General features: G+C 67.4%; 48 protein-coding genes and 1 riboswitch (1 of these 49 running past the window's edge). Of the genes, 14 read left to right on the top strand and 34 right to left on the bottom strand.

Going from position 1 to position 57671, the window contains the following annotated elements; translation table 11 throughout:
- From NZ773_00240 to NZ773_00225, 4 genes are all read right to left on the bottom strand, one after another.
- Positions 1–594: the 5' portion of a hypothetical protein gene (locus NZ773_00240; GenBank protein MCS6800361.1), read on the bottom strand. 438 nt of this gene lie to the left of the window's left edge; 594 of the gene's 1032 nt are visible here — the first part of the coding sequence; it begins with the start codon at positions 592–594; its stop codon lies beyond the left edge, outside the window.
- Entirely contained in the window at positions 591–1382 is a 792-nt protein-coding gene (locus tag NZ773_00235; GenBank protein ID MCS6800360.1) for a glutamine amidotransferase, read from the bottom strand. The genes NZ773_00240 and NZ773_00235 overlap by 4 nt, the downstream gene beginning before the upstream one ends.
- Positions 1382–2779, bottom strand: a complete 1398-nt coding sequence (locus tag NZ773_00230; protein ID MCS6800359.1) for a MurT ligase domain-containing protein — start codon at positions 2777–2779, stop codon at positions 1382–1384. Before NZ773_00230 ends, NZ773_00235 begins: the two co-directional genes overlap by 1 nt.
- A gap of 158 nt (positions 2780–2937) precedes the next feature.
- Positions 2938–5847 (bottom strand): 6-pyruvoyl-tetrahydropterin synthase-related protein, encoded by a 2910-nt coding sequence (locus tag NZ773_00225; protein MCS6800358.1) that lies wholly within the window; start codon positions 5845–5847, stop codon positions 2938–2940.
- 186 nt (positions 5848–6033) lie between these two features.
- Here NZ773_00225 and NZ773_00220 point away from each other — a divergent pair, with 186 nt between their 5' ends.
- Positions 6034–7041 (top strand): SDR family NAD(P)-dependent oxidoreductase, encoded by a 1008-nt coding sequence (locus NZ773_00220; GenBank protein MCS6800357.1) that lies wholly within the window; start codon positions 6034–6036, stop codon positions 7039–7041.
- Between the two features lie 484 nt (positions 7042–7525).
- On the opposite strand, the gene NZ773_00215 is transcribed toward NZ773_00220, so the two are convergent.
- The 3 genes from NZ773_00215 to NZ773_00205 are packed head-to-tail and all read right to left on the bottom strand — an operon-like array spanning position 7526 to position 9576.
- Positions 7526–8617: an LLM class flavin-dependent oxidoreductase gene (locus NZ773_00215; GenBank protein ID MCS6800356.1), complete on the bottom strand. Its 1092-nt coding sequence runs from the start codon at positions 8615–8617 to the stop codon at positions 7526–7528.
- On the bottom strand, positions 8614–9162 hold the full coding sequence (locus NZ773_00210) for an NUDIX hydrolase (GenBank protein ID MCS6800355.1): 549 nt from the start codon (positions 9160–9162) through the stop codon (positions 8614–8616). The genes NZ773_00215 and NZ773_00210 overlap by 4 nt, the downstream gene beginning before the upstream one ends.
- Positions 9163–9165: 3 nt before the next feature.
- Positions 9166–9576 (bottom strand): hypothetical protein, encoded by a 411-nt coding sequence (locus NZ773_00205; GenBank protein ID MCS6800354.1) that lies wholly within the window; start codon positions 9574–9576, stop codon positions 9166–9168.
- Between the two features lie 159 nt (positions 9577–9735).
- Between NZ773_00205 and NZ773_00200 the strand changes: the two genes are divergently transcribed.
- The 4 genes from NZ773_00200 to NZ773_00185 are packed head-to-tail and all read left to right on the top strand — an operon-like array spanning position 9736 to position 13879.
- The gene (locus NZ773_00200) at positions 9736–10938 is read left to right on the top strand and encodes an acetylornithine transaminase (GenBank protein ID MCS6800353.1); all 1203 of its coding nucleotides are present in this window, start codon (positions 9736–9738) and stop codon (positions 10936–10938) included.
- 1 nt (position 10939) lies between these two features.
- Positions 10940–11935 carry an aminoglycoside phosphotransferase family protein gene (locus NZ773_00195; GenBank protein MCS6800352.1) on the top strand — a complete coding sequence of 332 codons (996 nt, stop codon included), beginning with the start codon at positions 10940–10942 and terminating at the stop codon, positions 11933–11935.
- Positions 11932–12891, top strand: coding sequence for an aminoglycoside phosphotransferase family protein (locus NZ773_00190; GenBank protein MCS6800351.1), 960 nt, complete (start codon positions 11932–11934; stop codon positions 12889–12891). Before NZ773_00195 ends, NZ773_00190 begins: the two co-directional genes overlap by 4 nt.
- 16 nt (positions 12892–12907) lie before the next feature.
- On the top strand, positions 12908–13879 hold the full coding sequence (locus NZ773_00185) for a dipeptidase (protein MCS6800350.1): 972 nt from the start codon (positions 12908–12910) through the stop codon (positions 13877–13879).
- Here the strand turns inward: NZ773_00185 and NZ773_00180 are convergent.
- A complete protein-coding gene (locus tag NZ773_00180) occupies positions 13876–14187 on the bottom strand; it encodes a MoaD family protein (GenBank protein ID MCS6800349.1) in 312 nt (103 codons plus the stop codon). The genes NZ773_00185 and NZ773_00180 overlap by 4 nt on opposite strands.
- Before the next feature lie 17 nt (positions 14188–14204).
- Entirely contained in the window at positions 14205–15452 is a 1248-nt protein-coding gene (gene thrC / locus NZ773_00175) for a threonine synthase (protein MCS6800348.1), read from the bottom strand.
- A gap of 70 nt (positions 15453–15522) precedes the next feature.
- Positions 15523–15640: riboswitch (SAM riboswitch) on the bottom strand.
- A gap of 457 nt (positions 15641–16097) precedes the next feature.
- Between thrC and rho the strand changes: the two genes are divergently transcribed.
- Positions 16098–17384 (top strand): transcription termination factor Rho, encoded by a 1287-nt coding sequence (gene rho, locus NZ773_00170; GenBank protein MCS6800347.1) that lies wholly within the window; start codon positions 16098–16100, stop codon positions 17382–17384.
- Between the two features lie 732 nt (positions 17385–18116).
- Here the strand turns inward: rho and NZ773_00165 are convergent.
- The 4 genes from NZ773_00165 to NZ773_00150 all read right to left on the bottom strand — a co-directional run bounded on the left by NZ773_00165 (position 18117) and on the right by NZ773_00150 (position 23283).
- Positions 18117–19532, bottom strand: coding sequence for a beta-lactamase family protein (locus tag NZ773_00165; GenBank protein ID MCS6800346.1), 1416 nt, complete (start codon positions 19530–19532; stop codon positions 18117–18119).
- A 426-nt stretch (positions 19533–19958) separates the two neighbouring features.
- Positions 19959–21242, bottom strand: a complete 1284-nt coding sequence (locus tag NZ773_00160; protein MCS6800345.1) for a lysophospholipase — start codon at positions 21240–21242, stop codon at positions 19959–19961.
- 30 nt (positions 21243–21272) lie between these two features.
- Positions 21273–22820: an AMP-binding protein gene (locus NZ773_00155; protein ID MCS6800344.1), complete on the bottom strand. Its 1548-nt coding sequence runs from the start codon at positions 22818–22820 to the stop codon at positions 21273–21275.
- 4 nt (positions 22821–22824) lie between these two features.
- Positions 22825–23283 (bottom strand): MaoC/PaaZ C-terminal domain-containing protein, encoded by a 459-nt coding sequence (locus NZ773_00150; GenBank protein MCS6800343.1) that lies wholly within the window; start codon positions 23281–23283, stop codon positions 22825–22827.
- Positions 23284–23456: 173 nt separating this feature from the next.
- Between NZ773_00150 and NZ773_00145 the strand changes: the two genes are divergently transcribed.
- The 4 genes from NZ773_00145 to NZ773_00130 all read left to right on the top strand — a co-directional run bounded on the left by NZ773_00145 (position 23457) and on the right by NZ773_00130 (position 26923).
- The gene (locus NZ773_00145) at positions 23457–24476 is read left to right on the top strand and encodes an ABC transporter ATP-binding protein (protein ID MCS6800342.1); all 1020 of its coding nucleotides are present in this window, start codon (positions 23457–23459) and stop codon (positions 24474–24476) included.
- A complete protein-coding gene (locus NZ773_00140) occupies positions 24473–25132 on the top strand; it encodes an ABC transporter permease (GenBank protein MCS6800341.1) in 660 nt (219 codons plus the stop codon). Before NZ773_00145 ends, NZ773_00140 begins: the two co-directional genes overlap by 4 nt.
- Positions 25129–25848, top strand: coding sequence for an ABC transporter permease (locus tag NZ773_00135; protein ID MCS6800340.1), 720 nt, complete (start codon positions 25129–25131; stop codon positions 25846–25848). The genes NZ773_00140 and NZ773_00135 overlap by 4 nt, the downstream gene beginning before the upstream one ends.
- A 136-nt stretch (positions 25849–25984) precedes the next feature.
- A complete protein-coding gene (locus NZ773_00130) occupies positions 25985–26923 on the top strand; it encodes an ABC transporter substrate-binding protein (protein MCS6800339.1) in 939 nt (312 codons plus the stop codon).
- A gap of 62 nt (positions 26924–26985) precedes the next feature.
- On the opposite strand, the gene NZ773_00125 is transcribed toward NZ773_00130, so the two are convergent.
- The 10 genes from NZ773_00125 to NZ773_00080 form a co-directional block, all read right to left on the bottom strand.
- A complete protein-coding gene (locus tag NZ773_00125; protein MCS6800338.1) occupies positions 26986–27501 on the bottom strand; it encodes a hypothetical protein in 516 nt (171 codons plus the stop codon).
- A gap of 179 nt (positions 27502–27680) precedes the next feature.
- Positions 27681–29711, bottom strand: coding sequence for a glycosyltransferase family 39 protein (locus NZ773_00120; GenBank protein ID MCS6800337.1), 2031 nt, complete (start codon positions 29709–29711; stop codon positions 27681–27683).
- Positions 29708–31774 carry a hypothetical protein gene (locus NZ773_00115; protein MCS6800336.1) on the bottom strand — a complete coding sequence of 689 codons (2067 nt, stop codon included), beginning with the start codon at positions 31772–31774 and terminating at the stop codon, positions 29708–29710. The genes NZ773_00120 and NZ773_00115 overlap by 4 nt, the downstream gene beginning before the upstream one ends.
- A 23-nt stretch (positions 31775–31797) precedes the next feature.
- Positions 31798–32478 (bottom strand): cysteine hydrolase, encoded by a 681-nt coding sequence (locus NZ773_00110; GenBank protein ID MCS6800335.1) that lies wholly within the window; start codon positions 32476–32478, stop codon positions 31798–31800.
- Positions 32479–32558: 80 nt separating this feature from the next.
- Positions 32559–32732, bottom strand: coding sequence for a hypothetical protein (locus NZ773_00105; GenBank protein MCS6800334.1), 174 nt, complete (start codon positions 32730–32732; stop codon positions 32559–32561).
- Between the two features lie 27 nt (positions 32733–32759).
- Positions 32760–33062 carry a hypothetical protein gene (locus NZ773_00100; protein MCS6800333.1) on the bottom strand — a complete coding sequence of 101 codons (303 nt, stop codon included), beginning with the start codon at positions 33060–33062 and terminating at the stop codon, positions 32760–32762.
- A gap of 158 nt (positions 33063–33220) precedes the next feature.
- The gene (locus NZ773_00095; protein ID MCS6800332.1) at positions 33221–33877 is read right to left on the bottom strand and encodes a LysE family translocator; all 657 of its coding nucleotides are present in this window, start codon (positions 33875–33877) and stop codon (positions 33221–33223) included.
- Between the two features lie 3 nt (positions 33878–33880).
- Complete coding sequence (locus tag NZ773_00090) at positions 33881–35371, bottom strand: MFS transporter (GenBank protein MCS6800331.1); 1491 nt, start codon at positions 35369–35371, stop codon at positions 33881–33883.
- A 123-nt stretch (positions 35372–35494) separates the two neighbouring features.
- Complete coding sequence (locus NZ773_00085) at positions 35495–35710, bottom strand: DUF951 domain-containing protein (GenBank protein MCS6800330.1); 216 nt, start codon at positions 35708–35710, stop codon at positions 35495–35497.
- 27 nt (positions 35711–35737) lie between these two features.
- On the bottom strand, positions 35738–36607 hold the full coding sequence (locus NZ773_00080) for a DUF1992 domain-containing protein (protein MCS6800329.1): 870 nt from the start codon (positions 36605–36607) through the stop codon (positions 35738–35740).
- 20 nt (positions 36608–36627) lie between these two features.
- Between NZ773_00080 and NZ773_00075 the strand changes: the two genes are divergently transcribed.
- Positions 36628–37701 (top strand): aminomethyltransferase family protein, encoded by a 1074-nt coding sequence (locus NZ773_00075; protein ID MCS6800328.1) that lies wholly within the window; start codon positions 36628–36630, stop codon positions 37699–37701.
- A gap of 180 nt (positions 37702–37881) precedes the next feature.
- Here NZ773_00075 and NZ773_00070 read toward each other — a convergent pair whose 3' ends face one another.
- Both NZ773_00070 and pepE read right to left on the bottom strand, forming a co-directional pair.
- Complete coding sequence (locus tag NZ773_00070) at positions 37882–39279, bottom strand: cytochrome P450 (protein MCS6800327.1); 1398 nt, start codon at positions 39277–39279, stop codon at positions 37882–37884.
- A gap of 69 nt (positions 39280–39348) precedes the next feature.
- The gene (gene pepE, locus NZ773_00065) at positions 39349–40065 is read right to left on the bottom strand and encodes a dipeptidase PepE (protein MCS6800326.1); all 717 of its coding nucleotides are present in this window, start codon (positions 40063–40065) and stop codon (positions 39349–39351) included.
- A 138-nt stretch (positions 40066–40203) separates the two neighbouring features.
- On the opposite strand from pepE, the gene NZ773_00060 reads away from it, so the two are divergent.
- Positions 40204–43719: a DNA polymerase III subunit alpha gene (locus tag NZ773_00060; protein ID MCS6800325.1), complete on the top strand. Its 3516-nt coding sequence runs from the start codon at positions 40204–40206 to the stop codon at positions 43717–43719.
- A 62-nt stretch (positions 43720–43781) separates the two neighbouring features.
- Here NZ773_00060 and NZ773_00055 read toward each other — a convergent pair whose 3' ends face one another.
- Positions 43782–45242 (bottom strand): hypothetical protein, encoded by a 1461-nt coding sequence (locus NZ773_00055; protein ID MCS6800324.1) that lies wholly within the window; start codon positions 45240–45242, stop codon positions 43782–43784.
- Positions 45239–46450 carry an amidohydrolase gene (locus tag NZ773_00050; GenBank protein ID MCS6800323.1) on the bottom strand — a complete coding sequence of 404 codons (1212 nt, stop codon included), beginning with the start codon at positions 46448–46450 and terminating at the stop codon, positions 45239–45241. Before NZ773_00050 ends, NZ773_00055 begins: the two co-directional genes overlap by 4 nt.
- Positions 46451–46567: 117 nt before the next feature.
- Here NZ773_00050 and NZ773_00045 point away from each other — a divergent pair, with 117 nt between their 5' ends.
- Positions 46568–47434, top strand: a complete 867-nt coding sequence (locus NZ773_00045) for a hypothetical protein (protein MCS6800322.1) — start codon at positions 46568–46570, stop codon at positions 47432–47434.
- 13 nt (positions 47435–47447) lie between these two features.
- Here the strand turns inward: NZ773_00045 and NZ773_00040 are convergent, their stop codons facing one another.
- Genes NZ773_00040 through cmr1 form a run of 7 tightly spaced genes read right to left on the bottom strand, consistent with a single transcriptional unit; the run spans position 47448 to position 55441 of the window.
- A complete protein-coding gene (locus NZ773_00040) occupies positions 47448–48707 on the bottom strand; it encodes a TIGR02710 family CRISPR-associated CARF protein (protein ID MCS6800321.1) in 1260 nt (419 codons plus the stop codon).
- 6 nt (positions 48708–48713) lie between these two features.
- The gene (gene cmr6 / locus NZ773_00035) at positions 48714–49874 is read right to left on the bottom strand and encodes a type III-B CRISPR module RAMP protein Cmr6 (GenBank protein ID MCS6800320.1); all 1161 of its coding nucleotides are present in this window, start codon (positions 49872–49874) and stop codon (positions 48714–48716) included.
- A gap of 1 nt (position 49875) precedes the next feature.
- Entirely contained in the window at positions 49876–50277 is a 402-nt protein-coding gene (locus NZ773_00030) for a type III-B CRISPR module-associated protein Cmr5 (protein MCS6800319.1), read from the bottom strand.
- 13 nt (positions 50278–50290) lie between these two features.
- Entirely contained in the window at positions 50291–51160 is an 870-nt protein-coding gene (gene cmr4 / locus NZ773_00025; protein MCS6800318.1) for a type III-B CRISPR module RAMP protein Cmr4, read from the bottom strand.
- On the bottom strand, positions 51160–52320 hold the full coding sequence (locus NZ773_00020) for a type III-B CRISPR module-associated protein Cmr3 (GenBank protein MCS6800317.1): 1161 nt from the start codon (positions 52318–52320) through the stop codon (positions 51160–51162). The genes cmr4 and NZ773_00020 overlap by 1 nt, the downstream gene beginning before the upstream one ends.
- The gene (cas10, locus tag NZ773_00015) at positions 52317–54101 is read right to left on the bottom strand and encodes a type III-B CRISPR-associated protein Cas10/Cmr2 (protein ID MCS6800316.1); all 1785 of its coding nucleotides are present in this window, start codon (positions 54099–54101) and stop codon (positions 52317–52319) included. The genes NZ773_00020 and cas10 overlap by 4 nt, the downstream gene beginning before the upstream one ends.
- Complete coding sequence (cmr1, locus tag NZ773_00010; GenBank protein ID MCS6800315.1) at positions 54098–55441, bottom strand: type III-B CRISPR module RAMP protein Cmr1; 1344 nt, start codon at positions 55439–55441, stop codon at positions 54098–54100. The genes cas10 and cmr1 overlap by 4 nt, the downstream gene beginning before the upstream one ends.
- Before the next feature lie 513 nt (positions 55442–55954).
- On the opposite strand from cmr1, the gene NZ773_00005 reads away from it, so the two are divergent.
- Positions 55955–57649, top strand: coding sequence for an SNF2-related protein (locus NZ773_00005; protein MCS6800314.1), 1695 nt, complete (start codon positions 55955–55957; stop codon positions 57647–57649).
- The last annotated feature ends 22 nt before the right edge of the window (positions 57650–57671 follow it).

Below are 57671 nucleotides of genomic sequence, written 5' to 3'. Positions count from 1 at the left end.
CGGTTCGTCCCGCCCCTTGAGAAGCTGGAGGCCTCCAATCGCCTCCCAGACATCGCGCCGGATGAGGAGGCACTCCGGGAAAGCGAGGGCGACGTTTGTGCGGTCGGGAGCATTCGCTGCCGCGAGCGGGTTTGCTGCTGCTAGTCCCAGCAGGAGAACGGGAAGCGCGAGGCGTTCGGCAAGCGTGGTCGCTTCCTGGCAGCCGAATAGCGTGACTAGGGCCGCTTGCCGTGTGCGGGCGAACCGGACGAGTGCGCTCAGCGCGCCCGCGCGCCAGGCCGTTGTGCTGGTGGTGAGGAGCAGCCACTCGCCGCGCGCCGCGGCGGCCGCCTGCTGGAGCGGCCAAGTGCGGCTCGTCCAGCCAGGGGGAACCGCTGCAACCGGCTGAACGACGGTCAGCGATTTTCCCTGACGCTCAAGCCCTGCGGCCGCGCCCCCGATCATGAGGACATCGACCGACACCTTCTCTACCCTACCCTCCAAGGCCGGCTCTGAGACCGACCTAGCCGCAGCGAGCGCCCGCAGCACATAGCCGGCGACAAGCACGCTGACTGCTCCAAGCAGCATGAAGAGCAGCGCCTCGGCCGCAGTCATCGGCGCGTTCCGGGCGAGCGGCGGGTCGCCCCGACATTGCGCAGAGCATGGCGCTCGCGGCGAGCCCGGGCAATCGCCACGCGGCGCGCCGCCTCCTCGACACGCTCATCGAGCGGCGCGAGCGCGGGGTCTTCGCCGCGCCGCTGCAGCGCGAGAGAGAGGAGGGTGTCCGCGAGCATCGGGTTCTTCGGCAGCAGCGCGCCGTGCAGATAGGTGCCAAAAGCGTTCTTATAGCGCGCTCCTTCTGTGCCGTCCTCCCCATTATTGCCGTAGCCCACCACCACCCGGCCGAGCGGCGCAGCCCGCGGCCCGAGATAGGTGCGTCCGCCGTGGTTTTCGAACCCGACGAGCAAGGAGCCTTCCCAGTCGACGACAATGTTGCCGACGCAGCGGACGACAGTGGCACCCGGATGGATGGTCACCGCATCGAAGACGGCGAGGCCCCGCAGTTCAGGCCCCGCGGCAGGCTGATAGCGCTCGCCAAACAGCTGGTAGCTCCCGCAGACCACCAACGCCGGCAGCCCCTCTTCGATCGCCGCCCGGATCGCCTCCCCTTTCCTGCCGGCAAGGTCGGCAGCAACGCGCCGCTGCTCGCGATCTTGGTCCCCCCCTGCGAAGAGAAGGTCAACGGCGTCAGGCCGAAACGGGTCTCCAAGGGAGATTGGGATGATCTCAACCCCGAAGCCGCGCCAGCGCGCGCGCTGAGCAAGCGCAAGGACATTGCCTCGATCGCCGTACAAGTTCATCACGTCCGGATAGAGATGCCCGATCCGCAGCACGAAGGTCACTACCCGCGTCGCTCCCAGAACTGCTGTGCGCCGGCGCGCCGGGCGAAGATCCGATGAAGCGCGAGAAGCGCAGTATAGGTCGGCAAAACGTACAGCCGCCCCGCGCCCCGGCGGAGGGCGCGGTCGACTGCGCGCTCGAGGTGCGGCTCAACCTCGACGCCGTCATCAGCCCCAGCATACTTCAGCCGCAGCGCCAGTTCGGCAGCCCGGTCGCCAGTGACGGTGATCGGGCCATGGCGGCCAGCGAGCCGCTCAAAGTCGACATCCCAGATCCACGAGACATCACGACCGTCAGCAATCCGGTCATTGAGCGCGAAAAGCACGCTTGGGGCCGCCTCTTCAGCCTGGATCGTCCGCAGCGCTTGGTCGGCACCGGCAGGGTTCTTGATGAGCAGAATGGCGACCTCGCGCCCGGCGACGACCAGCCGCTCCGCTCGGCCGAACGCCGTTCCCGCCGACGCGAGGGCGCGCGCCGCCACCGCGCTCGGCACACCCATCGCCAGCGCGCCGCCCAGAGCAGCGAGGGCGTTTGAGACGTTGTACAGTCCCGGCAGGGGCAGAGCAAGAGCGACCTCGCCCGCCGCGCTCCGGACAAGCAGCCTGCTCCCCTCGAACCCGAGACACCGCACCTCCACGGCAGCGAGGTCAAGCGGCGGACGAGCATAGCCGCAGCTAGGGCAAGAATAGTCGCCAAGATGGGAAAACCAGCGAGCGCGAAAGGCGAGCCGGCCGCCGCAGGCCGGACACCAGATCGAGTCGGCGGTGCCAGCCGCGTCGACAGCAACAGCAGGGTCGGCAATGCCGTAGAGCAGCCGCCGTCCGCTCGGCGGCGCCGGCAGCGCGCCGACGAGGGGATCGTCAGCATTAAGGACGACTGTCGCTCCGGGAAGAGAGGCGATCATCTCGCGCCAGAGCGCGGCAACAGTGTCCAGTTCAGCGTACCGGTCGAGCTGGTCACGAAAGAGGTTGGTGATGACCACAACCCGCGGCCGGAGGGCGCGCGCCGCCTGCGGAGCGACGGCTTCGTCCACTTCGAAGACCCCAACCGACCGGAAGCCTGCCGGCAGCCTGCCGTCGAAGCGCGCGGCCGAGGCGAGCGTCGCCGCCAAGCCGCGCATCAGGTTCGAGCCGGCAGTGTTGTGGACAGGAGCCAGCCCCCCAGCGCGCAGCGCTGCTGCCACCAGCCGCGTCGTCGTCGTCTTGCCGTTCGTCCCCGTCACCAGCGCGCTCCCGCGCGCTAAGTTGTGCGCAAGCACAGCGACAAGGGCAGGATCAATCCGCTCGGCAACGAGCCCCGGCAGCGCTGTTCCTCCGCGTCCCGCCAGCCGCAGCATGACGCCGGTCGCCTTCGCAGCAGCAATGGCAGCAGAGGAGCGCGCGTTTATTCTCCGAACCATCCCCGGCAACTGCGTCGCTCTTTACCCTTCCTAGGCATGCGCCCGGCCGGCGAACAGGAGCGCGGGCGGGCGGCGTCGCCGCGGCGCCCCCATTCGCCCGCTATAGAGGCACAGCGCCTCTGTCAGAGTAGCACGTCGTCATGTGCCGGAGGCAGGCCCTAGCGGACAACGCGGACGCGAAACAACTCGACCGAATCGCCGTCAGCTGCCGGCACTCGGCTGCCGTCTGCCCGATACAGCCCCACCAGTATGCGGTAGTCGCCGGGCGGCGCATCCGCGGGAAGTACGAGCCGCCGCCGGTCTCCCACCCGTTCGCCTCCCCAGCGATCGGTCGGCTCGATCCCGTCGTTCGGCGGACCGTCCTGCTGGCTGACGAGCTGACCCGCTGGGCCGACAAGATGAAGAAAGACCGTTAGCGGCTCGGCAATCGGCTGACGCGCTGCCCAGACAAGACGGAGTTCGATCGTGCACGGCGGGGAGATGATCGTCCCGCAGCCGTCGTGCCGGTCGTAGCCGAGAAGCAGCGCCGCTCCGATCGGCTGATCAACGCGCAGCGCTGGAGGTGCAGCCTCACGGCGCAGCCGGGCGACTACAGCTTGGTCAGCGCCCTCGACGGTGCGCAGGCGCACGAGAGTATCCCGGCGGAACAGCCCCGCCGTCACCTCGATCGGTCCCTCGGGAAGGGCCGGCAGCGGCAGCAGATAGCGCTGCTCGACCGGCCGCCCGACCGGCCAGAGCGAGGTATAGCGCTGGTCGAGCGGCGGGAAGGTGTTGGTCTGCGTGATCACCTGAGCGCCATGCCGAACGGTGACAAAAATTCCGTAGTCCTCTTGCAGCGGAGTGTCCGCCTGCCAGAGAAGCCGCACGTCAAGCGCGCCGCGTCCCCCGAGGTCGGCGAGCGTGCCCGGCCAGGGCAGCGTCAGTCCGAGCGGCAATGCCGCCACCGGTGTCGCCTGGCCGGCAAGGAGCGTCACTCCTCCCTCGAAGCGGCCGCCGGCGACGAATGGCAGCGAAGGAGCACGGAGCGGGGAGGGGGGAAGCCAACCCTCGCCGGCAGGCAGCAGGGGTGTTTCGCGATCTGGAGCGCGCCAGCCAAGCCAGAGGCGATACGGCTGAGCGGTCGCACTCGGCGGAACGGTCAGCCACTGCACATCCTCAACGAGATCGCCGGCCCGCCATCGTCCTGAAGAGACTGTGCCGGCGCGCGGCGCGCGCGCTACCTTCGTCACCACCCCGCTCTCGACCTGCTCGAGCGCGACGACCGCTTCCCAGTCCGGGCCGAGGGGCTCGCGCGTTTGCCAGAGCGCGCGCACCGTGAGCACGCCGTCGAGGGGCACCCGGTCCTCGTTGACGCCGACCCCAAGCAGGGAGAGGGGACCGGCGTCGCCGCTCGCGGGACGCAGCCCCGTCCACGCCGGCTGGTCCGGCAGACGCAGCGCGACCGCGAGCCCAGCGACCAGCACCGCAAGAGAAAGCAGCAGCCCCCGCCGTCGTGGCCGCATCCCAAGGGCGACGGCAGCGGCGAGACCAACAGCCGAAGCGAGCGCGCCGGCGAAACGCGGTCCTGTCGGTCCAAAGGTGAGCGCCAGCGTTGTCTCCCCCGGCGGCAGCGCGACGGCGATCACGCCTGCCGGCCCGTCGGCTGAGATCGGCAGCGGCATCCCGTCCGCGCGCGCGCTCCAGCCGGGGAAGAAGAACTGCCGGACACGGAGGGTTGTCGCGCTGTCGCTCCGAACACGCAGCCGGCCATCTGAGAGGAAGGCGACTTCGGGCACGGGATCGCGCGGTGCGGGCTCTGCGGCCGGCTCCGGCAGGCGCGCCGGGTCGATCGCGACTGAGCGTGGGCGAAACTGGACGGGGGAAGTCGTGCCGATAAACCCGCTCCAGCGTTCGAACGCCGCAAAGCCTCCGCTGTCGATGGCGTGGGGCGCGATGTCGAGGAAGGTCGGCCGCGCGCCGGCCAATCCGGCGACGAGAGCAGCTATCGTCGCGGCCGCCGCGAGCGCGAGCCGCAACGCTCGTCGCCGGGAGAGGGAGGGAATTCCGGCGGCGAGCACCGCGCATGCGAGCGCAACGACCGCCTGAAGCCGCCAAGGGAACGCCATCAAGGTGACGATCGGCAACCGCTCCCAGAGGGGCGCAGCGAGCGGCGTCATCAGCACAGCCGTCAGCACCAGCACGATCGCGAACAGCGCGCCCCCGCGCCGCAGCGCGAACGGCAGTCCTGCAAGCGCAAGGAGCACCTGCACGAGGCCGGCAGGCAGGAATGCGCCCGGCACTTCGCGGTAGTCGTGGAGGAACGAGAACTGGACTAGCTGGTCGAAGGGCGCAAGAGCGGCGAGGAAGTCGGTCCGCCCTTCCGGCGTGCCGAGCCACACCGCCTCCAGTTCGATGGTCGCGGGCAGCCAAAACCACGCCGAGAGCAGCAGCCCGATGCCGACCCCGGCGCCGCCGCGGCGCAGTGGCGAGAGTCGGCGCGCGCCTCCGGCACGCCAGAGCAGAAAGCCGGCTACGAGGGGGAGCCCGATCAGTGCCGCCCCGTTATGCGCCAGCACCAGCAGCGCGACAGCAACTGCCAGCCAGACCGGACGGTCGCGCTGCACGGCGAGCAGCGCCCACGGCAGGAGCGCGATCCCGAGCACTTCGGGAAACGCCCCGCGCACAAGCAGGTCGGTCTGCACATAGGGAGCGGCGACATAGACAGCCGCCGCCACCACGCCGCCGGCGGAACCGACCAAGTCGCGCGCGAGCAGCGCCGCGCCAACGGCAGCGGCCGCCACGCTCAGGATCACCGCAAACCGCAGCGCAAGCATCGCGTCTGCGCCGAGATACGCCGGCAGCAGCGCGAGAGCGTAGAGCAGCGGGCCATAAAAGTTGAACAGCGGGTAGCCGTAGCCGTAGACAAAGTCGCCAAGCCAGCGCGGATAGAGCGTCCCGCCGGCGACAGCGGCTTCGACCGCCCACACTCGAAAGAGATGCGAGAGGGAGTCCCGCGCTGCCGGAAAGCCCGGAAGGAAAAAAGGAACTGCCGCGATCAGTCCAATGCCGGCTGCGAGAAGTACGGTCACGTCTGACCGCCGGCGCGACGGCCGGGCGTCTGTGCTGACCGGGACATTCACGCTGCCAGCAGGCGGGGAGCTAGGCGTTAGGGATCGGGCCACCCTCTCTGCCGGCAGATAATAGTGAGGGAGTTCGGGACCAACAACCATCCTCGGCAGCTATACTCCCGCTACCTTTCCTTCTGGAGCACGCCGATGGAACGGGTGCTGGTGACCGGCGGCGCGGGCTTCATCGGCTCGAACCTGGTCAGCCGGCTCCTCGCTGAGGGCTGCAGCGTCACCGTTCTCGACAATCTCTCGCGCGCCGGCGTGCGCGCCAATGTCGCGTGGCTTCAGTCTCTCGGCTCTCCCCGCCTCACCCTGATCCGCGGCGACATCCGCGACCGTCACGCGGTCGAGACCGCTATCTGTGGCGTCGACACCGTCTTTCACCTTGCTGCCCAAGTAGCTGTCACGACATCTGTCAGTAACCCGCGTGAGGATTTCGAGGTTAACGCGCTTGGCGCATTCAACGTCCTTGACGCCGCTCGTCGTCAGGAAAAGCCGCCGGCTGTCATCTTCACCTCTACCAACAAGGTCTACGGCGCAATGGAGGATGTCGAGGTCAGCGAGACCGCGCAGCGATACATCCTTCCCTCCTATCCCGACGGGATCAGCGAAGAGCGGCCGCTCGATTTCCACTCGCCCTATGGCTGCTCGAAAGGCACCGCCGACCAGTACACGATCGACTTCAGCCGGATTTACGGGCTGCGCACGGCGGTTTTTCGGATGTCCTGCATCTACGGTCCGCGTCAGTTCGGCAACGAGGATCAAGGATGGGTGGCGCATTTCGGGCTGCGCGCGCTCGCGGGCGAGCCGATCACCATTTTCGGCGACGGCAAGCAGGTGCGCGACATCCTCTACGTGGATGATCTGATTGCGGCGCTGCTGGCGGCGCGGCAGCGCGCCGAGCAGACCCCCACCCAGGTCTACAACGTCGGCGGCGGGCCGGCGAACACCGTTTCGCTGCTGGAGTTACTCGCGCTGCTCGAGGAGCGCCTTGGCCGACCGATCGCGCGCTGCTTCGGAGCGTGGCGTCCCGGGGACCAGCGCGTTTACATCTCTGACATTCGGAAGATCCGCGCCGAGACCGGCTGGTCGCCCCAGGTCGGGGTTGAGGAGGGCATCGACCGGTTGCTCGCTTGGCTGCGCACGCTCCGCTGACGCCTCCCCCGCGCTCGGCAGCACCGCGATCCCCGCCCATTGCCGCAGTGCGGCCGGCCGTGGCGAGCGTCGTGGTTCCGCCAAGCAAGCCGGCAGGACGCGAAGGACCTTCGCCGCCGAGCAGCATGCGCGGCCGGTCTCAGCCGGCACGCGGCCATCGGACGGCGGTGTCGGGCCAGTCATTTCCGCACGGCGGCCGAGCCCCCGGCGTGCGCGCACGCCACATCGTTCTTTTCGCCCGAGGGCGGCCGCTTCTCCACTCGCTGCGCAGTGCCGGAGGTGCGGCTGAGGGGCCGAGGCGGCATCTCCTCGACTGAGAGCAGCCGACGCTCGTTGCGCGCCTCGCCGCCCGCCTCGCGCGGGCTGCGCCTCGAGCTGAGGGGACTGCGCTGCCGGGCGGCGAAGGGAGCGCGGCGGCAGCGACGCCGGCACTGTCGAGCCTTCTTCGCCTGCCGTCCGTGAGCATGGACGCAGCGGGGGCGGATTATCCTGCTGTCGCGAGCGCCCTCGCCTCCGGCACCGTGACGCCGACAAAATCCTCCAGCTCGAGCGGGAGAGCGAAGGTGGTAACCCCGAGCGCGCGACGCTCGCCTAGCCAGTGCTGGAACGCGGCCGGCGCGCGCTCGCGGGGACCGGAAACCGCGATGTGGGGAACGATCTCGGCGAGCGCAAGGCGGCGCGCCTCGGCGCGGTCGCCCCGCAAGGCAGCGGCACGAACAGCGCGCGCCGCTTCCAGCAAGCCCGCAGGACGCCACAGATGATCGAACCGGGGCAGCAGGCAGTGATTGATCAGCGCTGTGAGCCAGCTCTCTTGGCGAGCCGTGAGTGCAGGGTCATCGACCTCAGTATGGAAGGTCGTCTCGGCACAGAGGTCGAACGCCGCGAGCGAGCGGCCGGTCGTCTGCGCGCCGATGGCGATCTGCTCCCACGCCCAGCGAATGTAGCCGGGCGAGGTGTATTCGATGATCGCGCCGTCTCCCCATGCGCCGGCGACTTGGAGCATCCGCGGCGCGCTGGCGGCGACGATGATCGGCGGGCGAGGTGCTGCCAGGTCGAGGAGCGCGCGCTCGACACGCAGCGTCTCGCCTTCGTAGGCGACGCTGCCGTCTGGGTTGCGGCGGACGCCGGCGACTTCCTCGCCGTAGAGCGCTCGATACAGCTTGAGCGTGTCGATCATGCGCCCGACGGGGTTCGCCCAACGGCCGCCGTGGACCCCTTCGACAATAGCAGGCAAACTGGCCCCAATGCCGAGCGAGAACCGCCCGCCGCTGATCCGGTTCGCCCACGCCGCTCCTGAAGCAAACAGGACGGGCGAGCGGGTGAAGACACCGATGACGCGCGTGCTGATGGCGATCTGCTCCGTGCGCAAGGCGACGAGCGTGACTGCCGGAAAGATCTCCGCGTAGCCGAGGTCGGCAAGACAGATGACATCAAATCCATCCCGCTCGGCGCGCTGAGCGCGGGCAACCACCTCTTCCGGCGTCCCGACGCGGTTGGGCTGGTCGCGCCGCAGGACCGTCGCCAGCGCAGAGAACCGCGGCGCGGCGGCGGCGCGATTGGGCGGCGAAAACGTCATCGCACTAGGCTGCGGATGGTCGGTTCGGCCATCAGGATAGCGAGGCCGCTCTGCGCCTCGATGTCGCCGCCCCGGCGGACCAGCGCGAACGCTTCCTCGGCGGGCACAAGCCGAACCTCCAGCAGCTCGGTCGCCTCGCGGCGCGCCGTTTGGTCGAGGACGACGCCCGTCGCAAGGAAGAAGGCGCAGAGGAGATGGAGGTGCGCCGCAGCGCTGTAGCAGGTGCCCAGCGGGACGATCGTTCGAGCGATGCCGCCGACCTCCTCCAGCAGTTCGCGCCGGGCGGTCTCCTCGCTGGGTTCGCCCTCAATCCGTCCTGCTGGCACTTCCCACACCCAGCGGTCGACCGGGTAGCGATACTGGCGGATGAGGACGATCTCTCCGTCGTCTGTCAGGGGCACCACAAAGGAGGCCGCCGCAGCTTCTGCCCAGCTGTATTCGATCTCGTCGCCGGAATGGATCCGGACCCGGTCGAGGAAAAAGCGGCGGAACGCGTTCTCATGGAGCACCGTTCGGGCAAGCCGGGTCCAGCCGGTTGTCAGCACGAGCTACTCAACCTCGCTCGAAAACTCCTCGCGCAGCGCTTCTGCCCAAGAAGCGACATCGCCGACCAGCGCTTCGAGGCTCTCCGCATCCAAGTCGTCCAGCAGGTAGGAGGCCATCACCATTGCATCTCCCTCGTCAGCGGCGATGAAGGTGTAGCCGGGACTGAAGTTCCGATTGAGCAGGTCGACCGGGTCGAGGTCGTCCAGCGACCCGAAGACGCTGTAGACAATCACCCACGGCTCGCCATCGTCGTCCTCGACGAAGGCCGAGACACTCTTGGTCCGTCCATCCTCAAACGGATAGGCAATTGTAAACTCGTCATCCTCCTCGATGGGAGGGTCGATATCCAGCGAGTCGGCGACTTCCCGCATCAAGTCGCGCAGCCGCGCTACGTCGCCCAGCGTTGCCATCATTCGTCCCCTTCGTGCGCCGGAGTGACGGCATCTTAGCATGAGCGGCCCGCCGCTCTCCGCAGGGTGGGAGCTCATCGTCGGACAAGGCTGGTATATACTGCCGCCGACGTCCCCCGTCCCATGCGGACGTTTTGGCAGCCCCCGCCTGCAGGAGGAGAGATGACCGAGCGCAACTGGCCTGCCGTGGAAGAGCAGCGGTATATGCCGCTGCACCGCCGCCTGCCGGTAACGCTCGTTCGAGGCCGCGGCTGCGAGGTCTGGGATGATGCCGGCAAGCGTTATCTCGACCTCGTCGGGGGGTGGGCAGTCAACAATGTCGGGCACTGCCATCCGAAGGTCGTCGCTGCGGTCCAGCGCCAAGCCGCGACCCTCATGCAAGTCTCCAACCAGTTCTATACGCTGCCGCAGCTTCAGCTCGCCGAGCGCATCACGCAGCTCGCCGGGCTGGACCGGGTTTTCTTCCAGAACAGCGGCGCCGAAGCGAATGAAGGCGCCGTCAAGCTCGCCCGGCGGTGGGGCGCGATGTACCGCGGCGGCGCCTATGAGGTGATCTCGGCGTGGCGCTCCTTTCACGGACGCACCTTGGCGATGGTTGCCGCCACGGGCAAACCGGCTTACCAAGACCCCTTCCGCCCGCTGCCAGAGGGGTTTCGCCAGGTCGAGTTCAACGATATCGAGGCGCTGCGGGCGGCGATCTCAGAGAAAACCGTCGCAGTTCTCCTCGAGCCGGTGCAAGGGGAAGGAGGGGTCTGGCCAGCGGCACCGGACTATCTGCGCGCTGTCCGCGCCCTGTGCGATGAGTACGGCCTCCTCCTCATCCTCGATGAGATCCAGACGGGCATCGGCCGGACGGGAACAATGTTCGCCTTCGAGCGCTACGGCATCCGGCCAGACATCTTGACGCTCGGCAAAGCACTTGCCGGCGGACTGCCGATCGGCGCCTTCCTTGCCCGTGAGGAGGTCGCTCAGGCGTTCAAGCCGGGCGACCACGGCTCCACCTTTGGCGGCAATCCTGTCGTCTGCGCTGCCGGGGTCGCGACGCTCGACGTGATCGAGGAGGAACAGCTGGTCGCGCGGGCAGCGCAGCGCGGGGAGTATTTCCTCGCTCGGCTCCGCGACCTGGCAGCGCGTCATCCCGCAATCGTCGACGTGCGCGGTGCTGGCCTCCTGATCGCCGTCCAGTTCAGGAGCGAGATCAGCGACGCGCTCACCCGCGCTGCCCTCGCTCGCGGACTGCTCCTCAACGCGGTGATGCCGAACGCCGTCCGGCTGATGCCTCCTCTCGTGATCAGCGAGGCAGAGATTGATGAAGCGGTCGCCATCCTCGGCGCGGTCTTGGCCGAGCAGGGAGTGAGAGCGTAAGGTGACGCTCACCTTTCCACACCAGCCGGCAACCCTTCCCGCCAAGCTTCTCGAGGCCGCAGCACACTGCTTAGGAGCGCCGATCCTCGCGGTTGAGCCGCTTCAGGGCGGCTACTCTGCCCAATCGCATCGCCGCTTGACCCTTGCCGACGGACGACGGGTCGTTCTCAAAGCGGCTCCGCCTGCGCCGGTGAGCGGTCTCCCGGGACGGTTGTGGTCGGACTTGCTCGGCCGCGAGATTTGGGTCTATCAGCACGTCCCGGAGACGCAGGAATGGCGCCCCCGCAGCTACGGAGCGGTCGCGGGCGACGGCTGGCGCGGCCTTTTGCTCGAAGACCTCTCCTCCTGCCGCCGCGTTCCTCCGTGGTCGGCGGCAGCAATCGATGCGGTCGCGGCCGCCCTGGCGCGCCTGCACGCCATCCCGCAGCCGGCGGGGATGCCGCCAGACCTCATCGGCCGGCTCGGTCCCCAACGGTTTTGGGGCGACCTCCGCGCCCGCGGCCGCGCCTCCGGCCACCTTCCTACCGGCTACACGACGAGCGCGTGGTGGGCGTGGTTCGACCGAGCGCTCCCCCTCGCTGAGCGCGCCTATGCCCGCCTTGCAACCGCCCCGCTCCGCCGCGCCTTCAATCACAACGATGTGCGCTCCGACAATCTGTTCTTCTGCGCTGAACGGCCGATCTTCCTCGACTGGGGACAGGCAATTTGGGACACCCCAGCCCGCGACAGCGTTTACTGGGCGCTGGGGGTCGAGCGCGAGACCGGCATCCCCGCGCCGGCGGTGCACGAGCGCTACCTCGCCCATGCTCCCCATCCCGGCGCTGACGCAGTCCGGGGCGTTCTCGCCTTTTGGGTCGGCTATTTCGTCGACAAGCTCCAAGCCGGCGGGGTCGTGACGGACAACCAACGCTTGCGCGCAGAATTCCTCGGACCGACCGTGCGCTGGTTTGCGATGGCGTTCGATCTCCCCCTTCCTCCTGAAGGAGAGGCCCAGTGACGGAGGTTCCGCGCGCGCTGATCGAGGCGGCCGGCCGCTTTCTCGGAGCGGCGGTGCGCGAGACTGTGCTCTCCACGGCACCCTTCTCCGTCCGTCCGGTGCTCCGGCTGTTTCTGGACGATGGCCGAACGGTCATCTTGAAGACCGGCGCGCCGATACCAGCGTCGTCCGACCCGTCATTCCGCTGGGCTGATCTTGTAGAGCGCGAGACGTGGATGTACGAGCGGGCGGGCATTGCCCCGACGATCCGGCCGCAGCTGCTCGGTGCGGTGGAAGCAGCGGGATGGCGAGGGCTGCTCCTCGAAGACCTGACCGGGTTTACCATGCCGCCGCCATGGACCCCCCACGCCATCGACTCCTGCGCGCGCGCCCTCGCGATCCTGCACCGCTCTGCGCCGCCCGCTTTCATCCCCGACGACTGGCACGGGCGCGACCGGCCGCAGCCCTATTTCGACCGGATCGCGGCGCGACGGCGCGCGCAGGGCGACCTGCCCGCAACGTGCACGGCCGAGTGGTGGGACTGGTTCGAGCGGGCACGTCCGCAGCTTGAAGCCGCGTATCTCGCGCTGTTCGGTCCCGGCCGCAAGACGCTCGTTCACAACAACGTCCGCTCGGATAACCTCTTCCTGCGCCGCGGCGAAACCGTCCTCATCGACTGGGACCACGCCATTCTCGGCACGCCCGCTTACGACAGCGTCTACTGGGCGCTCGGCGTCGAACGTGAGGGAGGCGGCCCCGCCAGCGCAGCGCACGCGCGCTATGAAGCTATTGCCGGTCCCGTAAGCCCCGACGACGTGTTCGGCGTCCTCGCGTTTTGGACCGGCTATTTTGTCGACCATCTCCAAGCAGCGCGGTCGCGCCCGGTCAACCAGCAGCTGCGCGGAGAGTACCTGCGCTTGGTGCTGCGCTGGCTGGCCGAGATGTCGCCGCTGCCGCCACAGCCAGTCGCCCTGTAGCGCTGGAGGAGCGCCGATGCCGGAACTGCCGCCGATCCTCGATGGCCATGAGGACTTTCTCTCCGCGCTGCCACGGCAGCAGCGAGATTTTCTCAGCGAGAGCGAGCGCGGGCATGTCGACCTCCCGCGCGCCAAGCGCGGCGGGCTCGCCGCCGCCTTCGCCGCCGTCTTTCTGACGACCGAGCAGGCGGAGCAGAACGCTACCGGCTACGCGATCAAGCAGATCGACGACCTCTACCGCCTCATCGAGCGGTCGGACGGCCGAATGCGGCTGGTGCGAACTATTGCCGACCTCGATCGAGCGCGCGCGGACGGGACATTCGGGGCGATCCTTCACTTCGAGGGCGCAGAGCCAATCGCGCCCTCGCTGAAAGAGCTGCGGCTGTTTTACGAAGCGGGACTGCGCTCGATCGGACTCGCCTGGAGCCGACCGAATGCTTTCGCGAGCGGCGTCGCGTTCCGCGACCCCCAGCCGACCAGCGGCTTGACCGAGGCGGGATACGCCCTCATCAGCGAATGCCAGAAGCTCGGGATTGTGCTTGATGTCTCCCATCTGAACCCCGCCGGGTTCTGGGACCTTGCGCGCGCGGTCGAGGGACCGTTTCTCGCCTCGCACTCCAACGCCAAGGCGATCTCGCCTCACCCCCGCAATCTCGACGATGACCAGATTCGCGCCATCGCTGACCACGACGGAACGATCGGCATCACCTTCTTCGTCGCGTATCTGCGTCCCGACTGTGCTGCCAATCCCGACACCTCGCTCGACATCGTGATGGCGCACTTTGAGCACATCATCGCGCTCGTCGGGGATCGCCATGTCTCGATCGGCTCCGACTTCGACGGCGCAGTCGTGCCGAACGCGCTCAAGGACGCAAGCTGTCTTCCCCGTTTGCTCGAGGAGTTCCAGCGGCGCGGCTGGAGCGACGAGCGGATCGAGCGCGTCTGCTTCGGCAACCTGCGCCGTGTCCTTGCGAGCGTCTGGCGCTAAGCGCGCGTTTCTGCCGCCGCGGCCTCGAGCGAGCCGCCGGCGACGGCGGGAATGATGCTCACCTCATCGCCCTGCTTAATGGGCGTGCTGAGGCCGTCAAGAAAGCGGACATCTTCGCCGTTGACGTAGACATTGACAAAACGGCGCAGCTCACCGGTATCGTCGCGCAGCCGGGCGCCGATGCCGGGAAACCGTCGGTCGAGCGCTTCGATAACCCCGCGAACATCGTCGGCTTCGATCTCGACCTCGCTTTGCTCGTTCGTCTGCGACCGAAGCGCGGCGGGGATCCGGACGCGAATGCTGCTCATGCGTTGTCTCTCCTTGCTTAGGCTGGGACGAGTGCGCGCTCGCGAGCCGCAAAGGCGGCCTCGAAGGCAGCGAGGGTGGGTGGGATCCGGATGGCGTCGGCAAGATGTCCCTCAAGCGCTTCCATCGTCTTCAGACCGTTGCCGGTGATGTACGCGACAGTCGTGCCGTGCCGAGGCAACTCCCCGCGCTCAACGAGTTTCTTGAGAACGGCGATTGTCACGCCGCCGGCCGTTTCCGCAAAGATCCCCTCGGTCTCAGCGAGCAGCTTGATCCCCTCGATCAACTCCTCATCGCTCACTGCGGCAGCACCGCCGCCCGACTCCTCCATCGCCTTCAAGGCGTAATAGCCGTCGGCGGGATTGCCGATAGCGAGGGACTTGGCGATCGTGTTGGGCCGGACCGGGCGGACGGCGAACGTCTTCTTGGCGTACGCGGTTGCGATCGGACTGCATCCCTCGGGCTGGGCGCCAAACATGCGCGTCTTCGGAGGGTCGATCAGCCCCACCTTGGCAAGTTCGTTGAACCCTTTCCAGATCTTGGTGAAGAGCGAGCCCGACGCCATCGGCACGACCACGTTGTCCGGCGCACGCCAGCCGAGCTGTTCGGCCGTCTCATAGGCGAGGGTCTTGCTTCCTTCCGCGTAGTAGGGGCGGACATTGATATTGACAAAAGCCCAGCGGTAGGCGTCCGCAATCTCGGTACACAGCCGATTGACATCATCGTAAGTGCCGTCGATGGCGACGAGGATCGGGTTGAAGACAAGCGCTCCGTAGACCTTGCCCAGTTCGAGATCGGACGGGATGAAGACGACTGCGCGCTTGCCGGCACGGGCTGCGTGAGCGGCGACGCTCATTGCAAGGTTTCCCGTCGAAGCGCAGGCAATGGTCTCGAACCCGAACTCGAGCGCCTTGGTGACCGCAACCGAGACAACCCGATCCTTGAACGAATAGGTGGGATTGACGCAGTCGTTCTTCAGGAGGAGCCGTTCGATGCCAAGCCGACGCGCGAGATTGGTCGCCTCAACGAGCGGGGTGAAGCCGGTGTTGATCTCGACTACTTCGTCGCCGTCAACCGGCAACAGCTCGCGATAGCGCCACATCGTCGGCCGACGACCCGCGATCCGTTCTCGCGTCAGCGCTGCGCCGATCGCGTCGTAGTCATAGGTCACTTCAAGCGGGCCAAAGCAGAAAGCGCAGACATACGTCGGCGCGATCGGATACTCACGGCCGCACTCACGACAATGCAGCCCGCGCGTGTAGGTCACTTGTCCTCCTCGATCGGCGCTTAAATGCTTGAGCCTCTTCGTCATGCGAAGAGGCTCATCAAGTCAGCGAGACTCATCTTGCGGCGAACGCCGCCGGAATTGGCACCCGCTGTCTCGTCTCCTCCTCGATCGAGACTGGGTTGCCGGGCTTCACAGGGCCTTTTTCCCTCCACCTCTCTTGATGAGCCGTATGCAGTTGTTGCAGCGCGAGGTCGTCTCCAACCGAGTAGTTCCGCGGCGGATAGTATCATGACGAGAAGTAGGCGTCAAATGGTTCCGCGCCCGGCGTCGGCGAAGAACGCGCCCCGTGCGAATCGGCGCTGCGGCCATGGGCCGACGGCTGCAGCAACGGCGCAGCCCCGTAGTCTCTTGCAGTCGTTCCGCCATTTTGGTATGCTGAGGGTGACTGAACGCGAAGTTCGGCCGTGTTTCCTCGTTAGGACGCCGCGATCGTCCGGCGCCAGACGAGCGCCTCACTACCCATCCTGTTGCAGGTGTTGGAACTACTCCTGTTACCGCAGTCGATCGTTTCAGGATGGTCTCCCACGAGAGCGCTTGTCACTGGATTACCCCGCTGCCGAAATCGCGCCAGATGGGAGATAGGTGAAGCCGCCGAAAACCCTTGATTACCGGGGTCAACGACCGATGGACGTTCTTGACAAGCCTGCCCCGGCCGACTTCGAACTGAAAGCGCGAGAAGAGCTCGTCCAGATTGCTCGCGAGCTCACCAGCGCCGGCCACACCCCCTTCACAAAGCACGACCTGATCAGCCGCCTTCTCCAAACCTCTCCCGAACCGCAGAACCAGCCGCTCATGATCGGGGGCGTCCTTGAGATTGTCGAGGACGGCTACGGCTTTCTGCGCGGCGAAAGCATGCTGCCCGGGCCGAACGATGTCTACGTCTCGCAATCGCAGATCCGGCGCTTCGGCCTGCGCACCGGCGACTATGTCACCGGCCAAGTCCGCCCGCCCAAGGAAAACGAAAAGTATTACGGTCTGCTCCGCGTCGACTCGGCCAACGGCCTCTCGCCGGAGGAGTTGAAGCAGCGTCCGCACTTCGAGCAGCTGACGCCGATCTTCCCCAACCGCCTGATCGACCTTGAGACCGACCCGCGCAACCTCAGCCAGCGCCTGATCAACCTCATCACCCCGATCGGACGCGGCCAGCGCGGCCTCATCGTCTCGCCGCCGAAAGCCGGCAAGACGACGATCCTGAAAGACATCGCCAACGGCATCACTGCCAACTGCCCTGACATCCACCTTATGTTCTGCCTGATCGGCGAGCGCCCTGAGGAAGTGACCGACGTCAAGCGCTCAGTGAAAGCCGAGGTTATCTCTTCCACCTTCGACGAGCCCGTGGAAGATCACACTCGCGTCGCCGAACTCGCCCTCGAGCGCGCGAAGCGGCTCGTCGAGATCGGCAAGGATGTCGTCATCCTGCTCGACAGCATTACCCGCCTCTCGCGCGCCTATAACCTCGCGATGCCGCCGAGCGGCCGAACGCTCTCCGGCGGCATCGACCCGGTTGCGCTTTATCCGCCGAAGCGGTTCTTCGGGGCAGCACGGAATATCGAAGAAGGCGGCAGCCTGACTATCATCGCCACCTGTCTCATCGACACCGGCAGCCGAATGGACGATGTCATCTACGAGGAGTTCAAGGGCACCGGCAACATGGAGCTCCACCTCGACCGCAAGCTGGCGGAGCGGCGGATCTTCCCGGCGATCGACATCGTTCGCAGCAGCACCCGCCGCGAAGAACTGCTGCTCGATGAATACTCGCTTGCCAAAGTGTGGCTGCTGCGCCGCATGGTGGCCATGATCACCGCCAACTCAACGAGTTCGACCGAAGCGACCGAGCGCGTTCTCGATCGCCTTGCCAAGACCTCCTCCAACAAGGAGTTCCTCGCCACGCTTGCCCGCGGCGAGGTCTAACCGCCGCCTCCTCCCCTCGGAAAGATCGCTTCCCGTCCTGACAGCCGTTCGTGCGCAGCGAAACGGGGCAGACCGCACGTCGGCTTCTGCCGCTGGGAGCCGGCTCCGTTCAGGAGGAGGACGGGCCATGCTCCGCCTTCGCCGAGGCGTCCTGCGCTGCAGCGCTGCGGCCGCTGACTTAGCACTTCCCCTTAGGCAGACGCTCGCTTCTCGGCGGCTCGTGGCGCAGGAGGACTGGCCTCACTCCCGATACAGCGCTCGCGCAGCTTCATGCTGGCAATGCCCGCTTCCTCGCCCCTGCCCGCAGCGCCTCTACCGAGACGCCGGAACAGCGCGCCTGGATCACTCGAACGCAGCAGCCAAGCGCGACCATCGTCAGCGGCGCTGACCCTTGCGTTCTCCCGCCCTCGCCTTCGACACTGCGCTCGGCGCCCTCTTCGTCGTCCGGAGCGCGGCCAATGCTGAGAGGGGGTCGGCAGCGCCGAATTCGCGGCCGCCGCCCCCTCGGCGCCAGCCGCGCCGATGCCCCCGTTCCCGGCGCGATCGCCGATGGGCTGCGCCTGCCCCCTCGCTGGCCCGCGAATAGCCGCTTAACCGCCGCCCGCCTGGAGACCGCCGACTTCTTCATTCCGGAACCGCGCGCGGCTTGGCACGTCGAGACGATGAACGGGACTTCTCGTTCGAGAGGGCGAGTGGCTTCTCGGCGCGACGAGGGGGCAAACGGCCCGGTCCCTAGCGCAAGCGCGGGTAGACCTTGCCCCCGAAGCGGAGCCAGTTCACGCTCCCGCCGCTGTCGCGCAGAAATTCTGCGCGCTGCCCACGCCGCGGACCGTCTGCGACCACCACCACGTCGGGAGCGAGAGGGGCGAGGCGCGCCTCCCCGCCGTACTCGAAGCGCAAACCGTCCTCCCGGAGTGTTATCGCAATCAAAGGGCCGAGCCTTGGGTCGGCGAAGCCGTAGCGGCCGGTCAGCTCGTCGAGCGCCGAGGGAGGAAGCTCGGCGAAGCTCAGGGGAGCGGCGTGAATGCCGGTATAGCGCTCAAGGGCGAACGGAAGGACCTCAGCAATCGCCTGCTCCCCTGCCGCGGCATTGGTGAGAAGGACGAGCACGAAGTCTGCCTCCGGGTGATAGACCAGCCGAGCATGCTGCCACGTCGTCGAGCCGCTTTGCCCGAAGTAGCGTCCCCCGCTCCCTTCCCACACCATCACGCCGAGGCCAAAACCCGCCAGTTCTTCCCGCTCGAGGACGCCAGGGTCGGTCGTCGGGGTATGAAGCGCCGCCAGCGACTCTTCCGAGAGCAGAGTTGTTCCGCTGCCCTTAAGGGCGCGGCCGAGGCGAAGGAGGTCTCGCGCTGAGGCACACAGCCCGCCCGCCGGCGCGAGGACAGGCGGAACGACGGTCCACGTCGGCTCTACCTTAGGGCGCCCTCCCTCGAGAGCGTGACCGATCGCGTATCGAGTGGTGACAACCTCGCGCGGATCGAACAGCGCGCGCGTCATCCCGAGGGGTTCGAAGATCAGGTCGCGCACCGCCGCGGCGTAGCGCTGTCCGGTCAGCACCTCCAGAAGCCGCCCGGCCACAACGTAGGCCGAGTCATTGATCGAGAACCGCCAGCCGAGCGGAAGCAGCTGCGGAGCGCTCGCTAATCGGCTGAGATAGCGCGCTGCTGCGTCCGGGCCGCTCTCGCCGCCGCCGCGGTCATCGCCGTACCAGCCCGCGGTGTGATTGAGCAGCTGGCGCGCCGTCACGCGTTCAGCGACGCGCGGGTCCGCCAGCCGCAGCGTTGGCAGATAGGCGCGCACCGGTTCATCCCAGTCCAACTTCCCCTGCTCGACGAGGATTGCTACCGCGAGCGCGGTGACCAGCCGAGTGATCCCGCCGACTTGGAAGAGCGTTTCGTCATGAGTCGGGAGGGGATACGCGATGTTGGTGACCCCAAAGGCGCCAGTCCACTCGCGCCCGTAGTAATGCAGCGCTAGCGCGCCGCCCGGAACAGCGTGGCGAAGGAGCGCCTCTTCAAACCGCGACGCCAGTTCTGCAAAGAACCCGTCAAGGGTCGCGTCATCCAGCGCGCCAGCGCGACCAGCGGGCCGGTCTGCGCGCCGCTCCTGCGACGGCAAGGGATGCTGACGGTCCTGACGGATCATGGCACTCTCCCACGGCGCTTCGACGAGCGGGGCAGCCTCGGCGCAAAGCGGGCTGGCAGGAGCATGCCCCCTCCCCACTCCCGACGACCGGAATTGTAGACCCTGCTCCTCCTGCTCGCGGGAGAGGCAGTGCGCCGAGCGGCGGGGGATCGCGCTGGTAACCGCCCTTCCCCCTCACGGGAAATGCGGCGGGAAGGCGAGAGAACGGCCTCGCCGCAATCCGCGTTCACGCTGAAGCGCGTCGGCATCGCCGCGCCGTCAGCCTCGCAGCTGGCGCTGCTCGACCGGAAAGCGCCGCCTTGCGGAGAACGGCCCGCTCGCAGGAACGTCGGCGCGCCTCAGCAGCGGAGAGTGTCTGCTGAATGTGCCGCGAGCGCTGCGCCAGCGAAACGACCACGGGGGAGAGCCCCGAAATGCCCGCCCTGCTCAGCGTTGGGTGTACGACACCTCATTGCTGCTCACCTCACCCGGCTCAGGACCGCGCCAAAGAGCGCGGGCGCGTGTTCGCAGCCGCGTCCCTTGCGGGATCTCCGCGCTCGCGATCGCGACTGTGAACGGACCGACAAGCTGCGCTCCCCCGGGCAAGCGGTCTGCCTCCCAGATGAGGTCGCGTCCTTCCTGACGCGCTTCGCGGAACATCGGCGGGGCAGCGGTGTAGGCGGGCGGCGGTGTCTCGAAGAGCGGGAGACGGAGCGTCACGTTTTCAAGCGCTGCTGAGCTGCTGTTCCGCAGCCAGACTGTCCCTAAGAGCCAGCCTTCCCAGCCCATCTCGAGCTTTAACTGGATATCGAGCGCCGGCCACGGATCGTCGCGGACGAGGTCGAGGTCGGGGGCGACCTGCGCCTTGAGAAACGTGGCGGCGACGCCTTTGAACCAATAGCGATCATTCAGAAACAGTTCGACCCCGTGACCGCCGCGCGCTTGAGCGATGACCAGCACGTTCGGGTTGGCGCGAGCCGCTGCCTCGACTTGGGCCTGGTCCGGCGGCGGGATGAACTCATCATCGGCAGCCTGGATGAGCAGCGTCGGCACCGTCAGCGAGCGCAGCGCCTCGACGGTTTCGTCGCGCCGGCGGACTTCCTCGCCGCTGATCCCGTAGTAGGCTCCCGCGCGGTTGAAGTAGGTGACCGGGTCAGTCTTGGCGATCCGGAGCCACTTATCAATGTGGCTCATGATGAAGTGTATTTCCTGCTTTGCTGGGGGGCTGGCGACAACCGCAGCGGCGAACAGCTCCGGCGCCGAAGCAGCCGCGAGGATCGCGGCTGCGCCGGACATGCTGAACCCCATCAGCGCGACCCCGCGCACTTCGGGCATTTCCCGCAGGAAGCGCGCGGCGCCGACAAGGTTGTCGCCCTCTTTCCATCCCATGGTATACGGCGCGTCCGAGAGCGCGGCACTCTCGCCGTGGCCTTGGAAATCAGGCGCAAAGGCGTGCCAGCCGTTGGCGAAGAAAAACTCGGCGAGGTCAACGATCGCGTCCAGCTCTTTCGACGCCCAAACCCCGTGCCCGAGGATGAGCGCCGGCCGGGCTATGCCGTCGCGGTGGAGCGCCAATCGGCCGACGAGCGGCAGCCCATCGGCAGAAGCGAACTGAACGCGCGCAAAGCGGTCAGAAAACTGGCCGCGGACCCCTTGACCTGATCCGCGGAACGGATTGAACGGGAACGCCGCGAGCCGTTCGGTGAGAGCGAGATGAGAACGCGTCGTCACGGTCGATCCTTTCTTGCGCTCCGCCGGGCATCATGTCATTCGCTGGCGATGACGCTCCGCCAGTTCTGCTCGGAGTTCGCGCTTCAGCGCCTTGCCCGCGGCGCTTTTCGGCAGCGCATCGACGAAGTAGATGGCGCGTGGGCGCTTATAGGTGGCGAGCTGGCTGCTCGCGAAGGCGATCAGCTCGGCTTCGTCCACGCGGCTCCCGGGCGCCGGGACAACCGCCGCAACCACCAACTCGCCCCATTGCTCATCAGGGATCCCGACGACGGCAGCCTCGCGCACGTGCGGATGAGCGAGCAACACTGCCTCGATTTCCGCCGGATAGACGGTTGCTCCTCCAGTCTTGATCGTGTCTTTCTTGCGCCCGACGATGTAGTGGTACCCCTCTTCGTCCCGCACGGCGAGGTCGCCAGACGCCATCCAATCGCCATCTTGGATTTCAGAAGTCGCCTCGGGCTGACGATAGTAGCCCACCATCTGGGCGGTGCCGCGCGCCCACAACTCGCCAACCTCGCCTGTTGCCACTTCGCGACGATGATCGTCGCGCAAGCTCACTTCCTGCCCGAAGAACGGCCGCCCGACCGAGCCGGGTTTGCGCCGATGATCTTCCGGCCGCATCAGGAGCACAACCCCGAGCTCGGTCGAGCCGTAATGTTCAACGAGGCCGGCGGCGGGGAAGCGGGCAAACAGCCGCTCGCGGGTAGGTGCGAGGAGCGGCTCGCCGGCGGTGAGCAGCATGCGCACCCTCGGCAGCGGCTGGCTCCAGCTGCCCGCCGCTTCGCCCGCGTCGATCCAGCGATTGAAGAGCGTTGGCATCAGCGGGACATAGGTGACGCCGAGCGTCTGCAGGTCAGCGTCGAGCCGCTCCGCGTCGAAGCGGCGCACCAGGCCGACCGTCGCGCCTGCGGACAGCGTGGTCAGCGCCCAGAAGATCGGGCCGCTGTTGTATAGGGGCGCCGCTGCAAGGACGCAGTCGTCGCGCCGGATATCGAATTCGGCAGCAGCGAGGCATTGGTGAACAGCGCGGCCGCGATGCGCTTGGACGACGCCTTTGGGCGCTCCCGTCGTTCCTGAGGTATAGAGAAAAGCGTAGGGAGCGTCGTCGGAAACCCGGATTTCAGGGCTTGCCTCAGACGCCGCGGCAATCGCCGCTTCGTAGCTGCCGCCCTCGCCGAGTACAAGCAGGCGATCTGGGCTGAGGGCGGTCCCCACTGCTGCTGCAGCCAGCAGATCCCGATATTCCGGCGCAACGATCGCGAACGAGACGCCGGCATGATCGACAATTGTCGCCAGCTCCCGTTCGGTCAAGCGATAGCCGAGCGGCACGCTGACCGCCCCCGCTTTGGAGATCGCGTAGGTCGCCTCGAGAAACTCGACCGAGTTCTGGTCAAGCAGCGCAACCCGGTCGCCCGGCCGAACGCCGGCTCCGATGAGGGCATTCGCCAGCCGGGTAGAGCGCCGGTCGAGATCGCGGTAGGAGACCGTCCGCTCAGCGGTCCGAACGGCAGGATGATGCGGCTGAGCGGCGGCACGCCAGCGCAAGGGGTCGTGAATGAGCATCTGCAGCGCCGGCATCGCGCTACTCCGCAGGGCGACGCGCGTAGAGGAAGGTCCATCTTCCTTCTTGGACCACTTCGTCATGCTGGTTGCGAAGGTCGACCTGCATCACGATGATGCCCCGATCTGGTTTCTTCGTCTCGCGCTTCTCAACGACAGTCTCCGTGACGGTGAGCGTATCGCCGATGAAGATCGCTGCCCGGTAATTCCACGTGATGCCTAACAGGGCGAGCGCCGTCGTGCGGTGCAGCCCCGTCTGCATCGCCAGCCCGCTGGCAATAGCGTAGCCCGCTTGGCCGTGCAGGATGCGCTGGTGGAACATCGACTGTTCGGCGAACACTTGATCGGTGTGGAGGGGATGATGATCCCACGACCACGCTGAAAAGAACATCAGGTCGGCTTCGGTGACCGTGCGCCGCGGAGTGGTAAAAGTTTGCCCGACCTCAAATTCTTCCCAGTAGGGAGGCGAAGCGATGTACATCCTCGTTTCCCACGCGCCGGCAATGCCGGCAGAAGTTGGGAGGAATGTACGCTCCAGCTGCGAACGCGGTCAACGGGTGACGCCGTCCTCCTCGACCCGCCCCGCCTCCGGCGCCGCCCATTTGCTGTCAGACGAGGCCGCTTAGTAGGATCGCAGGGGCAGGAAGACACACGATGAAACTCTCCGAGCCTCCCCGACGGAATGGCGGCGGCGCGACCGTCGAGTTCCGCCGCGTGACCAAACACTATGAGCGCGCAGCCGACGGCCGCACCGTTGCCGCGGTGCGCGACCTCACGCTCACTATTCAGCCCGGCGAAATCTGTGTCTTCGTTGGGCCGAGCGGCTGCGGTAAGACCACCTCGCTCAAGATGGTCAACCGCTTGATCGAGCCGACGAGCGGAACAATCCTGATCGACGGGGTCGATGTCATGACCGTTGACCCGGTCACGCTCCGCCGGCGGATCGGCTATGTCATTCAGCAGGTCGGGCTCTTTCCGCACCGCACGATCGCCGAGAATATCGCGACTGTCCCCGAGCTTGTCGGCTGGCCCAAAGCGAAAATCCGCGCCCGGGTCGATGAGCTGATCGCGCTTGTGGGCCTCGACCCTGATCGCTACCGCAACCGCTACCCTTCCCAGCTCTCCGGCGGCGAACGGCAGCGGATCGGCGTTGCGCGAGCGATGGCCATCGAGCCGCCGCTCATGCTGATGGACGAACCGTTCGGTGCCGTCGACCCGATCGTTCGCGAACGGCTCCAGAACGAGTTTCTCGATCTGCAGCGCCGCCTAGGCTTGACCGTCCTCTTCGTGACCCACGATATCGACGAAGCGATCAAACTCGGGTCGCGGGTCGCCGTGTTCCAGCAGAATGGGACGATCGCGCAGTACAGTCCGCCTGCCGAACTGCTGATGCGTCCTGCGAACGAGTATGTGGCGCGCTTCGTCGGCGGCGACCGGGCGCTCAAGCGGCTGGCGGTGATGCGCGTCATCGACCTGCCCCTCGCCCCCGTCGCGCCGGTGGCAGGCGGGACAACCCTGAGCGGGTCGATGAATGTCCGCGACGCGCTCGCTACGCTCCTGCTCGCCCCGGAGCGCGCCGCTGTCGTGCACAACGACGCAGGCGCCCCGATCGGGGTAGTGACGCTCGACATGATCGCCGGCGCGCTCCAGCCGGCCGCGGCCACTGCGCCATGACGATCCAAGGCGAGCCGCTCGTCCGCTTCGAATGGATCGGGAACAACCTCTCCCTGATCGCCGAGCGTCTGTGGGAGCACATCGTGCTGACGGTCATCGCCGTCGGCGTCGGATTTGTGATCTCGTTCGCCCTCAGCCTGCTGATCCGCTGGAACAGCCGGCTCTACTTGCCCATCACGGCGGTGACGGGCGTTCTCTATACGATTCCCAGCTTGGCGCTGTTCGCGCTGCTCATCCCCTTCACGGGGCTTTCCATCCTGACCGCCGAGATCGGCCTTATCTCGTACACCTTGCTCATCCTGACCCGCAACATCGTCGGCGGGCTCCAGAGCGTTCCCGCTGACGCGCGCGAAGCGGCGATCGGCATGGGATACACCGCGCGCCAGCTTCTGCTTCGGATCGAACTGCCCTTAGCGCTGCCGGTCATCATCGCCGGTCTTCGCGTCGCGACGGTGACGACGATTGGCCTCGTGACCGTCACCGCGCTGATCGGGCAAGGAGGCCTCGGGCAGTTCATTCTGCTGGGCATCCAGCGGTTTTTCTACACCCCCCTCGTGGTCGGCGCGGTGCTTTCGATCGCGCTCGCCATCGCCGCAGACATTCTGCTCGTCGGCGTGCAGCGGCTGACCGCGCCGTGGACGGCGGTGAAGCGATGACGCTGCTCGAAGCACTGATTGCGTGGTTCACGACGCCCGCTCATTGGCAGGGAAGCGACGGCATCCCGACCCGTATCGCGGAGCATCTCTGGATCTCGGCCGTCTCGGTCGGCATCGCTGTGTTCGTCGCCCTGCCCCTCGGCCTGTTCATCGGCCATACCAACCGCGGAGCGTTGGCAACCGTGAGCGTCATGAACATTGGGCGCGCGCTGCCGTCGCTCGCCTTCCTCGCCTTCGCGCTTCCGATCTCGTTCGCGCTGAATCTCGGGCTTGGCTTTTGGCCAACGGTCATCGCTCTCGTCCCCTTGGCGATCCCCCTCGTGCTGATCAACACCTACGCCGCGATCCGCAGCGTCGACCCCGATCTTGTCGAGGCAGCGCGCGGAATGGGCATGCGCGAGCTCGACGTGCTGCGCAAGATCGAGATCCCGATCGCGCTCCCCCTCATCCTCGGCGGCATCCGCAACGCCACGGTCACCGTGGTCGCGACAGCGACCCTCGGCGCGCTCGTCGCCGGCGGCGGATTGGGACGGTATATCGTCGACGGCTTGGCGCGCCAAGATACGCCGCGCTTGCTGGCGGGGGCGATCCTCGTCGCGCTGCTGTCGATCGGAACCGAGCTCGCCTTTTCTGCCCTCGAGCGCGTCCTGATCTCCCCGGGGCTGCGGCTGGAACGGGAGCGATGGACCCAGGTAAATGTCAGCGGCGCACGGTGAAATTGGGCAGGATTGCCCGCCCCGAGTACGATCTCCCCAACGTGCCGGCACTGTCGGCAAGCGCCCCGGGTGTCGGGCCGGAAGGGCCCGGCAGTAACAAGCAGGCCACCGCCGGGCGGTGGCCGGGAGGGTTTACGTGATCCGCATCTTCCCAGCGCTCCTTGCCACTCTGATCCTTGCGGCGGCGGCCTGCCAGCCAGCCCAGACCGGAGGGACTGGGCCCAGCACAGCGGGCGGGCAAGCATTCCCCACAATCCGGATCGGCTCCACGAACTTCACTGAGCAAGAGATCGTTGCCGAACTGTATGCCCTTGTGCTCGAACAGGCCGGCTACAAAGTTGAGCGGCGCTACAAGCTCGGCTCGCGGGAGATCGTCGCCCCCGCGCTGGAGTCCGGCCAGATCGACATGTATCCCGAGTACTTGGCGACCTACGTCATCTACCTGACGAAGGACCCTGCGAAAGGGACCCCCGACGCCGCCCAGACCTACGCCACGCTCCAAGAGGCGCTGCGCGGCAGGAACATCACGGCGCTCCAATATGCCCAAGCGATCAACTCGAATGGCTTCGTCGTCACCAAGGCCTACGCGGATCGCCATAACCTCCGCAACATCAGCGACCTCGCGAAGCTGAACAATCAGATGGTCCTCGGGGGGCCTCCGGAGTGTCCGGACCGCCCGCTCTGCCTCCAAGGGCTTCAGCGCGTCTACGGCCTCAGCTTCCGGGAGTTCAAACCGCTCGATGTCGGCGGGCCGCTCACTGTCGCTGCGCTCGAGGGCAACCAGATCGACGTCGCCGTCCTCTTCACGACCGATGCGGTGATCGCCGCCAAAGGCTTCGTCCTGCTGAACGACGACAAGAAGCTGCAGCCGGCGGACAACCTCGTTCCGGTCGTTCGCAATGACTTCCTGACCAAAACGCCGAACCAAGACCAGTTCAAAAAGCTGGTCAACGATGTCACGGCGAAGCTGACGACCGAGGAACTCACCCAGCTGAACCGTCAGGTGGGCGTCGACCGGCGTGAGCCGAAGGACGCCGCCGCAGCGTGGCTGCGGAGCAAAGGGCTGCTCCGCTAAGGCAGAGCGAGCTTCTTCCCCCAAGAGAACAGCGCGCGGGCCGACTCCACGCTAGTCTCCGCTTAGCGTCGGAACCGCCGGCGAGAGAGCGGCGGGAGAACAGCGGGACCGCCTTGCCCTCTCGAGGCGGGAGCATTCAGCTCGCGCACGATGGCGTTGTGCTCCTCAACCCGAGCGTTGTAGTACGCGACAAGCTCGGCGTAGGTCGCGTAGCGGGCGTCGTACTCTCGGACGGCCTGATTGTGCCACCGGACAAGCGCGTTGTGCTGCTCGACATCCGCGACGTAGGCCGCGTAGAGACTGGACGGGATGCCCCGAGGATAGCGGGATTCGAGGTCGGCGATCCGGGCGCGATAGACGTTGATCTGGTCCTGGGAGACGTCGAGGCTGTGCCCCCGCTCCTGCAGTTCGGCCTCGAGGGCCTCTATCCGGCGAAGGGTGTTCTCCAAGTCCGCCCTGATGGCCGCAAGCCGCTGCTCGCGCGCTGCCGTGCGGGAGGGAGCGCCGCACGCCAGCGGCAGGACGACAAGGCAGGCGACAGCCGCTCGACGGTTTACCTTCGCCCCCCGCGTTATCACAAATGCAGTATATCATAAAATCAATCAGAGAGTTCGTTTACTGAACCAAATGGTCGGCACAGGTCACCGCGAGATGCCGCGGGATCAATACCCCTCTGGGGCGACAGCCGAGCGCGCAGACCTGCTTTCTCCCGCGCATCATGGAACTGGACGCGCAAGTCCCGGCTCGCGCTCAGCGCTTACGGACCAGCAAGCGTGCCGAGCGGGTCGACGGCGCCGACAACGCGGCCTGTCGCCAGTTCATACACAACCAGCCGCAGGCGATATTCGCCGGGCGGCGGATGCGGGCGGCCGTCGAGCGTGACATAGGTTGCGGCGGGCAGCCCCGGCCGCCACCGCGAGGTCGGAAAGAGATCGTTCGAGAGCAGCGGCCCATCGGCCTGAGCGTAGGGTGTGCCGTCCGGAGCGGTCACTTGGAGCGAGAAACTGAAGTCGCCCGGCGGACGCGCCAGCGTCTCCCATCGGAAAACGGCCCACAGGCTGCCATCGCTCGGCTCCGAGCCCGCCGCCCAGCCCCGCAGCGCCAGCCAGTCGCCGAAGCGTGCCTCGCTCGGCCGCTCCCCTGCGAAGAGGGCAGCGGGTAAGGGCCGGTCGATCTGGAAGCGGCGCACGGAGAAGCCGGGGTGCTCCTCTTCCGCGACCTTCTTCCCGCCGCGCGCCAGCAGAAAGGCCGTCAGCCCCTTCGGATCGGCATCGCCGAGGTCGCCGCCTTTCCAGTGGAACAGCACTGCCTCGCGGGCCGTCCCCACAAGGCCCGGCAGCCCGGCCGGCAACGACGCCTCCTCAACCCGAACGAAGTGGTACGGCGCGCGGCCGGTGTACAGGAAATCGACTGTCCGCGCTCGGAAGTCAGGCGCGAGCCGGAAGTTGTAGGGCAGCAGGAAGACGCGGTCCGGGTCGTCGCCGAGCCGGTTCATCAGCCGCGCCGCATCCGCTGCCTCGGCGTGAAAGGCGTAATAGACGTCGTCCTCGTGCCGCCAGATCGCGAAGTAGTCGTGCGCGGTGGCGGCGCCGTTCCAGGCGGCGAGGACGAGAAACGGCGCCGCCGCGAGCGCGCTTGTCGCCGGCCGCCGCAGCAGACGCGCCGCTCCTTGGATGATCGCTTCGGCCCCGAGCGCAGGAAAGAGAAAGACCGCCGGGACGATCCCCATCACCCGCGTGTAGTGGGGGTATTCGTCGGTGGCGACAATGCCCGGCAGCAGCATCGCCGCCGTCCAGACAAGTAGGAGGAGATACGGTCCCTGCCGCAGGCGGAAGAGGCTGACGGCGACGCCGAGGAGAAAAAGCGCATAGAGCGGCGGCGCGAACACCGGCTTGCCCGGCAGATTATGGCGCCAATTCCAATCTCCCTCATGGCCGAACATCGCGAGGTTGTAGAGGAGAGATTCCCCCAGCGCTGCCAGCCGGTCGCTGCCGCCGGAGGGGCCAAGCGCCGAGACATAGGTTGCCCGGCCGAGGAAGAGGTCGGGATGGAGCGCGTAAAAGATCGCGAGCGGCGCAACAACAGCAGCCGCAGCGCCGAGCCACGGCCAGAAGCGCCAACTGCGCAGCCAGCCGACGAGCGTCTTGCCGGCGGACGGCCAGGCCGGGTCGCGCGGGCGCAGCAGCGCCTCGGCCGCGCCGAGCGCCGCCGCGAACGCGGGGAGAATGCGCGCGCTGATGTAGGTGTAGCCGACGAGCCCAAAGGCAGCGCCCGCCGCCAGCCATGCGCCCAGCCGCTGCGGCCGGCCGCGCGCCGCTCGCCAAAGGAGAAAGAATGCCACTGCCAGCGCCAGCGGCATGGTGTTGACGCGCAGCGACAGCCGATTGATATCGACCTGCCAGTGGGAGACGGCGAGCAGCGCGGCAGCGATCAGCGCGACACGGACCGCCCCCGGCCCGAGCGGGCGGAACATCGTCCGCGCCAGAGCGAACGTTGCCGCAACGGTCAGCAGGCCAAGCGCCGCCGCCGGCAGCCGAAGCGCATAGCTCTCCCGCCCGAAAACAGCAACCGAGAGCGCGAGCAGGTTGTTCAGGGACGGCTCGCGGCCCGTGTTCCCCTCAAAGAACAGCTTCGGCCCGGTGACGAGAACGTCGAGCGCGTCCAGCCCATTGTAGGCCTCGTCGTAGTGCAGCCCGGGAGGCGTCGTGCCGAAATCCCAGAAGCGCAGCAAAGCCGCGCCGAGCAGGATGACAACAAGGAGCGCCCGGACGGCGGGGGTCAGCCTCATCCTTCGACGCGCCGCGCAACCGCCGGCGCTGGCCGGCCGACACGAACTGAGAGGAGATGGACAGCAGCCAACCCGCCGACAACGGCGAGCGCGGCGAGCGACACCGTCACCCCGATCCGCTCGGCGGGCCCCGGAAGGTAGCGGAGCGTCACCTCGTAGTCTGTTCCCGCCGGCAGACGCAGACGCGTCAGTCCGGTCGCATCCGGCATCATGTCGACCGGACCAGCAGGCGATTCGGCAGTCCAGAGCGGAAAGTAGGTCTGTTTCAGCAGCGCCTCCGCCCCCGGCTCAGCCTGCTCGACCCGTAAGCGCACGATACCGCTCTCGGCGCTGGCGCGAACGCGGGCGCGGTCGCTCTCGATGAGCGACGGCTGATACGCCGTAACGCGGTAGACGTTGTAGAGCGGGTCAGCGAGGACAACCTCGAACGCCGGCGAGCGGTCGAGATAGGTGCGGGTCCACAGGTCGTATTCCGTGGCGACGACGTCGGTGACATTCAGCTTCCGCAGCGCCGCGAGCAGCGCTGCCTCGTCCATCGCCCGCCACGGCAGACCGAAGAGGGTCTGGTCATCCTTGAGGTCGGTGCGCTCCGTCATCATTCGAGGCCGGTTGTCGCCGTGCCAATAGTAGGTGGAGACCGGCGTCCAATGCTGGAAGGTGCCGCCAATGCTCTCACGGCCGGCAAGCGCCGGCGCGAGCGCCATCAGGTAGGTCGGCACGCTTGTCCCCGTCTGACGCAGGCGGAAGACCGACGAAGTGAACAGCACCCGCCCGCCAGGGTTGGCGCGCAGGGCGTCCCAGAGCCCCTGCAGGCGGTAGGCAGCGGTCGCGTCGCGGAGGAAGCGCGGCTCGCTGCCGGCCGCCGGCCGGTAATACTCCAGCCAGCGCGGAAACGGCTGAACGACAAGCCACACCAGCAGCCCCGCGGCAACACTGGCCGCCGCGGCTCCCCAGCGCGCGCCGGCGCGGCCCGCTTGGACAAAAGCGAGCCGGATCAGGTCAACGAACCCCGCCGCCGCGAGGAGCAGCACCGCAAGGTACACATCTTCGATAAACCGGATTGGGTCGAGCGCGGCGCTGCCGAGCCGGTCAACGAGAACCAGCCAGTTGAAAAGCATAAACCCGAGGATGATCGGCGGCGCGGCAGCGAGCGAGAGGAGAAGCCCGCGCTCGCGCGGCGGGGCAGCAGCCGCGCGGACAAGGCCCCACGCCGCGAAGATGAGGAAGAACGGCAGCCGCCCGCCGAGAAGCCAGAACGGCAGCGTTTCGAGCGGCGCGCGCAGGACCGGCGTCGCCAGCCAGCTATGGGCGAAATAGGGAATCAGCCAGAAACCCGTCAGTGCTAGGCCAAGGGCGAGAGCGGCCCCAAGCCGCAGCAGCGCCCGCCATCGCGGCCAGAGCGGAACGAACAAGATGCTGAGCGCGACGAGAAGCACCGGCAGCAGCAACCGGAAGGGATGAAGCAGGACGATCGCCGCCACAGTGAGGGCGAGGGCAGCGAGCGGCAGAGCAGGACGCCGGCTCTCGGCGAGGCGGACGCCAAGAAGCCAAGCGAGCGGCGCCAGCCCAAGCGCCGGCCGATCGCCAAGCATCCCGATCATCACGCCGCCCACCCCACCGTAGAGGTCGGTGAAGACGAGGAGAAAGAACCCCGCCGCGAGGCCGACCCATCGGCCGAGGCCGAGACGGGAGAGCGCAAGAGCGGCGATCAACGCCGGCAGGAGATAAGCGAGAAAGAGCAGCGCCTGATAGATCTGGACGCTGCTCAAGCGGCCAAGCGTGAAGGCTTGGAGAGCGAGGCCCGCAAGGCCGTAGCCGGGCGGATAGAACTGCCATTCCGGCCAGCCGGCATACCACGACGGGTTCCAGCCGAGGAGACCGCCGAGGCCCGCGACCTCGAGCAGCCACCACAGCCGCATGTAGGTGCCCGGATTGTCGGCGAAGATGTACAGGTCGTCGACGAGGAGAAAGCCGAGCGCCCAGAGCGCAAAGGCGGTCAGCGCCGCGACCGCAGCGAGATCCGTCACCCAGCCGCCCAGCCGCCGCCGGGGGTCCCCGTTCACAGGCAGTGATTATAGGCGTGCTGTCAGCTCGCGGCCGGCGTCGCGTGCGGCGCGCCGACGCCCCAGATCCGCAGCAGCTCGTCGACGGTGGTCACCACGCCGAAGCGATGGCGGACGTTGGCGAGCGTCGCCTCATGGAGTTCGCGGCTCCAGGAAGCGCAGGCGTCGGCGGGAACGACCACGTAGTAGTCCAGTTCGAAGCCGGCGCGCAGGGTCGACTCGACGCAGGCGTTGGTCGAGGTGCCGGTCGGCAGGATCGTCTTGATCCCATGGCCGCGCAGGATCATGTCGAGGTCGGTGCCGGTGAAGGCACTATAGCGATGCTTGCGCACTTCGACATCGCCGGGATGCGGCTGCAGTCCCTCCAGCAGGTCGTGGCCCCAGGTGCCGGCAACGCACATGTCGAGCACGCCGAAGGTTGCCCGCGACCGCGCATCGATCCAGGGACCAGAATGGCTGAGGCCGCCGGGAATGGTAGTGAACTTCACCCAGACAACGAGCCCCCCAGCCGCGCGCAGCCCATCCGCAAGGCGGCGGATCGCTGGGACGATGGCAAGCGCCGCCGAGACGTCGCGCCCCCCCTCGCGGGCAGAAAGCCCGTCGGGAGCGCAGAAGTCGTTCTGCATGTCGATGACAAGCAGGGCAGTATGCTCAGGCCGAACCTTCTCTTCGAGCGTCCGCAGCACCTCAATTCGCGGCGGCATCCTCACCTCCCGGTCGCGAGGGAATACGGCATCGCCTGCACCTAGCAGCGGGTCGCACTGTCACGATGCGCGCCCCGATTTTAGACCGGAGTAGCCTCGCGCTCGACCGGCGCCGCCGCGGTGGCGATCATCGCTTCCTCGAAGAGCGGGATGAAGGTCGGCACCGTCGCAATCGATCCGGCGACAACGACCGTCGTAACGGGAACCCGAGCGCGTGACCATGCTGACAGGTGGGCTGCCCATGCGCGGGGCAAAGCCGCGCATAGTCAGCGGGAGGCTCCTCAAGACGAAGGCGCTGTTCGCCGTTCGGAACGCGCCGCAGCACCCGCGGCAGGAGCGCGATCGTGAGCAGCGCGGCGCCGATCGGCATCAGACGAGGGGGGCGGCCGCTCCGGACGGTTGCCCGCGGCCATCCGGAGCGAAGTGACGATCGCAAGCAGGCCACAGGGGGCCATCACGAGAAAGGCCGACGGCCAGGCGGCCGCAATGAGACGGCCAGCGAGAAGCAGCGTAACGACGATGCCGCTGACGTGCGAGGCCGAGACGCCAAACGCGTCGGCGATAACGGGGAAGGCGAACTGCATCAGGCAGAACGCGGCCAGAGCGATTGCACAACCGACCGCCGCGGTGAAAAGCCCCCGCCCGGACAGCAGCCATGCGCGTTCGCGCGTCTTCGGCGCGCAGGGAGCAAGAGCGTGTCTGCAGAACGCGCCACCGCTGCTGTCAGCGCCGGGCCCTGCAGCTAGCGCCCGGCGATGCTCATGACAGCGGAGACGCCGAAGAGGACGGCGAGGACGATCATCGCCACGCCGAGCGCCGCCATCACCCCCTGATAGAGACGCCGGCTCAGCAGGCGGACGCCGCGCGCCATCGCCACCGAGACGAGGCTGTACCAGCCGAAATCGGACAGGATATGACCGACGAAGAAGACGGCGAGCCCGAGTGCGCCGAAGGCGACCGCCTGCCCGAGCAAGCCGGCGCCGACGGTCGCCCACCAGAGCGCCCAATAGGGATTGCCGAGCGAGAGAAGCGCGCCGGCCGCGAAGGCTCCCCTCAAGCGTCGGCCGCCTGCCTCGGCCGTGCGCAGCGCCGCCGGGTCGGGCAGGGCAGGCACAGCACGCAGCGTTCCTGCCGCCATCCAGAGCAGCACCGCCGCGCCGAGCAGGCCCAAGCCGGCAAGGACGGTCGGCTCGCGGACGAAAGCCGCAAGCCCGAGCCCGAGCGCAAGAACGAGCGGCAGCTCAACCGCGGCATGGCCGAGCACGAGGACCGGACCGACGAGCGCGCCGTGACGCGCCGCCGCCGCGACATTCCATGTCAGCATGGGGCCAGGCGATGCCGCGCCGGACAAGCCGGTGAGAAAGGCAGCGAGAAAGAGCGCGGCCAGCCCCCCTTCCATCGGCTACCCGCTAGAACGCCGCGATCCTTCTGCGGGATATTCCGTCGCGCCATTGGGGCTCGGCGGCCGCGGCCGATGCGGTGCGGCGTCCGGCAGGATCGCCGCCCCAGCGTCAGACGGCTGCGGGGCGGCCATCTCCGGCGCGGGCGGGGAAGCCGCTGCCTCGCTGGCGGCCGCCTGGGCGCTGCGTACTGCTGCGCGGATCTTCTGGGTCTGCCGGACTGAGAACCACGCGATCCCCAGCACGGCGATGCCCACCAGCCCGAGCACGAGCAGAATACCGACTTGGTCGGCCAGTTGGCCGATAAAGACGAGCGGGATGATGGAGGCGAGACTGCCGAACATCAACTGCACGGCAAAGACGCGCCCGCGCATATCGACCGGCGCGCGCTCCTGCAGGATCGTCTGAGCGGTGACATTAACGAACGCAAGCGCTATCCCCATTGCGAGCGCCGTCAAGCCGACGATGATCAGCGTGATCGTGAGCGCTTCGCTGCCCGGCCGGAGCGCCCCGCCGCTGAGCGCGCGCTCTGCCGCCGACACAGCGGCGATCAGCAGCATGCCGACACCAAAGAGAAGCAGACCGAAGTTGACGATGGAGAGAAGGCGGAAGCGGCGGGAGATCTTGGTGAGCAGCGCAGTGCCGGCGAGGATGCCGAGGCCGGCCGGCCCGAACACGAGGTAGGTGTCGTCAGGACTGAGGTTCAGTTCGCGCGAGATGAAGCCGGGAGCGAGCGTCGCGAGAATGAGGGTCAAGGTGGTGACCACTGTCAGATGCACCATCGCGAGGCTGATCGTCAGGTCGCCCCGGAGCAAGCGCCAGCCCGCAAGGACCTCCCGGCCAAGGTCATGGAAAAAGCGGCCTTCGCGGCCGAGGCGCTCGCCGCGATCGCTCGGCAGCCGGATCAAAATCAGCGAGCAGAAGATATAGGCCAGCGAGACGCCAATCAGCGTTCCCTGCGTGCCGAACGCCTTGGTCAGCGGCGGTCCAATCGCGATAAAGCCGAGCACCTGCGACAGATTGAAGGTGATGTTGAACAGGCCGTTCGCCGAGATGAGCCGATTGCGCGAGACGATGCGCGGGATCATCGCGGCCTCAGCAGGAAGGAAGAACTGACTGATCGTCATGAAGGTGAAATTCAGCGCGTAAAACAGCACCGGCTGCTGCTCAAGGAAGAGGTAGCCGAGCACGGCGACGGCGCGGAGGGCGTTGGTGGCGATCAGCACGCCCTTCTTGTTCCAGCGGTCGATCAGCACGCCGGAAGCGACGCCGAACAGCACCGCCGGCAGCACAGTCGAGAGCACGAGCGCGCTCATATGTGCCGTCGAGCGCGTCCGTTCCTCGACGAATACCATCAAAGTGAAGAACGTGACATTCTGGACAGTCTGCGAAACGGCCTGCGCCGTCCAAAGCGCCAGAAAATTGGGATTGCGAAAGACGGGGACATCCGCAGGACCGCCGGGCGCTGCCCCAGCAACGCTGGAGACACTCACCCTCGGCCTCGCCTCAGTCGCTTAGTCATGCTGCGCCTTCCTGCCCTCCTCGGGCATCCGCCGGCTCGCGCTTCCGGCGAGCGACACGCAGGGGAATGATAGGCGCTTTCTGCCCCCCGCTCGTCACCCCCCTGCCGGCGGCTCAGGACCGCGTGAGAGAAACGCTTTGATGCGGCGCTCGAAGACAGGACGCTCGATCATGACGCGATGATTGCAGGTGAGACACCGCGCGCCGATATCGGCGCCGACCCGGACGACGCGCCAGTCGGAGCCGCCGCAGGGATGCGGCTTCCGAAGCCGAACGACATCGCCGACGCGGATTTCTACGATCGCCACCATGCTCTCAGTATAGTCCCAGCGCGCGTCCTACTCCTCGTCGGGGTCAACGAGCTCTTCCCACCGACGGCGGCGCAGCATATCGGCAGCATGGCTGAGCGGATTGAGCGCGGCAAGCCATTCGAGCGGCAGGCCTCGCTCCGGCCGCCGCTTCCGCAGCTTGCGGCTCGCTTCGAGAAGCTTGAGGCGGCGGGCAGCCGCGCGCTCGTCGGAACTGGACGCAGGCGCGTCGCTCGGGGCCAGGTCGCGCGGCGGGAAGAGCGGTTGCGGAACGCCCGGAGCAAAGTCCGGCAGCGGAAGCGGCGGAGGGAGAGCGACTTCAGGCCAGCCGAGTGCAGCAGCAACAGGCCGATAGGCGGCGAGCAGCGGCTCCAGCCGGCGCTCGATCCGTATCGGCGCTTTCTGCAGGAAGGGCTGCGGCACAATCAGGTTAAACCGGGCGACCTTCAGCCGCAGCTCCTCTGCTATCCCGCCGGCGCGCCCGAGGTAGCGCCGCTGGATCGCCTCGACCCCCGCGCGGCGCCGCTCGCGCTCGCGCGGTCCGAGCGCGCGCAGCTCCGGAAACACCGTTTCGAGCCACCGCTGCTGCTCCCGCTCCAGCGCATCGATCATGTCCTGGAGCGCGTCGATTTCCTTCGCAAGCTCGATCCACGCCGGCAAGATCCCGGCGTTCTGCAGCACCCTGTTCGCCGCCCATTGATCGCGGTCGACAACGTCATCGTGGCTGAAGTCGAGCGGCTTGCCGCGCCCGCGCAAGTTGCGGAACTCGCCGCGTTCCATTGCTTCGCGGATCCGCTGCTCAGCGAGGCTTTCCGGATAGTTCTTCTCGCGGTGGATGGGGCTGCTCCGATGCGCTCTTGGGGAAAGTGTAGCGTCAGGAGACGAGAGCGTCCCGTACACTTTTTACGGAGGAGGCGAGGATGGAGCTACCAACCTTCCGCCAGCAGCACGCGTTAGGAGCAGCGCTCGCCGAGCGGTTCGGCTGGCTGGTGCCGATGGACTATGGTGACCCCATCGCCGAAGCGCGAGCGGTGCGCGAACGCGCCGGGCTGGCCGATCGATCTGACCGCGGCAAGGTCCGGCTGGCCGGACCCGACCGCGTCGCGTTCCTGCAGGCTTTAGTCACCAACGACGTGAGCGCAGTCGCCCCGGGCCGCGGGATCTATGCGCTCGGCCTCAATCACAAAGGGCAGATCGCCGCGGAGTTTCCAATCCTGCCCTGGGGCGAAACCTTGCTTCTCGCCGTTGAGCCAGAAGAGCGCGCTTTTGTCATCGGGTGGCTTCGGCGGTTCAAGCTCCGCCGCAAGGTTGAGATCGCCGACGTGACCGAATCGATCGGGCTCTTGTCGCTCGTCGGCCCGGCAGCGCCGGCGATCCTTGCGGCGTGGCTCGGGGAACCACTCATCCTCGAGCGCGATGCGGTCGCCGAACGAGAATGGCGCGGTGCGCCGCTGCTTCTTGCCGGCAACCGCGACCTTGGAGAAATCGGCTACGACCTCTACCTGCCGAGTGACAAGACAGCAGAAGCGTGGGAGGCCCTCCGCGCCGCCGGCAACCCGCGCCCCTTCGGCCGGACAGCGTGGGAAGCGCTGCGGATCGAAGCTGGGACGCCGCGGTACGGTCCCGAGCTGAACGAGTCAACCCTGCCGCCGGAAGCGCAGCTGGAAACGCGCGCGATCTCGTACACGAAGGGCTGCTACCCCGGGCAAGAGATCGTCGCCCGCATTAAAAACCGCGGGCATGTCAACCGCTTCCTGCGGGGACTGCAGTTCGACCCGGGGCCGGTGCCCGCCCCCGGAGCCGCGCTCTGGGCCGGCGATCGTCACGTCGGAGCGGTGACAAGCGCAGCGCTCTCGCCGACACTCGGCCTCCCGATCGCCCTCGCCTATCTCCGTCGTGAGGTTGTTCCCGGTGAGCGCGTCCGCCTCGACGACGGCCGGGAAGCGACCGTCGTCGAGCTGCCATTCCGGGCTGTCGCGGAGGCCGTCCGATGATCGTGCCAGAACCTGTCGCTCCCGCAGTCGCTCCCGCGGGGGCAGCGATCGCTGCCGCCCTCCTTTCATTACTCGCGGGCGCGCTCTGGCGCCGTCGCCGGGGGGACCACTGCTGAGAGCACGGAGCGAGCGCCGCTCCCGGCATGATTGCCCCGCCTTCTGAGGCCGGCTGCGCTGCCGTTACGCCGGCTCGCTTCCTGCTTCGGCGAGCAGCGGCGCGTCGGAACGCGCGTTCTCGGGGTCGCCTGCGCGGTACGCCGCGCTGCCGAGGGGCCGCGCTCGTCGCCGAACAGCCAGCAGGAGCCTGCCTTTTGGCCGGAGGGTGACCAGCGGCTCGGTCGCCGGCGGCAGTTCCGACACCGGCAGGAAACGCCAGCGGCGGACGAGGGTGGCAAGAATGATCGTCGCCTCAAGCCAAGCAAACCCCTCGCCGAGGCATTGCCGCGAGCCGCCGCCGAAGGGGAAGAAACTGAATTTCGGCCGCGCGGCTACCGCCTCGGGGAGCCAGCGGTCGGGGTCGAAGCGGTCAGGGTCGGGGTACCAGCGGGGGTCGCGGTGGGTGACCGCCGGGCTGACGACAACGACCGAGCCGGCCGGCAGCAGATAGGGCCCGACGTGATAGTCGCGGAGCGCCCGACGCGACATCGCCCAGACCGGCGGATAGAGACGGAGCGACTCGCTCAGCACCATCTCGGCGTAGCGCAGCCGAGGCAGGTCGTCCATCGTCGGCGTGCGGTCGCCGAGCACGCAGTCCACCTCCTCCTCAAGCCGCTCTGCAACCGCCGGGTGAGCGGCAAGCAGCATCATCGTCCAGCTGAGCAGATTGGCCGTCGTCTCGTGTCCAGCGAGGAAGAGCGTGAGCACCTCATCGCGGAGATGGCGGTCGCTCATTGCGCCATCCGCAGCGGCAGCGATGAGCATCGAGAGCAGGTCACCCGTGTCTCCCGTCGCGCGGCGCTGCTGGATCAGCGCCGCAATGGCCGTGTCAAGCGTGCGCACGGCGCGGCGGTAGCGTCGCGTCTCAGGGAAGGGCAAGCGGTGACGGATCTCCGCGAACGGGTCAACAGTTCGCTCCGCCATGTAGGCATTGACGATCGAGACTGCCGCGCCCAATTCGCGGGCATCACCGGTCACATCGGCGCCAAACAGGGTCTCGGCGACGATAGCGAGCGTTAGTTCCATCATCGCGCGAGCAGCATCGATCGTCTCGCCGTCGTGCCAGCAGGCCGCAAGGTGAAGAGCGCGGCGTCCCATCGCCTCAGCGTAGCCGGCGATGCGCCGCCGATGAAAGGCAGGCTGCATCATGCGGCGATGGCGGCGATGCAATTCGCCTTCGCTGCCGAGGAGCCCCTCCCCCAGGACCGCTTTGATCCACCGGATCGACGGGCCTTGGACGAACTGCTGCTGATGGGTGACCAGCACATCGCGCACATCGTCCGGATGGCAAAGCAGGACGACGAGATACGGCCACCGCGCGAGGGACGCGACATCGCCGTACTCAGCGGCGAGCGCGCGAAGAAAGCCGATCTTGTCCCGGTGGTATGCGCGAAAGGCGCGAAACAGCGGGTCGAAGCCCAAGCCGGGCGGCAGCGCCGTCAGAGCTCCTCCATCGCAGACGGTGTTCCGATCTCACGAAAAGTGTACGCCTCAAGCGCCAACATCGAAGCGGGGGGTCAGGGCAAGCAGCCAAGAGAGGTCGGTGCCCGGCGCAACCTCCACGGGGTCGTGCCCGCGCCGAAACAGCTTTGCGCCGGCAACTCCCTCGAGGCGCAGCGTGCGGTCGCGGCGGCGGAGCCAGCTCCCCTCCCGCAGCCCAAGCACAGCGACATCGTTTTCCTCGAGAAATTCGGCAATCCGCATGTCGCGTGTCTCGCCGCCGGGCGAGGACGCCCCTTCGACATAGTGAGGGTTGATTTGGAACGGCAGGAGACCGAGCGCCTCGAAGGAGGAAGGCTGGACGATCGGCATGTCGTTCGTCGTCCGGATGCTCGGGCAGGCGACGTTTGCGCCGGCGCTCGCGCCGATGTAGCGCAGGTCGCCGGCTTCGACCCGCCGCCGCACGAGGTCGAGAAGGCCGAAGGTCTGGAGCGCCTTGAGCAGGCGAAACGTGTTGCCGCCGCCAACGAAGAGTGCCTGCGCTTCGGCAAGCGCCGCCCGCGGGTCAGCGACGCGATGCAGCCCGATTACTGTCACCCCGGGCGGCGCGAACGCTTCCTGCACCCGGGCGGTGACGGCATCATGCTGAGCGAGCGCCCAGGGCGCGAAATACAAGGTGGTGGCGCCGCCGAGGCTGGCGCGGATCTCAGCGAGAACCCGGTCACGATAGGGCCGCATGTCGCCGCCGGAGAAGAGAAGAAGGTCCATTGTCCGGTTACCCCGTGCAACCTAGAATATGCGCAAGATTTAGCGCTCGATGCTATGAGCATCCCCTCGATATTGAAGTGGTAGCACGCAGCTCGGCTGCCTGCCATACTGGGCGGCAGCATCGTTCAGGGGGAGCCAGTGGCCGAGTTCGCGCATCTGCACGTTCATACCGAGTATTCGCTGCTCGACGGGCTCTGTCGGATCCCCGTGCTGATGGACCGCACGCGCGAACTGGGGATGAACGCGATTGCGCTGACCGATCACGGCGCGCTCTACGGCGCGGTGCAGTTTTACACCGAAGCGAAAGCGCGGGGGATCAAGCCGATCATCGGAGTTGAGGCCTATGTCGCCCCGAACCGCCACACCGATAAGACGGCAGCCGACAAGAACCCCTTCCACCTTGTCCTCTTGGCGAAAGACCTGACCGGCTATCGCAACCTCCTCGCCCTCACTACCGCTGCGTGGGTAGACGGGTTCTATTACAAGCCGCGCATCGACCGCGAGCTGCTGGCTCGTCATCGCGCCGGGCTGATCTGCCTCTCAGCCTGCCCGAGCGGCGAAGTTCTTCGCGCCATCCACGAGGGCCGGAGTGAAGACGCCATCGCCACGATCGGCTGGTATCGCGAGGTGTTCGGAGAGGACTACTTCCTTGAGGTGCAGCGCCATGATATGCCGGCGTTCGCGCGCGCCTACGCTGAACTGGTCGACCTCGGACGTGCGCTCGGGGTGCCGCTCGTCGCCACAAACGACCTGCATTATGTCTATGCAGAAGACCATGAAGCGCAGGACCTGCTGATCTGCATCCAGACGAACGCCCAAGTCTCCGACGAGAAGCGGATGCGCATGGAGGCGCAGTCGTTCTATCTGAAGTCGCCGGCGGAGATGGCGGCAGCGTTCTCTGGGCTCGAGGACGCGCTCCGCAACACGCTGGTGATCGCCGATCGCTGCAATCTCACGCTCGATTTCGACCGGGTGAAGCTCCCGGAGGTGGAGCGGCCAGCGGGGATGAGCGCGGACGATTACCTCGCGAAGCTGTGCTGGGAGCGGCTTCCCCGCCGCTACGGCGGCCAGCTTCCCCCCCGCGTCCGCGAGCGGCTGGAGATGGAGCTGGGGGTAATCCGCGCGACCCAGTTCGCAAACTACTTTCTGGTCGTCGATGACATTCTTACCTTCGCCCGCGAGCGCGGCATTCTCTACGGCGTGCGCGGCAGCGCGGCGGCGAGCATCGTCCTGTATGCCCTCGGCATCACCTCGATCGACCCGATCGAAAAAGGGCTTGTCTTTGAGCGCTTTCTGAACATCGAGCGCAAAGAGATGCCCGACATCGATATGGATTTTCAGGACGACCGCCGCAGCGAAGTGATCGAGTATGTCGTCAAGAAGTACGGTCGTGACCGCGTTGCCCAGATCATCACCTTCGGAACGCTCGGAGCGAAAGCGGCCATCCGCGACGTCGGCCGCGCCAAAGGGCTGCCGTACAGCTTCGTCGACCGCGTGGCGAAGCTGATCCCCCAGCAGCTGCACATGACAATCGACCGCGCCATTGCCGAAAACCCTGAGCTGAAAGCGCTGATCGATCAAGACCCGGCTGTCCGCGACCTCGTGACTATGGCGAAACAGCTCGAAGGGATTACGCGCCATGCCAGCACTCACGCCGCCGGCGTCGTGATCTCGGATGAGCCGCTCATCCGCAACGTCCCGCTGCAACGCCCCGCGAAGGGAGATGAGTCGTCGATCTTGGTCACCCAGTTTGATATGGATGCGGTTGCCAAGATCGGGCTGCTCAAGCTCGACTTCCTCGGGCTGATCAACCTGAGCGTGCTCGCCAGATGCCGCGCCCTGATCGAGCAGACAACCGGGCAGCCGTTCGATCTCAGCGCGATCCCGCAGGATGACCCAAAGACGTTCGAACTGCTTTCTGCCGGGGAGACGAGCAATGTCTTCCAGTTAGAGTCGCAGGGAATGCGGCGCTATATCAAAGAACTGAAGCCGCAGAGCATCGCCGAAATCATGGCGATGGTGGCGCTCTACCGCCCCGGGCCGATGGCGCACATCCCGCGCTACATCGACGCAAAGCACGGCCGGGCTCCGGTCACCTACCTTCACCCCGTGCTTGAGCCGATCCTGAAAGAGACCTACGGCGTCATCGTCTACCAAGACCAAGTGCTGCACATTGTGCGCGCTGTCGCCGGCTTTTCGCTCGGCAAGGCCGACATCTTCCGCAAGGCAATGGGCAAGAAAAACCCTGAGGTGATGCGCGCCCAGCGCGAGGAATTCCGGCAAGGCGCTCTCGCCAACGGCTTTTCTGCCGAGCTCGCGGACCAGATTTTCGACCTGATCGAGCCGTTCGCCGGATATGCCTTCAACAAAGCGCATTCGGCCTGCTACGCCGAACTCGCCTACCAGACAGCGTATCTCAAAGCGAACTACCCCGCCCAGTATCTCGCCGCGGTGCTCTCGGCCCACCTCGACATGACCGACAAGATCGCCAGCACAGTCGCCGAAAGCAAACGGCTCGGGCTCGAAGTGCTGCCGCCCGATGTCAATCGCAGCGGCGTCGCTTTTACGATCGAGGGGGAACGGGCAATCCGTTTCGGGCTGGGCGCGATCAAAAACGTCGGCGTGGGCGCCGCCGAGGCGATCGTGGCGGCCCGCGGCGATACCCCGTTCGCATCGCTCGAGGAGTTCTGCCGCCGCGTCGACCCGCGCGTGGTCAATAAGCGGGTGCTCGAATCGCTAATCAAAGCAGGGGCCTGCGACTCCTTCGGCGACCGGGGCAGCCTGCTCGCGGGGATCGAACGGATCCTGGCGTTCGCCCAGCGCCAGCAGAAGCTGCGGGAAGCAGGACAGGCGACGATGTTCGACCTGTTCGGCGCCGAGGTGCCAGTGCCGCAGCCGACGATCGAGCTGCCGGTAGCGCCGGTCTCCGGGCGCGAGAAGCTGCAGTGGGAAAAGGAATTGCTCGGCGTCTATCTCTCCGAGCATCCGTTTGCCGCGGTCGCTTCCGACCGTTCCCTCGACGCCACCCCCTGCGGAGCGATCACCGAGGAGCATGTCGGACAGACCCTGCTCGTGGCCGGCATGGTAACGTCGGTTCGAACGCTCTTCACCCGAGACCGCCGGCCGTTCTGCACGGCAGTGCTCGAGGATCTGATCGGCTCGATCGAGGTGACTGTCTGGGCCGACGTCTACGAACGGACGAAAGACCTGTGGGTCGACGGCACGATCGTCACGGCGCGCGGACGGGTCCGGTCGCGCGACGACCGGCTGTCGTTCGTCGTCGACACGGCGGCCCGCTACCAGCCCGGCGTCAGCGAGGAGTTCACTGACCTCGCGCCAAAACGGACGCGCGTTCGAATTGAGTTCCGCGAACGGGGCAATCCGGTCGAGGACTGTCAACGCTTCGACAGTTTGATGTCGCTTCTGCAGCAGCACGCGGGCGATGACCCGGTCCAAGTCATCGTCGCCGCCCAGCGCTCGAAGGTGGTGCTCCAGCTGCCGACCATCCGAGGCGTCACCATGACGGCGGACCTCCGCGCCAGCTTGGACGACCTTGTCGGCCCAGACGCCGTCAGCCTCACTCCGATCGACCTCGTGCCTCTCGACCCCGACAGCAGCGGACGGAATGGGCGCGGTCTGAAGAAAGCCGGCTGAGGGAGGATCGCGCCGCCTCGGGCGACCGACGCTCCGCTTTTGGGCAGCGCAGTGACCGCCGGCTAGCGCGCTTGGGCGCCCGGCCCGCTGAGCGTAAGGAGAGCCGCCGCGAGGCCGGCGAACACGATCCAGAGCGCCATCAGCAGCGCGCCGTCTGCTCCCGGAGCGACGAAGCTGGGGAGGAAGGGGACAAGATTCGGCAGCCCAGAGTCGGCCAGCCGAAGCCAGAGGTGGCCGTGCCCGGTTGGGTGGTTGTACATCGTCTCCGGCCAGAGCACAAAGAGGACGCCGATCGTGAGGGAAGGCAGGGCGAGGAGAGCAGCGATGCCCCACTGCCACCAGCACGCCGGCCGGGCAGCGGCAAGAGGCAGCGCCGCCAGCGGAACGACCGCCGTCAGGTAGCGGGCTGGCGGCCCCCATTCGCCCCACCACTGAAGGTAGGCGGCGATGAGAAGGAAGTAGGGGAGGGTGACGATCAGCAGCCCGAGCGCGTCGCGCCGGCGATGGACGACAAGCGCGGGGAGCCCAGCCGCAACCAGCAGGTAGATCGGCGCGTAGATCAGCAGGCCCCACTGCTGATCGAGCAGGAGACCGGCGGCACCGATGAGCAGGTGCTGAGGGCCGCCGAAGCCGGCGTGATCGCCGCTATTCGGCAGTGGCGACCCGAACGCCCAGAGGTGGTATAGGACGATCCCCGCCGCCGAGACAGCCGCGGGCGCGAGCAGCAGCGCCACTTCGCGTGCGGTCCGCCGCCGGCCGATGACAAACCATGCCGCGAGCGCGAGCGCGAGGACGATGAAGCGGGGATGGAGCCACGGGAGGAGGCCAAGTGCCGCGCCGGTAAGCAGGGTCCGCGCGCTCCCATTGGGAAGGCGGGCGCGCCGGAAGGCGTAAACAGTGAGGAGCGCAGCCGGCAGCTCAGGAAAAATGAGAAAGCTGTAGGAAAGCAACGGGCTGCTGAAGGCGAGCAGCAGCGCAACAGCGGCGCTCCACCAGGTCCCGCCGCCCGTTTCGCGCGCTACGAGGAAGATGTTCATGGCGACGAGGCCGCCGACGACGCCCAGCGCGAGCGCGACCGCGAAGCGCCCTGCGCCGTATGCGCCCCTGCCGAGCGCGTCGCCAACGAGATAGAACGGCGCGATCAGGACCGAGAGACCGGGATAGTGCTTCGAAACATGGCCGCGCGGCGAGTTGGCCTCATGCCCGAGGAGCGGCTCGGGATAGAACTCGGAATACAGACGATCGATCGAGCGGGCGCGGGTCAGCTCGAGCGAGCCGTAACGCAGCAGCGAGAGCGCCATTTCGAGGTAGTACGGCTCGTCGCCGGTCGGCGCCGGCAGAGGCGTCGCCAGCGGCCGAAGAGCGTCGATCCGGTGCGGGAGGATGGCCCAGAAGACGCCTGTCACGCCGAGGAAGAGCAGCAGCGGGAGCAGCCATCGTCGCCGGCCGCATTCGCTCCATTTTTGCCGGCGCGGGTCCCGATGGCGGCGAACTGCCTCGCGAAGGCGAGCGCGGGCGCTCACGCGGGCGGAAGCCCCTTCACCCGGCCGGCAGCGCGCTGAGCGGCAAACTCCTCCTGCATCTGCCGGAACAGGTCGCGGTCGGTCATCAGATCGATCGCCGTCATCGCGAGGGCGCGGGCACCGTCGAGCGCCGCTTGGTCACCGCCGGACGAGCCTGCCGCGTCGCGGAAGGCAGCGGAATGACCGCTGATCCCTTCGCGGGCGATGCTCAGGTAGGCGTGGACCGCCGGGAGCGCTTGACTGACATTGCCCATGTCGGTCGAGCCCATCCGCTCGTTGCCGGTCGTCGGCGTCACGACGCGGCCGAGTGCCTCGAGATTGGCGGCAAAGGCGCGGGCGATCGCGCGGTTGGGCACCATATTCTCATAGCCGGGGGCGACGACGACCTGCGCCTCAGCGCCGGTCGCCAGAGCAGCCGCTTCCGCCACCCGCCGGAAACGTTCGAGGAGGTGCTCGGCATACTGCCGCTCAGAAGCGCGGATTGAGAAGCGGGCGACGGTGCGGCCGGGAAGCAGCGTCGGCGTGCTCCCTCCCTCGACGATGATGCCGTGCAGCCGGGCCGTCGGCAGCATGCCGGCACGGAGCGCATTCGCCCCGGCGAAGAGCTGGATCATCGGGTCGAGGGCGCTGATGCCGCTGCCCGGCGGCGCATCTGCATGGACCGACCGGCCAAGGTACGTCACCTCGACGCGCAGCGAGGCGAGCGAGCCGCGATCGACCAGATTGCGCGTCGCCGGGTGGATCATCATCGCGGCGTCAAGGTCGTGGAAGACACCTCGCTCAAGCAGGATCACCTTGCCACCGCCGCCCTCCTCAGCCGGCGTGCCGATGACGACAACCCGGCCGGGCAAGCGGCTGCCGAGCGACGCTAGTGCCAGCCCGGCGCCGACAGCTGCCGCCGCGATGACGTTATGCCCGCAGCCATGGCCGAGCTCCGGCAGCGCATCATACTCGGCGCAGATCCCAATCGTCGGGCTGCCGCTGCCGAACTCGGCGCGGAAGGCCGTTGCCAAGCCGCCAACGCCGCGCGCAACGACGAACCCCCCTGCCTCGAGCAGCGCGGTTAGGCGGGCGGCGGCGCGAACCTCCTGAAACGCAAGCTCTGGGTCAGCGTGGATCGCCCGGCTGAGCGCGATCAAGTCCTCCTGGCGCTCATCGACCGCGCGGCGAACACGCTCTTTGAGGGCGACCGTCGTTGCAAGCGACATGGGTCCTGCACAATCTTCGCACATCAGACGACCGAATGCGGCCGGCGCCTAGGATACAATGCGCCGTGAGCGGCAGCCCGCCGCGCCGGAGGGCTCGTTCCGCCGAGGGAGGGAAGTGTGAGCGACACCCGCGGCCCCGACCAGGATCCCCATGGCGACCGTGGAGCAACGGACCCGGCGCGGCAAGCGCCCTACCCCGGCGTCGAACCGACGTTCATGCCCGAGAACGAGCCGACGACCGCGCGCGCTGGCGATCTTCCGGGCGAGGAGCGGCGCGGCCCGCTCTGGGACGAGCCGGCTCTCGAGCGCGCAGACGAACGAAGCGACCCCCTCTGGAGCTCCTCGTCTCTCGAGGAGCCGGCCGCGCCCCCTTCGGCGGCCGCGCCGCCAAGCGCATCGCTCGCCGAGACCGCGGCAGCTGTCGAACCGCCTGCCCCGCTGAGCGCGTCGACGGAGGCCGCGAGCGAACGGAGCGACGAACCCAGCGGGCCGGCGCCGGCGCCGAGTGGGCCGCCTGGTGCGGAGGAGGTCGCCACTCCCCGAGCGGCCACGGAAGGCAGCGCGCCGCCGCTTGAGCCCGCTGCCGGCGCCGCGATATCGGGCGTCCCCCCCGAGCCGTCGCCGCTTGCGAGCGACCGCCCCGCGTTCGCCGAGACTGCTGGGCCAGCGATCCTCAGCTCCGCGCCGGCGGTCGCGGGCGGGCAGAAAGACCCAAGCACGGCCTTTCTCCTCGAGCTGATCCCCGGGCTGTTCGGCTTTCTCGGCATCGGCTATCTCTACGCCGGCCGGACAACCGACGGCATTATCCGCCTCGCCGCGTTCCTTCTCTACAACGTGCTGGCCTGGACGGCGATCCTTATTCTCTCGCTCGTTATCGTCGGGCTCTGCCTGATTCCGGTGCAGATTGCGATCCAAGTCGGCGTGCCGATCTGGTCATCGCTTCAGCTGCGTAAGGAGATGGAGGCCGACCGGCGGGCCGGCTAGCCCCTCTTCCCGCCTACGAGGGGTTCATCTTCGGGAAGACCGGCAGGTCGCGCTCCGTGATGCCGACGACCGCGGCAAGGGCGAGCGCCGCCGTCCAGAGCTGCTCGAAGGCCTTATCCGACACCCTCGCAAAGCCGTGCGCCAAGATCGAGTTGTTGCGCGCCACAAGCGGCGACTTCTCGCCGTCGAGACCCAATTCGCGGAACTTCGCGCCGAGCGGGGCACCGAGAGAGTCAAGGAGAAGATAGAGATCCTGCAGCCCTAGCTTGACGATGCCGTTCTCCGCGCGGGCCGCCCACTTTTCGCGCAGGGCCTCCGGCAGCCGCTCCACGGGAATTTTGTCGCTCCCCTCGAAGCCGTAGTCTTGGATAGCCAACTGCCCGAGCGCCTCGATGGCGCGGTAGAGGCGCGCGACAGCGTCGTCGTAGAGGTGCTCGTCCTTGCGGCGCTTGGCGTTGGCGATCAGGTCGATGATCAGGTCGCGGACCGGCGGCGACTCGGTCCCCTCCAGGCGCTCGAGATACCCGCGTAACTGGTCGCACTGTTTCAGAATGCGGTCGGCGCGCCCGTCGCCGAGAGCAGCGCGCAAGCCGTTTCGGTCGATGGAGGACAACGATGCGAGCGCGGCAGCATGATCGAACTGATCCCACTGTTCGAAGGCCTTGGCAAGCTGCTCGAGCGCAGCGAACTGCTGTTTGCGATGCTTCTCACGGACGTTCCGCTTGCTCTCCTCGGCGAGCCGGCGGGCAGAGGCGTAGTCGCCGTGGTCGAAAAGCAGCATGAAATCTTGCAGCGCCGCCATCCCGAGCAGTTCAACCGGGTTCGGGACGAGGATGACGCGCTCCGTCCCGGTCTGGACAATGCCAAGCCCCTCGCGGTCCCGGACCTCGCCGCCGACGTAGGAGAAGGTACACCTCGGCCAGCGCGCCGCGACGAGCGCGAGCGCCGCCGTCATCAGTTTCGTCCCGCCCGTCACGTCGACCACAACCTCGTACTCGTCGCCGCGGCCGAGCCAGTCCTCTACCTCGTCGTTCAGCTTGCGCATCGCCTCGATGCACTCGGCAAGATGCTGCGGGTTCTCGACCACGTAGCTTCTGTACATCCCGGGAGGAAGCTCGCATTTCGGGACGATCGTGGAGGCGACGCGGACATGAGAGTCCCTTGACGGGACAAAGCAGACGCGCGCGGGCTTCAGTTCCTTGATGCTCGTGATGATCGGCTCTGGGCTGCCGCCAACGGTGCAGATCAGCAGAACTTGACGGTGCTCGTTCATGGCCGCTTATCTCTTTTTTTGAGGAGACTGCATACCTTGCTGAGGAGCAGGCACACGAAACTGGCGTTGACTTCGATTAGCCACCACCAGTGCTATCCGATCGCCAACCTTCTTTTCACTCGGTACAGCGGAAGAATTCAAGATCGGCCCCTGCAAGCCTGATGGCTCGTGCTTGGCGATCCAACTGCCGTTCGGTCTCCGTTCAACCAGTACAGCCTCAACGAGGTCGCCGTTGTTCGGCATCGCAGTCTTACGAGGAGGCGCCACTTGGGCTCTAGTATCTGCCGCCGAAGTTGCGGTCAGTCGCCCGTAGCCGGCGCTCGTTTTGGCGCCGATGCCCCACGTGGCAAGGGCATCGAGAAGAAGGTGCTCAGCGAGCGCCGTCCAGTCGGGCGGGCCGGAGAGCGCGAGCAAGAACCGCACATGCGGGCGAACGGTGAGAAAGGAGACCGGGTTCGGACTGTCGTAGTCGTTCGGCCACGGCCCGTTCTGGGCGCCCGGCATGTTGTGCGCATCGTAATAGCGCTTCTGATGAACCGTCAGCACATCCATAGCGAACGGTATGCCGCTGCCCGGCACGTAGAGCGCATCGTGAAAGGTGACGAGGCCGGCTGAGGCGCCCGCAGGCTGGCCGGCCGCGCGCAGCCAGTCGTCCTCATCGGTCTCGGGCGCGCCGAAGAGCGCGCGGTACACCTCCCCGGGCCCGCGCCTGATGCGGCGGCCGTCCCACGTGATGCCGCGATAGCGCCGCCGCTTCTGCTCTTCGTCCGCCGCGTCTTGGCCGTCAGGACCGTAGACGGCGTCGACATAGTGCGCGAGCAGCCCCTTCAGCGCCGTGCCGGGAATGACCGGCACGCCCCAAGTGTGATGGACGGTCAGCCCGACGTCGGTGGCGCTGGAATTGCCGTGCCCGATGAGCAGGCGGCTGGCGAGCGTCACCTCGAGCGCCCGGTCGCCTTCAGCGCGGAAGCTCGCTTTCCACCGCTCGAAGAACCGGGCGTAGTCCGGGTCGACGGGAATGTCGGCCAGCTTGCCGAGCCACGCTTGCCGGTCGTTGTCCGGCACTTTGCCGTCGCCCGGCGAGACCGGCGCCCAGGCATCATAGGCGAGGGCGAGGTGGCTCGGCGTCTCGCCGCTCTTGACGATGTTCTCCAACACTGCCCGCATCTCACGCCTCCGTTGTCCCGAAGGTAGCTTGGGCAGCCCGCTTCAGCCACGCGGCGACGCGCAGCATCTCCCGGGTCGCGAGGATATATCCGTCGGTATCCAGCTTGCGGACCTCGTCGACGAGCGTCGTCTTGTCCGCCCTCTCGAGACCCGGGACACCCGCCGCGGCGAGATGCGCGAGGACGACCTCGCCGCGCGGGCCGAGCCGCTGGAGGGCGGCAAGCGCCGCGCACAGCCCGCCGCGCAGGATGTTTGCGCCGAGGTCGTTGACGGCAATCTCGTAGTCGCGCTGTTCGTGAGGCTTGACGCTGGCGACGCAGCGATAGGCATGGCGGGCGCGCTGCTGGTCGCGGAAGAGGGTGGGGTTCTTGCTGGCAGAGGACTGCTGAGAGGTGGTCGTCATCGTCGTCCCCTCCTCACGAAACCGGGATGATGCGGCAGCGGCCGTGGCCGGTCGTCGCTTTGCCGCCGATCTGCAGCGTTTCCTCGCGAGGCAGAGCGAAGTCAGCAACTTCCTCGGGAGAGAGCGGCCCCAGCTTGCCGTTCCTGCGGCTCCGGTCAGCGACGAGCAGCCCAATCAGCACCGTCTCCGGCGGCAAGCTCTCCTCGAGCCAGAGCGCGCCTTGGGCGACCGTCCGGGTCGTGTCGTCGAGCCGAACGCGAGCGTCGACTTGGGTCGCCGTCTCCATGAAGAACGCCATCGTGTCGTCGTCGACGATGACAAACCGCTTCGAGAAGATGTCCTCCTCGGGCGAGATCCAGGGAGCGAGGAACTGCGCCCAGCGGGCGGCCTCCGGCGAGGCGGCAGCTTCGAGGTCGAGTTCACCGAGATAGACATGGTTCTTGTGGAGAACGGCGCTTCCGCTGGTAACGAGCGCCCGCCGGCCGTCGATCGCCGGGACGGGAAGGTCGCGGGCGCGCTCATTGAGGTCGCGCTTGGCGAGCTTGAGCAGCAAGGGCGAGGTTGTCCACGCGAAGACGCCGCGGAAGCTGCGCACCGGCATCGCGAGCAGGCGAGCGTCGGTCAGCGAGAGCGCGCTGGCATGCTCATGCGCCTCGCCGGTCGGCGGCCCGAAGACCGCCTTGAGCCTCTCCTCGTTGTTATTGTCCTCGGTATTGGCATTTTGGCGGGCGTCGCGGAGGACGCCCTTCAGCGACGACCCGGGGATGAACGGGATGCCGGTTGCTTTCAGGCGCGCGATCGGCAGGTCGACGACGTCTGCCGCGTGGCCGACGCCGGCGTGGAGCGGAGAAAGCGCATGGACGAGGAAAGGACGGACGATCATCAGCTCCTCCTTGCAGGGGTCCAGACACCTGGGACGACGCGGCCATAGCCTCCGCTCGGGCGCGAGCCAAGCTGAGCGAGCCAGAGCGCCCGCGCCTCGGCGTCGGTAAAGACGCCGCCGTCGGCGCGTTCGAAGAAGTAGACCGCTCCGGGCGGAACAAGTCGGTCCGAGCGCTTGGCGACCCCCTCGCGCACCGCCCAGCCCGAGACCTCGATCGGACGAGGGACGAACGCGGCGCGCAGGACGAGGTCGACCTCGAGACCGCGCAGCCGGCCGCGATACGTCTTCGTTTCGTCATCGCGCTGGAGGCCGTTCGGCAGCCAGCCGCGGCGGAACCACGCCGGCGTGACGACGACCAGCCGCAGGCCGCGGCTTCCTGCCCGGAACGCCTCGAGCAGCGCGGGCGGCGGCGCGAACAGCTCCGCGGGCAGCGGCTCGACTGCGGCCAGCCGGGCATCCGCCCCGATCGTCGCCCAGCGCAGCCCGGCGCTCGGAAGGGTCACCTCGGCGCCGATCGCCCACTCGGCATCGCGCTCCACCGTCTCGACGACATCGTGGGAGTAGAGCAGCCCCTCCTTCGCTGTGAGGGTACTGGGGTCCACCGTAACATGGATTTGGACACGCTTTGCGAGCCGGAACCGCTCCCGTCGGACAGGGACGGGACGGCCGGCCAGCCAGGCGATGAAATCGGCGTCGGGCAGCCACGCGGGTGGCGGTTCCGGTTTCTGCCGGTCGTCAAGCTGCGGACGCCAGAGCGCCTCGCGCGCGTCGTCGTCGTCGCGGCCCAAGGTCGGCACGTCGCTTGGCACCGGGTCGAGGCGCGCCACCTCCTTCTCGTCCTTCAGCCAGCGGGCATCGGCCGGCGCCGGCCACATCCGCTGGCCGGGTTCCCACGCCGCGCCGTGCGGCCGGCGGAGCGGGAACGTCGGCCCAAGCGCGATCGCCGCTGTCTGGTCAGCCCACTCATCGGGACGAAAGGCGCGGCCGCGCCGCGCTTCTTCCGTGCGCCCCCAGGCGGTCCGGAGCGCGCCGAGGATAGTCTGGGGCCACGGCCAGTCGAGCGCGTGGCCGCGGTTCGAGGCGCTGGTAAACCAGCCGCGCCCGTCTTTGCAGAACAGCCCGTCGCGAGGAATGAGCGCGAGATGCGCGGTCTCGGTCATCGTTCCTCCTGAGCGCGCGATGCGCCGGGTTTCGCCATCTCGAGCACGCGGGCAAGCAGCACTCGGTTGACCCACTGCTCGACCGCCTCGCGGCACTCGCGGTACGATTTGGGAAGGTCGAGCCCGACCTCGGCCGGCGTCAGGCTGCCCTCGCCCGCGCGCGCCAGAGCGCGCTTCACCTCGCCCGCGAGCAGCGCTCTCCATTCCGCATCGCCATCGACCGCCTCGGCCAGCGGCAGCCGGCGGAGGACGGCCGCGATCTCATACACCTTGCGGGAGGAGAGCGGTCCTGCGAGCAGCTCTGCATCCTCCCTGAGCCGGCTGGCGGGGTCGGAGTTCCATGAAGCGCGCCAGACGCGCCGGTCGCCGGAGCGGCGGTCGACGATGACGGCGAGGGCGTTGCGCTCCTTCTTCGCCTCGCGCTCGGCGTCCCGAGCGAGGTCGAGAAGATCGCCCATGCCTTCCATCACGTGGCCGATGCCGATGCCGACCGAGAGCGTCGGCCGGTCGCCGGCGGGAACGCCCGTCTTTGCCATAGCGTCAGCAAAGCCCCGGCGGAGCGCGTCGGCGCAGGCCACCGCCTGCGGCACCGGCAGGATGGCGAGCACATCGTCGCCGCCCGAATAGATCAGCGCGCCGCGATGCCGCTGCTCGACAATGTCGCGCGCCTCGCCCGCGAACTCGGCGAGCTGCTTCGAGAACGTCTGAAGCTTCTCCGGCGAATCGAGGGTATCGAGCGCTCGCCCGACGCGGTCGCCGTCGGCGACGAGGAACGCGACATAGGGAAACGGCTCCTTCGCTCGCCGCAGCACCGGCCGAACCCAGGTCTCTCCCCACTCCTGCGGGTCACCGTTGAGATCCTGCTCACCGTTGAGATCCTGCTCTTTGAACACTGCCGGCCAGCGGTCGGGGAAGAAGATGCTGGCATCGAACCGGAACGGCCGCGCGCACGGAAGGTCGCGGGAGACGCGGGAGAGCCCGATTTCGCGTGCGGCCTCGGCGAGTTCTTCCATCTCTTTAGCGGCAATCTCCCGTGCGTAGGCCGCCCAATCGGCGACGGCGACGTTGACGACAGGGACGAACTGGTCGGGGTCGCCGCCGGCGCGCTTGATCAGCCCGATGGCGTCGAGGTTTTCGCCGTCCCCGATACGGTAGGTCGTTGCAAGCGCCTTGTCGCGGGCATCCGGCAGCCTTAAGACGGTCTTCCTCGCCCCGTCGAGGCTCGAGTTCGGGACGGCGCCGCGCTGCCATTCCCAGGCGGTGAAATCGCGCAGGAGCTTGCGCCCATCGACCGCCTGCGCGACTTTGCGCCGCGCCTCGACAAAGTTGTCTGCCGGCGCCCAGGCAGCCGTGAACTCGAGGAATGTCTCGACCTGTTCGCGCCACACGTCGTCGATATTGGGGGAGATCAGGCCGGCGCAGCGCTGCCGGACCCGGGCAGCAATCCCCGTGCGCCAGAAACGCGTCACTTCATCGCGCGTGGCGCGCGCAATGACGGCAGGGTCAGCGCCGTCAGGCGTGAGCGCGAGCAGCTTGTTCGGGATCGCCTGCGGCGGCCGGCCATTAGCGCGAACCGGCTCGTCGCAGCGGGTCAGCTCAGGGTCGCCCGCCGCGAGCGCCGGGAAGATGAGCTGTGCGCCTTGAGCGACGAGTGCCCGCGCCGCCGCCCGGCTCAGCTCAGAAAGGAGATGACTGCCGTACCAGAGGTCGCGGGTCCGGCGCGCTTGAGCGATGAAGCCCTGCACCGGCCCAAGCGTCACGAGCAGCAGCGAGCGTGTCATCGGACCACCGCCTTCGCGCGATTCGTCTCGGCGAGCCAGTCGAGGAAGGCGTCCCGCAGCGACGTCTTGCCCTGCAGCGCCTTGAAGCGCGGCGTATCGCCCGGCGCGACCAGCCGGTCAAACGGCGCGTCGGAATCGGGCACGCCTTTAAGGAACACGCGGGCGTCAGGGGGCAAGGCGCGGGTGAACCAAAGCGCGATCGGCACGAATTGGCCGTTCGCGAGGGCAAGCGGCTTGACAATCAGCGGGCTGGCGAGACGATCGTGCTCCGTGCCGTTGGAGCGCCATCGGAGCTCGAACCCCTCAGGCTCGTCGAGCCGCCTGCCATTGCGGCCATCCTTCTGAAAGCGGCCGATGATCGGCAGGCCGAACCCGGCCCGCGGCCACGCTGGCGTCCCGTTATGGCGAGGCGTGTGGCCGCTCGTCTTGCCGGTGAGATGCCGCACCTTGTCCGCCTCCGGCCAGTTGGAAATCGATGCCCGCTTGCCTCCTTGCGGGTCGGGCTCCCGCGCGCGCTCGCCTTGGGCGCCGCGCGTCCCTTGGCGGAAGTCCTGCAGCCACCCGAGCGCGGCGGTCCATGCCCGAATCGCACCCGGCTCCGGCTGGCCGGCGAAGAGGCGCGCCCCGGCCAGCAGCGGCGTCTCCCGCGACGCGCCGGCGTTCGCGAAGATGTCGCGGCCGAAGAGACGCTGGAACTCCTCGCGGCTTGCCGCCTTCGGCAGCCACGCTTCTTTGTCCGAAAGCGCCGTGAGGCTGCCGACGCCGCGCCGCGTCCGCCCGCCGTAGCCGCCGAAGAGCAGCCACGCCCGCACGGTGTCGCGCACTTCCTGTGCGCGGGCCGCCGGCACCGTGAACTCAAAGCGAACCTGGATGCCCGGGCACCAGCGCGGCGCTGCTGGGTCTTTGACCGCGCCGCGCTCTCTGGTCTCACGAGCTGGCCAGAGCGCATACGCGCCCGTGTCGCCCAAGCTCACGTTGCTGCCATCCTTTTGAGAACGCCGCTCGATTTGGACCGCAAGCTCGACCGCTGAGCGGCCGCCTTGGTCGGTGGCGGCGCGGCCCCAGAGCGCGCTCTCGGCGTCAAAGAGCTGCTCGGCGGTGGCGTAGCGGTGGCCGTGGAGCGCCCGCCACCAGAAGCGCAGGTGGCCGCGCACGGTGGCCGGCCGGATGACGTCGATTTCATCGACGGTGCGCGGCTGGACGCTCCCGCCGAGGATAGGCGTCACGACCTGAACGGTGACGTCGAACCGGCTGAGCAGCGGGCCGGCGCGGGCGGCGCGGGGTCGCCGTTCCGGAAGGTCTGCGAGCGGTGGAGCCGCGGGGTGTTCGATCTTCGCCATGATGCTCTTCCCTCCACTGGCCGACGGCCTCTCAGGATCCATCTTCCACGGCTGCAGCCGAAGCGCGACAGTCGGTCGCGGTATGCCGCCTCACCCAGTTTATTGGATTACACACTCACCACGTCTGCAATCGAACGGCGCACCGCCGGCAGAGGGGAGCGTCGCCCGGCGCCTCTCCCGCCTCCTCAACGATGCCCGCATCGAGGGAGAGAGCAGCGTTTCGTCCCCCCTCGGTGACACCGCCCCGTTCAGCGAGGGCAAGAGGCTTGACAGGCGCTTGTTTCGTCGGTATTATATAGAACACTAGTTCGGATCCGGTTCGCGAAGGACTGCGCGAGCGACGGTGCTGGCCGGGGTCGCTCTGCGTGGACCTCGCGCGGTCGAACGCTTGAAGAGCCGCGGCCCGCGCTGCCGCGTCACGCAGGGTGAAGACGCGCCGGGTGAAGGGTTCTCGCGGAGTGTTCGCGAGGCAAGGGCACCCTGCTGCGTGCTCGAAAAGGAAGGTGACGAACTATGACATACGAAAATGAAGTCATTGCCGTTACCCCGTCCTCCGATGCGCTCGAGGAAGCAGCTCGTCAATTAGCGAAGGCGTATCCCGGCTTGTACCGCCATCAGCAAAGCGGCATCGCGTTCCTGCTTTCACGGCGGCGCGCCATCCTCGCCGACGACATGGGGCTCGGCAAGACGCGCCAGGCGATTATTGCCCTGCGTGAAGCCGCTCCAGAAGGGCCGTTCCTTATCATCTGCCCGGCTGGGGTCAAGCTGACGTGGCGGCGCGAGATCGAGGCGATCGAGCCTGATGCCGCGATCACGGTGATCGACGGCGCCAACCTGCAAGCCGACGCCCGTTGGACGATCGTCAACTACGACCGGCTTGGTCAAGTGGAAAAAGCGCTGCTGGCCACGCCGTGGGCAGGCATCGTCGTTGACGAAGCGCACTACATCAAGAACGACAGCCAGCGGACAACCCGCGTTCTGCGCCTGCTCGGCGTGGGCAGCGGACCGAAGCCTGTCCGCGACCCCGAGGCGGTCTATCTGCTGACCGGCACGCCGATGGCCAACCGGCCCCGCGACCTGTTCAATCTGCTCAAGGCCGTTCGCCACCCGCTCAGCAAAAACTTCTACGTCTACGCCAGGCGCTACTGCGCCGCCCATGACAACGGCTACGGGCTTGATACGCGCGGCGCGTCCAACTTGGAGGAGCTCGCGGCGCTGGTCAGCGGCATCATGCTGCGCCGAACGAAGGACGAGGCGCTGGACCTTCCTCCCAAGACCCGCATCTGGCAGGAAATCGAAATCAAGAGCCAGAAGGCGCGTCAACTCGAGGCGCGCGCGATCGAGTTCTTCGAGAAGCATCCTGCCACGCAGGGGCCAACCTGGAGCCAGTTCCTCGGTCTGCTCAACACGGCGCGGCACGCCTTGGCCGAGGCGAAAATCCCCCATACGCTCGAGGCGGTGCATGAGCGGCTGGAAGCTGAAGAGAAAGTCGTTGTCTTCACGAACTATGCTGTCGTCGTCCAGAAACTGAAGGAGGAGCTCGGCGCGGCGGCAGTCACGATTACCGGCGACACGCCGGCAGCAGCGCGGCAGGAAGCAGCCGATGCGCTGCAGCAAGACCCTTCGATCCGCGTGCTGGTCGGCAATCTCGTCGCGGCGGGCGTCGGCTTGACCATGACAGCCGCGACCCACGTCATCTTCAACGACCTCGATTGGGTGCCCGCGAACCACTGGCAGGCCGAGGACCGGATCTACCGCATCGGCCAAACTCGGCCTGCCTTCATCACCTACCTTGTCGCGACTGAAACGCTCGATGACTTCGTCGCGGCCGTGCTCGAACAGAAGGCGCGAACGATCGGCGTCCTCGAGGAATACGCCGCCCACAATGCCTCGGTCGTCGAGGAGATCGTCCAGGCGGCGGTGCGCGGCGAGCGTCCCGAGCGGCTAACGCCGCGCTACCAGCCTCCAACCGACCGCGGCACGGTCGGCGTGCTCGGCGACGTGCTCGACCTGCTGGCCAAGGCGCGGCGCGGCCTCGCGGCGGCTGGGCCGGCGGAGCAGACGTTCACCTTCCCAAGCGAATCGCGGCCCGGTCTCGTTCATACTGTGACCGTTGCGCACGGCGTCGCGCGCTGCACCTGCGAAGGATTCGCCATCCGCGGCAACTGCAAGCACGTGCGCGCCGTCGCGAACCGCCTGGCCGCCTGAGCCTGCGCGCGCCGGGCGGCCG

The organism is Dehalococcoidia bacterium (genome assembly GCA_025054935.1).
GTDB lineage: Bacteria > Chloroflexota > Dehalococcoidia > SpSt-223 > SpSt-223 > JANWZD01.
This window is presented reverse-complemented; position numbering and strand designations above follow the sequence as displayed.

What these genes read in the sequence shown, in the direction of transcription:
- NZ773_00230 (MCS6800359.1), bottom strand. Translation starts at nt 2,779, where the DNA reads ATGGTTCGGAGAATAAACGCGCGCTCCTCTGCTGCCATTGCTGCTGCG.
- NZ773_00220 (MCS6800357.1), top strand. Translation starts at nt 6,034, where the DNA reads ATGGAACGGGTGCTGGTGACCGGCGGCGCGGGCTTCATCGGCTCGAAC.
- NZ773_00215 (MCS6800356.1), bottom strand. Translation starts at nt 8,617, where the DNA reads ATGACGTTTTCGCCGCCCAATCGCGCCGCCGCCGCGCCGCGGTTCTCT.
- NZ773_00205 (MCS6800354.1), bottom strand. Translation starts at nt 9,576, where the DNA reads ATGATGGCAACGCTGGGCGACGTAGCGCGGCTGCGCGACTTGATGCGG.
- NZ773_00200 (MCS6800353.1), top strand. Translation starts at nt 9,736, where the DNA reads ATGACCGAGCGCAACTGGCCTGCCGTGGAAGAGCAGCGGTATATGCCG.
- NZ773_00185 (MCS6800350.1), top strand. Translation starts at nt 12,908, where the DNA reads ATGCCGGAACTGCCGCCGATCCTCGATGGCCATGAGGACTTTCTCTCC.
- NZ773_00180 (MCS6800349.1), bottom strand. Translation starts at nt 14,187, where the DNA reads ATGAGCAGCATTCGCGTCCGGATCCCCGCCGCGCTTCGGTCGCAGACG.
- rho (MCS6800347.1), top strand. Translation starts at nt 16,098, where the DNA reads ATGGACGTTCTTGACAAGCCTGCCCCGGCCGACTTCGAACTGAAAGCG.
- NZ773_00165 (MCS6800346.1), bottom strand. Translation starts at nt 19,532, where the DNA reads ATGATCCGTCAGGACCGTCAGCATCCCTTGCCGTCGCAGGAGCGGCGC.
- NZ773_00155 (MCS6800344.1), bottom strand. Translation starts at nt 22,820, where the DNA reads ATGCCGGCGCTGCAGATGCTCATTCACGACCCCTTGCGCTGGCGTGCC.
- NZ773_00150 (MCS6800343.1), bottom strand. Translation starts at nt 23,283, where the DNA reads ATGTACATCGCTTCGCCTCCCTACTGGGAAGAATTTGAGGTCGGGCAA.
- NZ773_00145 (MCS6800342.1), top strand. Translation starts at nt 23,457, where the DNA reads ATGAAACTCTCCGAGCCTCCCCGACGGAATGGCGGCGGCGCGACCGTC.
- NZ773_00140 (MCS6800341.1), top strand. Translation starts at nt 24,473, where the DNA reads ATGACGATCCAAGGCGAGCCGCTCGTCCGCTTCGAATGGATCGGGAAC.
- NZ773_00135 (MCS6800340.1), top strand. Translation starts at nt 25,129, where the DNA reads ATGACGCTGCTCGAAGCACTGATTGCGTGGTTCACGACGCCCGCTCAT.
- NZ773_00120 (MCS6800337.1), bottom strand. Translation starts at nt 29,711, where the DNA reads ATGAGGCTGACCCCCGCCGTCCGGGCGCTCCTTGTTGTCATCCTGCTC.
- NZ773_00110 (MCS6800335.1), bottom strand. Translation starts at nt 32,478, where the DNA reads ATGCCGCCGCGAATTGAGGTGCTGCGGACGCTCGAAGAGAAGGTTCGG.
- NZ773_00100 (MCS6800333.1), bottom strand. Translation starts at nt 33,062, where the DNA reads ATGCAGTTCGCCTTCCCCGTTATCGCCGACGCGTTTGGCGTCTCGGCC.
- NZ773_00095 (MCS6800332.1), bottom strand. Translation starts at nt 33,877, where the DNA reads ATGGAAGGGGGGCTGGCCGCGCTCTTTCTCGCTGCCTTTCTCACCGGC.
- NZ773_00085 (MCS6800330.1), bottom strand. Translation starts at nt 35,710, where the DNA reads ATGGTGGCGATCGTAGAAATCCGCGTCGGCGATGTCGTTCGGCTTCGG.
- NZ773_00075 (MCS6800328.1), top strand. Translation starts at nt 36,628, where the DNA reads ATGGAGCTACCAACCTTCCGCCAGCAGCACGCGTTAGGAGCAGCGCTC.
- pepE (MCS6800326.1), bottom strand. Translation starts at nt 40,065, where the DNA reads ATGGACCTTCTTCTCTTCTCCGGCGGCGACATGCGGCCCTATCGTGAC.
- NZ773_00050 (MCS6800323.1), bottom strand. Translation starts at nt 46,450, where the DNA reads ATGTCGCTTGCAACGACGGTCGCCCTCAAAGAGCGTGTTCGCCGCGCG.
- NZ773_00040 (MCS6800321.1), bottom strand. Translation starts at nt 48,707, where the DNA reads ATGAACGAGCACCGTCAAGTTCTGCTGATCTGCACCGTTGGCGGCAGC.
- cmr6 (MCS6800320.1), bottom strand. Translation starts at nt 49,874, where the DNA reads ATGCGGGCAGTGTTGGAGAACATCGTCAAGAGCGGCGAGACGCCGAGC.
- NZ773_00030 (MCS6800319.1), bottom strand. Translation starts at nt 50,277, where the DNA reads ATGACGACCACCTCTCAGCAGTCCTCTGCCAGCAAGAACCCCACCCTC.
- cmr4 (MCS6800318.1), bottom strand. Translation starts at nt 51,160, where the DNA reads ATGATCGTCCGTCCTTTCCTCGTCCATGCGCTTTCTCCGCTCCACGCC.
- NZ773_00020 (MCS6800317.1), bottom strand. Translation starts at nt 52,320, where the DNA reads ATGACCGAGACCGCGCATCTCGCGCTCATTCCTCGCGACGGGCTGTTC.
- cas10 (MCS6800316.1), bottom strand. Translation starts at nt 54,101, where the DNA reads ATGACACGCTCGCTGCTGCTCGTGACGCTTGGGCCGGTGCAGGGCTTC.
- cmr1 (MCS6800315.1), bottom strand. Translation starts at nt 55,441, where the DNA reads ATGGCGAAGATCGAACACCCCGCGGCTCCACCGCTCGCAGACCTTCCG.
- NZ773_00005 (MCS6800314.1), top strand. Translation starts at nt 55,955, where the DNA reads ATGACATACGAAAATGAAGTCATTGCCGTTACCCCGTCCTCCGATGCG.